Below are 42,191 nucleotides of genomic sequence, written 5' to 3' on the forward strand. Positions count from 1 at the left end.
CTTGAGGGGGAGTCGGTGAGACAAGGGCTCCGCCCGCAGTCGAACCGGTGGGGGGGACGGAATCGGCGAGATCGCCAGATAGACGATCCAGCCCGCGGTCGAGCCGGTGGGGGCCAGTCTACGAGGTTTGTAAGAGACCCCGGTTTCTCCCTCGTATGATCCGTCCGGCAGGGCGGGAACGGCATGGGCTCGGCCGTAGCACAGTCCTGGTGACGTTGCCGGTCGAGCCGCGTGGAGGAAATGAACGAGGCTGCGGGAAGACTTGTGCGGGCGGGACGCCCGCGCACCCGAGTGGGCTTCATCCCCTGACATTGTCGCAGAAAAGGAGGTCCATCGGTATTCGTCTCCGTTCGTGGTTTCTCTTCAAAAATGATCGGCAGTTTCTTCCTCCAATGATCTGTCCGGCAGGGCAGGGGCGGCACTTATTTGAGGGACTGTGCCGAGACCGACAAGATGCTTGGCGTGTCGATCGAATAGCTCTTCACTCTCCACTCTTATTCAGTATTCAATCGGTTGTTCTTCGAAGTGTCGATGGCGTCGGTACTGGATGCGGCAGTCGACCCGCACCAGGGCCAGGCGGCCGGCGATGTCGGGGTCTCGCCTGAGGAGCTTGACCCTCAACCGATTTCGGCCACTCCTGGGGTAGCGGTCGGGGTCGAGATGGAAGTCGTAGGCATAGCCGTAGGGTGTGATGGAATGGGCGCTGGACTGCTGGTCCACCAGCCGGTAGGTCATGTCGACCTTCTCCAGAATGGAATCCGGCAGCTCCTGCTCATTGAGATGGACCTCCACCCTGTCGTAGTTGGGGAGGATCTCCCGAAAGCGGACTCGCAGCACCACGGACTTGACGCGCCCCAATCGGCGCCAGTGCTGCAGGTCGTCGGCCACCCGGAACGACACCTGGTGGGATTCTCCGGGTTCCAGCTCCTTGGGGAGCTGGATGTCTCTACCGGGCAACCAGCCGGCCGTGGCCTCATCCCGGATGTCTGAGCGCACCAGGTAGTGCTTGTCGGCCTGGGCCAGAAGCTCGGGGTGCCCCAGCAGGCGCAGCGCTTCATAATCCCGCGTGGTCCAGGGCCAACCGTTGGGAGCCCAGACGTGGTCGGCGATGGCAAAGCCGTCGGCGCCCTGGCCGTAGGCGTTGGCGGCGGCGGCCCAGATCATGGCCGGGGTGGCGCTGGGCGCGAATTGCCGATAAAGGTTGGTGTGGAAGGCGTAGTAGATTCGACATGGGGTGCCGCGGGTCAGGGCTATCACCGAGGCCAGGTCGACATCCTGGTCCACCCCTTCTTCCTCAGTGAAGCTGCTCTCGCAGAAGAGCCCGTCCACCAGTTTCTCCGAGACCCACAAGCCGACCTCGTACCCCACCAGTTTCCAGGCATCGGGATGAGCCGGAATGCGCAGGTAGATCGGCTTGGGACGTTTCTGCAGGTCCCGGGCCCGGTCGGCCACTTGGCGCAGGTCCCGCAGCCATTGGGTGAGCAGCGGGGCCAGCCGGTCCACCTCGCTGAACCGGCAATAGGGTAGGGCCGAGGTCAGGTTCAACTCGACGCCGTCGGTCTCGTAATCGGAGAGCATCTCCGACAGGAGACGGAAGCGTTCCTCCCTTACCTCGGCGTGGAGAAAGCTGAACCGGGACTTGAGCAGGCCGGCAGCCCTGGGGTCGGGGTCCTCCCCCACCTGAAACCGGGGATTGTCCAGGGTGAAGGCCGACCAGCGTCCCAGGTTTCGGTGGGTTTGCCGGTTGCCGCTGTGAAGGCTGATCCAGGTGCTGGGGATCATGCGGATGCCGTGATGATGGCAGCGGTCGCAAAGGAGCTTCAGAGGATCGTGACCGTCTGCGATCAACTGACGCAGGACCCGTGCCGTTCTGCCCCAGACATAGTGGTCCCACCGCTCGACCGTATCTCCCCACAGGTCGGCCACTTGACTGGGATAGAGAACCGTCCCATGGGCTCCGGCCGCGAACAGCACCAGGGCGTCCACTCCGCTTCCTGCCAGTTGATCGACGATGGTGCCGTAATCTTGCGGAGTGATCGGTGGCTCGAAGCTGTCCAGTCCTCCGACGTGGCGCCCGTCGTTGAAGAGGAAGACCCGAGGTGGGGTGTTCGGGTCCCGACGCTCCGGTGGGGTGCCTGAACCGGAGGTCGCCTGGGCAGCCGGACCTGCGGGGATACCGGCCGCCCGCTTTCGCAAAAACTTTCTGCGGTTCATTCGGGGGGAGTAGGGGACGTTGTGCAATGGGTTGACGCCCACGTCTCGACTGGAATCACCGCACTGCTGCCCAGGGAAATATTCCAAAAAACAAGCACGTTCCCCCTTGCAGCATTGCGAGTTCGGGGAGAGCTGCGAAGCTGCGGTTGACGTGGGTTACCCGGCAAGACGCCACCTACGAGCCATCCTTATAGAGCTGCGAAGCTGCGGCTTAGGGTAGCCCCGGGTGTCAACCCGGGGTCGTATGGGTTCTGCGCCAACCCAGCCGCGAATGCGGCGCATAGAAAGCACCCGTCCCCGAACGCAATGCCTCCGCAAAAAAGTAGGAGACGCCTCGTTACCCCCCACCGGCTCAACTGCGGGCTGATGCGGTGGGGGGGTGGAGGCCTGGCCACCGAGGCGTGCCCCATTCTTTTTGCTCTAAGTGTTCTCCGTGTCCATGGTGGATTGAGAGGCGGCACTGCTGAGAAATGCAGGACTAAGCCAGGATCTTGTGGGCCACCACACCCGCCACGTCGGTCAGGCGGAAGTTCCGGCCCCCGTAGGTGTAGGTCAGTTTTTCGTGGTCGATTCCCAGCAGGTGGAGCATGGTGGCGTGAAAGTCGTGAATGTGCATGCGGTCTTCAACGGCGTGGTAGCCGAACTCGTCGGTGGCCCCGTAGGCAAAGCCACCCTTGACTCCGCCGCCGGCCATCCAGATGGAGTAGCCGTAGGGGTTGTGGTCGCGGCCGTCGCCGTTCTGGGATACGGGGGTGCGGCCGAACTCGCCGGCCCAGATGACCAGTGTATCCTCCAGCAGTCCCCGCCCTTTCAGGTCTTTCAGCAAGCCCGCGATGGGCCGGTCGACCTGCCGGGCATTATCGGTATGCTTGGCATAGAGCTCGCCGTGCTGATCCCAGCCGACCCCGCCGGGCATATAGGTGTGAGTGCACTGGATGTAGCGGACGCCCCGTTCGGCCATGCGTCTGGCCAGCAGGCATTGCCAGCCGAAGTCGGCGGTGAGGGGGTCGTCGAGGCCGTAGAGCTTCCGGGTGGGTTCGGATTCCTTTTCCACTTCAAACACTTCCGGGGCCGCGGCCTGCATCCGAAAGGCCAGCTCGAAGGCCTGGATGCGGGCTTCCAGCTCTGGGTCGTGCCGGCGCAGCTGGCGGTGCCGGAGATTTATGTTCTGCAGCATGTCAAGCTCGTAGCGGGCCAGCTCGGGCGAATAGCGCTCGTTCAGGAGGTAGCGGATGGGTTCCTTCTTCACATCCTTGACATAGAGCCCCCCATGCCCGACGGCCGTTCCCTGATAGGCCCCCGGCAGGAAGGCCGAGCCCCAGTTCTTGGCGCCGCCGTGTGAGAGTGCCGGCTTGATCATGATGAATCCCGGCAGGTTCCGGTTCTCCGTTCCCAGTCCGTAGACGACCCAGGACCCCATGCTGGGCCGCACGAAGGTGCTGGTGCCGGTGAAGGTCTGGAGCATGGCCGCGCCGTGGTCAACGCCCTCCCCAACCATGGACCGGATCACGCAGAGGTCGTCGGCACAGTCGCGGACGTTGGGAAAGAGATCGCTGATGGGAAGCCCGCTCTGGCCCCCGGGCCGAAACTTCCAGGGAGACTGCATCAGCGGCCCCGCGGGGTTCTCGTCGTCAAAGGCCAGAGGCCGCTCGATGGGAAGCGGTTTGCCGTGGTCACGGGTCAGGCGCTCCTTTGGGTCCAGAATGTCGATGCCCGAAGGACCTCCGTGCATGAAGAGGAAGATGACCCGCTTGGCTCTGGGCTTGAAATGGGGCGGCCGCTTGTCCAGTGGGTTTCCGGGGGGCGAGGCCAACAGGCCCGACTCCTCGGCAAGCAATCCGGCCAGACCCAGAAATCCGAATCCGCCGGCCGAAGCCCGCAGCATGGCGCGCCTGGACACGGGCACCTGAAGTTTTCGGTAGAGGGAACGGAGATCATTCATATTCGGATCCGGCAGCATTCGGCTCAGCCTCAGGGCGCTCAATCCACGTACATGAAGGCATTGGAGGACAACAGGGCTCTGCAGTAACTCTGCCAGCCCTGGAGCCGGCTGTCGTCCCCCGGCGACCGCTCCTGAAATCCCCGGATGTAATCCAGAGCCTGGTCCAGTTCCTCACTCCGGGGGTGTCGATTCAGGGTCTTGAGATGGGCAAGATTCAGCCGCTCCCGGTCACTGGAGTCCGGGTCCTTCAGTAGAAGCTCGGCCAGCCCGCGGGAGCGCATCTCCACGAATTGGCTGTTGAGCATGAAAAGGGCCTGGGGAGCCACGTTGGTCTGGAGGCGCTCTCCCGAGGAAGTGGTGGCGTCGCCGAAATCGAACAGGGCGAGCAGCGGGGGCAGATTGGCGCGTCGCAACGGCAGATAGACCGTGCGGAGGCGCTGGGTCTCCGGATCCATGCTCAACCGCTCGCTGCTGTTCTCCGGCTGGTACCCTGTTCCGCTCTGCAATGTGCCCCCCATCTTCAGGTCGATGGAGTCGTCCAGGGCCAGCATGCCGTCGCGAATTTCCTCCACCTTCAGTCGCCGCCTGGGGAAATAGGACAGCCAGAGGTTCCTGGGATCGGTTCGAGCCGTCAGCTCCGAGCGAGCACTCGCCATCTGATAGGCGCGTGACCTCATGATCGATCGGTGAAGGTGTTTCAGGGACCAGCCATTCTCAATAAACTTCCGCGCCAGATAATCCAGCAGTCGCGGATGGGTGGGTGCTTCCCCCTTGGCTCCGAAGTTGTCGGGCGTCCGCACCAGGCCCTGGCCGAAATGCCAGTGCCAGACCCGGTTGACCATCACGCGAGCCGTGAGCGGATGCTCCGGCTGTATGAGCCAGCGGGCGAGTTGCAGGCGACCGCTGCCCTGGCTGACTTCCATGGGAGGGCACCGCGTGTCGAACACCCTGGGAGAAACCTTGGGAGCATCCTCGCCCGGATTGGCGGGGTCACCCCGGACGAAAACTTTCTGCTCGACCACCTCTCCGTCTTCCACGGCGTTGGCCATGTCCGGTTCCGGAGGCGCGGCCTTCTCCAACTGCTCGATCTCCTTCTGGAGCCGTACGATGGCTTCCCTGCGCTCCTCGGAGAAGAGTTGGGTGTCGCCGGGCTCGAGGATAAAGGGCGTCTGGTAGCTATCGTCCCTCGGATTGCCCTTCAGATAGACTTCGTGGAAGAAGCGGTCCCTGCCCGGAATGAACTTGGGTCGGTCCTCCTTGGCTTCATCCGGCCCGGCCTTCTCGACCCGTTGCCGCCAGGCTTCCAGTTCCCCGTTCCACTCGTGTAGTTGCTCGCGGAACTTGTCCTGATAGTCCTTGGCGACCGAGGCGCGCTGGTCCTCCCCGGACCGGCGCCAGGCCAGCAGGTGGGGGCGGAACCCCTGGCCGGGCTTGAGATAGCCGGCCCAGCGTTCCAGGATCGACTCTTTCAGTTCCAGCTTGCGGGACAGCTCCGCCGGATTGGCTCCCTGGGAGTAGACCTGATGGGCGGCCAGCATGTAGTCGGCCAGCCGCAGGCTTTCCGCCCCAACGAACCGTTCCTTTTCCTTTTCCACCAGCTTCCCCTGGGCCTGCTTGCGGTCGTCGATTTTCTTCTTGTGATCGAGATAGGTCTGGTGCTCTTCGGGCAGGACCAGGGGCTTCATGAGCATTTCGGAGACGTGGGCGGTCGGATCGACGAAGCTGCGGGTGCTGGCAAAGACGGAGATCAGGGAATAGTAGTCCCGGGTCAGGATGGGGTCGAACTTGTGGTCGTGGCAGCGGGCGCAGGTGATGCTCAATCCCAGAACGCTCTTGGAGACCACGTCAAGCTGCTCGTCGTAGACGTCGTAGACCATCCGGATCTTGTCCTGCTGGGCAACGGCCTTGGGGCCCAGGGCCAGGAAACCGGTGGCGATGATCCTGCGCCGGTCGGTAGCCAGGTTGCCCGTCCTGGGAATCAGGTCTCCGGCGATCTGTTCCAGGATGAATTCGTCGTAGGGAAGGTCCCGGTTGAAGACATCGATCACGTAGTCCCGGTAACGCCAGGCATGGGGGTACTTGTGGTCCTCGTCGTTGCCTGTGGAGTCGGCGTAGCGGGCCACGTCCAGCCAGTGCCTGCCCCAGTGCTCTCCGTATCGGGGTGAGTCGAGCAGCCGCCCGATGACCTTGTCGAAGGCGTCGGGGGAAGTGTCGTTCAGGAAACGCTCGATCTCCTGGACGGAAGGTGGCAGACCGGTAAGGTCGAAAGTGGCTCGCCTCAGCAGGGTCAGCTTGTCCGCCGGAGTAGCCGGTTCCAGCCCCTGCTCCTCCAGCTTGGCCAGAATGAAGCGGTCGATGGGCGTCCTTGGCCAGTCCTGGCGGGTTATCGACGGAGGCCCGGGATCGGCCACCGGCTCCAGGGACCAGAGTCCCTTTGGGCTCGCCGGGGCAGTTCCAGCTTCCTCGCCCGTCCCGGCCGACGGTTCGGGCCAGGGTGCTCCCAACCCGATCCAGGTCTCCAGGGCGGCAATTTCGGCTGGGTCCAGCTTGCCCGCCGGGGGCATCTTGACGGCGTCCTGGTAGCGGACGGCTTGGAGGAGGCGGCCATGCGAGGGAGTTTCAGCCGAGATCAGAGGGCTCCCCGCCACCCCTTGGCGGAATCCCTCGGCGGTTGAGAGATCCAGTCCGGCGGTTGCCAGCTCGGAGTTGTGGCATGCCGTACAGTGCCGGACAAACAGAGGCCGGATCTTTCTCTCGAAAAGTTCCTCCGCTTCCGACCCCTGGCTCCAGGCCGGGGCGGAAAGACCGCAGAGCGCCAGAACCGGCGGGAGCAGAAGCGTTGCCACCTGGGAGGGGTGAAACTGTCTCGATCGATGCATGCGGACTATCGGCTTCGGAAGTGCGCTTCTTTCGGGTGCTCCCCGAAGTATACCGCGATGTGGGCCATGAAGAAAGAGATCGGGGCATTCCGGCGGTTGTTGTATGCTCCTGGCTCGGACTCGAGGACTGGAGGCAGCTCATGACCTACAAGCCGTTCGAGTTGGGAAGCCGGAAGCACGTCTTTGTGGATTGGAAACTGATCGAGCCGGGTTACGGCCTGTCGTTCGGCGGCCAGCGGCCCGAAAGCTGGGAGATGCCCTTCGGGGTGCGCCTGAGGGCCCATCCCCCTCGTCTGGACCGGGTTCCCCTGGTGACGGCCGACAAGCCCTGGGAGGCCGGCAACGCCCGAACCGGCCTGGGAGTTTATAGCACGCTGCTGGAGGATGAGGGGCGCTGGAGGCTCTATTACGACAGCGGGGATCTGAGCGGCGAGCTGGAGGTGGACGAGGACGTGGGAACCCAGCGGGTGATGGCTTATGCCGAGTCCAGCGACGGAATCCGTTGGGTCAAGCCGGAACTGGGGATGGTGACCTATCGGGGGTCGCGCCGCAACAACCTGGTCTTCGGGCTGGATGCCTCGCCGGGCCGGGACGCCCATGGGGCAACCTTCTTCAAGGACCCTTCAGCGCCAGCGTCCCAGCGCTACAAGATGGTCCATCTGGGTTCGCACCAAGGGCGCTTCTGTGTCTACGGAGCGGTTTCCTCCGACGGGTTGCGCTGGAGCATGATCCAGGAGCCCCTGATCCGGAACTACCTCAGCGACACCCAGAGCGTGGTTGACTTCGATCCGGAAAGGGGTGTCTATGTCGGTTACTTCAGAGGCTGGACAGCCCACGAGCATGGCACCTCCCACGCCCGCCGCATCATCAGCTACGCGGAGACGGACCGTTTCGAGCACTGGCCGACTCCCCGGCCGCTGGTCGAGATCGACATGCACGACGACCCCGACACCGACATCTACACCAACTCCTACGCCCGCTGGCCCGGAGCCGATGCCCACCTGATGTTTCCGGCTTTTTACCGCCACTCGGGCGATTTCTCCGAAGTGCACCTGATGACCAGCCGGGACGGCCTGAATTGGCAAAGACCCCTGCGGCAGTCGATCATTCCGGCGGGCGAGCCCGGTTCCGAAGCCGAGGGAGGCGCCTATGCCGGATGTGGCCTGGTCAGCCTGACCCCGGGGGAGTGGTCGCTACCCTATTCACCCCGCCGAGGCTCCCACAACCAGCTCTTCTTCGACAACTCCCGTCCCGAGACCGGCGTGTTGACCGCGAACTGGCGCCAGGACGGGTTCGTCTCGCTGGAGGCGGAGACACTGGGCGGATGCTCCACCCTGATTCTGGCTCTGAGCGGGTCGCGGCTGGTGCTCAATGCCTGGACCCGATTTGGAGGCGAGATACGGGTGGAATTGGCCGACGCCTCCCGGGACAACCGCAGGACCCATGCTCCCGCCCTTCCGGGCCGATCGTTTGAAGACTGCGATCCAATCTCCGGAGACTACCTTGACCACACTGTCACCTGGGGAGGAGAGTCGGACCTCTCCGCCTGGACGGGACGGCCGGTCCGGTTGCGCTTTCGCATGCGCCGGGCCAGGCTCTATTCCCTTCGCTCCGTCTGACATGGGCCATGGCCATTAGCGCACTACTCGCCTGTCTTGTGGCGGTTGCGGCTTCGGTCGCCTGGGTCCCTCTCGCCTGGTCGGAGCCCTCTGGCCGCGGTCTGCCGAAGAGGGGCTACGACCGGTGGAGCGCCTACGGAGGCGGCAACCGGCAGATCCGCTACTCCCGCCTCGCTCAGATCACCCGCAACAACCTGCACCGGTTGCGGGTCGCCTGGACCTACGATACGGGGGATGCCTTTCCCGGCTCGGAGATGCAATGCAACCCCCTGGTGGTGGGCGAGCGGCTGTATGCCGCCAGCCCCCGGGGGCGGGTCTTCGCGCTACACGCGGCCACCGGCAGGGAGATCTGGTCCTTCCGGCCATCCCTCCCAGGCGGGCCTCCCCGCGACAGGGTCCGCATTCGGGGATTGATGTATTGGAGCGGGCACGGCCAGGAGCGGGTCTACTTCTCCTTCTGGCACCGGTTCTATGCCCTGGACGCGGCCACCGGCAAGCCTTGCCTCGACTTCGGAAATCGGGGAACCATCGACCTGAGGCGCCACCTGCGGCGGCCGTCCGATTCACTCACCGTCTCGCTGACCACGCCCGGGGTGGTCTACCGGGATCTGCTCATCCTCGGCAGCACGGTGAGTGAGAGCCTGCCGAGCGCCCCCGGCGACATTCGCGCCTATGACGCCCGCAGCGGCAGGCTCCGCTGGAGTTTCCGAACCGTTCCCGGTCCGGGTGAAGCGGGCCACCGGACCTGGCCCGGAGAAGCCTGGAAAACCGCCGGCGGAGCCAACAGCTGGGCCGGCATGAGCCTGGACGAGCAGCGCGGACTGGTCTACGTTCCCACCGGCTCGGCGGCTTTCGACTTTTTCGGCGGGAACCGTCCAGGCCACAACCTCTTTGCCAACTCGTTGCTCTGCCTGAAGGCAGGGTCCGGCGAGCGGGTCTGGCACTTTCAGGTGGTCAGGCACGACGTGTGGGACCGGGACCTGCCGGCCCCGCCCAGCCTGGTGACCGTGTTCAGGGAGGGCAGGCCGGTTGACGCCGTGGCCCAGATCACCAAGTCCGGACACGTCTTCACCTTTGACCGGGAGACCGGCCGCCCCCTGTTCCCCCTCAGGGAAGTCGAGGTTCCGGTCGCGGGTGTCCCGGGCGAGCGATTGGCCGCCACGCAGGTCCTTCCCGCCAAGCCGCCTCCGTTCGCCCGCCAGCGTCTGACGGAAGACCTGTTGACCGATCGCACTCCGGAAGCGCACCGGGAGGTGTTGAAGCGCTTCCGGAGGCTGCGCAGCGGGCCCCAGTTCACGCCTCCCAGCCTTGAGGGGACCGTTCTCTTTCCGGGTTTCGACGGAGGGGGCCAGTGGGGCGGGGCGGCTTTCGATCCGGAATCGGGACGGTTGTACGTGAATTCCAGCGAGATGGCCTGGATCCTGCGGCTGGTGGAGAGGGAGACACCCGCCGGTCCCTTCACCGCCCGGCAGCTCTACCGCTGGAATTGCAGCGGCTGCCACCGGCAGGACCGCAGCGGCTCCCCCCCGGAGTTCCCCCCATTGGTGGGCCTGGAAGAGCGCCGTTCCGAGGAGACGGTGCGCCGGACCCTGCGCCAAGGCGGGGGCCGCATGCCGGGCTTTGCCCACCTGGGGGACGAGGTGCTGGAGGCCATCCTGGGGTTTGTGCTCTATGGGAGGGACACATCCGTTCCAGCGGCCCGGGCCGGCAAGCCTCTCTACCATCTGCCCTACGGTCATGACGGCTACAACCGCTTCCTGGATCCGGAGGGCTATCCGGCAGTAAAACCGCCCTGGGGAACCCTGAACGCCATCGATCTCGACAAGGGAGAGATCGTCTGGCAGGTTCCCTTGGGTGAATTTCCGGAACTGGCGGCGAAAGGGATGGCGAGGACCGGATCGGAAAACTACGGCGGTCCCATCGTGACGGCGGGTGGACTGGTGTTTATCGGCGCCAGCAACTTCGATCGCAAGTTCCGGGCCTTCGACAAGACCGACGGACGCCTCTTGTGGGAAGCGCTGCTGCCGGCCTCTGGAAACGCAACCCCGGCCACCTATGAAGTGGCCGGGCGCCAGTTCGTGGTGATCGCGGCCGGGGGCGGCAAGAGCGGCGCCCCATCGGGCGGAAGCTACGTCGCTTTCGCCTTGCCTGTGGACTAGCCAGGCTCTCTGCGGCTCCGCGGGGCGGCAACCCGGCCGGAGTTCCGCACGCCGCCCTGGCCGGACCGAGGTGGACGCTCTATGCCCACCGGCCAGTGAAGTCCCTCTGGCCAGTGGTCGGAAAACCACCGCAGGGCCCGTTCGTAGCTGCCGACGGTAAAGTCCCGCCCCGCCCGGATTCTGGCTATGCGTCCACCGTGGTTGAAGACAAGGCTCGAGACGCGCGACTGGCTGAGGTTCACCTTTCGGCAATAGCACTCGAACAAGGTCAGGAGAACCTCTCGGTGATTCATTCCGCTACTATACGGTTATAAAACCGTAATTCAAGTACTTTAGTTTTGGTAGTATATTTTGTGGTATTATTACCCCATGACTTTCAGGCAACATCTCCTCGACCTGATCGATCGTTGCGGCGTCTCCGACCGCCACCTCTCCATCCTGGCCACCGGCAGCTCCGATACTGTCCGCAACATCCGCCGCGGTTCCTCCCCCCGCCTGGATTCCCTGGAAGCCATCTGCCGCGTCCTCGGCCTTCGGCTTCAAACGGCCCCGCTGGATGACCCCGTCGAGTTACCCGATGGAGCGCCTGCTGTCGAGAAACGTCCCGACTGGGCCCGGCGGCTTCGTGAAGACATCCGAAGCGACCTTTCCCTTCTCCTCGGCCAAGCCAAGGAAGAGGAGGTTCCGGCCGGTGACCACCACGTAACCATCAAGCAGTTGGCAGCCGCCGCGGGCAGCAAGGAGGAGTCCAAGGAGAGCGTCGCTGGCTATATCACCTTCACTCGAAGCTGGCTGGATCGCCACGGACTCTACCCTCACCAGTGCACCATCGTCGGTGTCAGGGGAGAGTCGATGGCGCCCACCCTTCCGGACGGCTCCGCGATTCTGGTCGACCGCAACCGCGCGCAGCTCCAGGAGGGGCGAATCTTTGTTCTCCAGACCGATGACGGCATGATGGTCAAGCGTTTGGACAGGGACCCGGGAGGCAGTTGGCGGTTGATCAGCGACAACCCCGATTGGGCTCCAATCCCCTGGCCTGTCGGCGCCAAGGTCTTCGGCGAGGTCAGGTGGGTGGGGAAACAGGTGTGAGGGGCACAAGTAAGTAGAATCACGGGAATGCGTCCGTGCCGGGGGCGCAGGCATCCAGCCCTTACGTGTTCCCTGCCGGTGCTTCCGCCCCCCTCCAACGCCTCTTGACCCGGGTGCAATCCGGGAACCTCCTTTAAACCACAGACCAGTAAAAGCAGTGGCACCTTGCGAGGGCATCGGTCAATCCTCCTTCCCCGGTTCCCTCCTCGAAATCGGTTGCCTCACCCCTCGAATTACATCTCCTGTCTTTTTCAATAACCGGTGCGACCCGGTGAAAAACGCTGTCTAACCACAATACGCACAAAAGGCACAACTTGTATTTTTGTGCCTTTTGTGGCCGCTTCCGGTAAACATCCCGCTGCCGACTCTTGTAAAAGGCTCACCGCATCAATCCGTTGATTGGTGTTTATTCGTGTCCGTTCCTGGTTCGCCGTTCCCTGTCGTGGATTACATTCTCGATTGGTTTCAGGTAAGTCCCTGAATTGCATCAACCTGGCGGGACGCCCGCGCTCCCGGGGAATTCTCCCTCCAGGCCGGCGGTTGGGGACGCGGAGTTTGTGGTAACATGCCAGCAACCGGCCGCCAAGGCGGCCTATATTCATAGTCGGGGCGGGGAACAATGAGAAAGAAGAGAAAACTGAGCCGTGGGGTGGCCTTGGTCGGCGCGGGGATGTCCCAGTTCGGCATGTTCAGGGACCGGGACTCCAAGGACCTTTTTCTGGAGGCCTTCCAGGCAATGATAGCCTCGGTGGACAAGGGACTGGACCCCGCCGATATCGACGCTTTCTACCTGGGCAACTACAGCAACGACTTTTTCGTGCGGCAATCCCACTGGGGCGCCATTCTCTCCGACACGCTGGGTCTGGTCCCTCGGCCGGCGACCCGTACCGAGGGTGCCTGCGCTTCCAGTGCGCTGGCCTTTCGGGAAGGCGTTTTCGCCATCGCCTCGGGGTTCTACGATGCGGTTCTGGTCGGGGGTGTGGAGGACATGTCCAAAGGCGCCACTGAAGTGGTGGCCGAAGGATTGGGCATGGCGGCCATTCCTTACGAACGGGAGGTCGGGTTCACCTTTCCCGGAGTCTTCGGCACCATTGCAACCGCCTATTTCGATAAGTTCGGGGCCTCCCGAGAGCATCTCATGAACGTCACCATCAAGAGTCATGACAATGCGGCTCGGAACCCCAAGGCACAGCTCAGCGCCACGTTGGAAGAGGTCATGGTCGCCAAGAAAAGGAGGGCCGAGAGCAAGGGGCGCCCGGTTCCGGATTGGCCGGACCCCAAGGCTTTTCTGCGAGACCCCAGGGCCAATCCGGTGGTAGCCTGGCCGATTCACCTGTTTGACTGCTGCCCCATCAGCGACGGAGCCTGCTGTCTCCTGTTGGTGGGTGAAGAGTTGGCTCGGAGCTTTACCGACGATCCGCTTTACGTTGCCGGAATCGGGCAGGCCAGCGGGCGTGGTCTGCACGCCTCCGAGGATCTGACCACCTTCGAAGCAACCCGGTATGCGGCCCGGGAAGCCTTTGACATGGCCGGCATCGCGGCGGAGGAAGTCCAGTTTGCCGAGGTACACGACTGTTTCTCCATTGCAGAACTGCTGCATATCGAGGATCTGGGTTTCTTTCCGGCCGGTCAGGCATACAAGGCGGTAGAAGATGGTCAGACCCGTTTGGACGGGTCCAAGCCCATCAATACCTCGGGCGGACTCAAATGCAAGGGCCATCCCGTCGGGGCTACCGGGGCTGCCCAGATATTCGAAGTATGGACCCAGCTCCGGGGACAAGCCGGGGAGAGACAGGTGCCCGGCCATCCGCGCCTGGGCGCGGCCCAGAATCTGGGAGGGACCGGAGGCACTTCGACCGTCACCGTTCTCGAAAGGAGATAGCACCCTGGAACCGAGGCCCTTCACCGATCACTCCTTTCAGGCATACCTCCGGGAAGGAAAACTGATGGGATCGAGATGCCTGGCCTGCCAGGCAGTCTTTGTTCCTCCTCGAGCGCTCTGTCCCCAATGCGACCAGTCGAACATGGAGTGGGAGCTGATGGAAGGACGGGGTAAGCTGGTGGCTTTCACCTGCATTGCCATCGGTACACCGGCCATGCTGAAGCTGGGCTATGGTCGAGAGAACCCCTATTGCACCGGCGTGGTCGAACTCGAGGAAAAAGCCCGGGTGGTGGCCCGAATTGAGGGGGTGGATACCCGCAATCCCGGGACGATCTCCGTCGGGATGCCGCTCCAGGTCGATTTCCTGCAGGAGGATAGCGGTTCGGGGTCGCGGACGGTCCTTGCCTTCAAGCCCCTACATGCGGGTTAGCCTTATTTCTGGGGCAGGACACTAGACAGCATTGGACTTAGCCGATAGACTCTGTCGGCATCTCTTCGAGGAAAGGGTTTAGCGGTGATCAAACTAGACATCATCAACCATGTCGTCGAGCGGACCGGAATCCCCAGAAGCAAGGCCGAAGCTGCCGTTGACGCCGTGTTCAATGCGATGAAAGGCGCGCTTCAACGCAATGATCGGATAGAGCTGCGGGGATTCGGCGTCTTCAACATCAAGCCCCGCAAGACCGGGATCGGCCGCAACCCCAGGACCGGGGAAGAAGTTTCCATTCCGCCCGGCAAGGCCGTTCGTTTCAAGCCCGGCAAGGATCTGCAATCCATCTAGCACCGCCGTGCCATCCGGATGGAAGCCACCGGATGGCTGCCCCGTCCAAATCTCCGGAAACAAATGAGTCCCTGTAGGCCGTTGCGCTGCCTGGCTGGCGGCTGCCCTCGCTTTCCGTCCAAATCCCAAGAGATTCCTCCTCAAACCGCTATCCGGCCTGCCGGCAGCGATCCTGCCGAGGAAAGCTACATCAGGTCAATCGGGTCGATGTCGATGTGGATCCTGCGGAGATCCAGTCCACTGGTCTGGGCCTGATGGAGGGTCTTCCGGAGAAGAGCCTGCAGCCGGGATCGACTCCTGGACTTGATCAGGAGTTGAAATCGGTGTTCCGATCGGATTCTGGGCAGCGGAGACTGGGTGGGTCCCAGAATGCGAGTCTGCGGGCCGCGGGCCCCTTGCAGCAGCTCGGCGAAACGGTTGATGGTCTCGGTCGCCGCTGCCAGGTTCTTGTCGCGGACCAGAATCAGCGCCAAGGCGGTGAAGGGTGGGTAGTGCATGAACCTGCGGAACTGAATCTCCTTCTCGTAGAACCCCTCGTAGTCGTGGGAAGTCACGAAACGGAAACAATAGTGCTCCGGGCAGTAACTCTGAATCAGGACCTCTCCCGGCAACTCCCCCCTTCCGGCTCTCCCGGAAACCTGGCTCAAGAGCTGGAAGGTCCGTTCGGCGGCCCGAAAATCGGGAAAAGACAGGGAGTGGTCCGCCGAAACCACCCCTACCAGGGTGACGAAGGGAAAGTCGTGGCCCTTGGAGATCATCTGCGTTCCGGTAAGGATATCGGTCTTGCGCTGCCGGAACCGGCTCAGGATTTGACGGTGAGCATCCTTCCTGCGGGCCGCGTCCCGATCGAGCCGGTCCACACGGGCCTCAGGGAAGGCCTCCTTTAGCAATCCCTCCACCTTTTCCGTCCCCTCTCCCATGAAGTAGAGGTGCTTGCTGTGACAGGCAGGGCACTTTTGAGGGACCCGTTGCCGGTAGCCGCAGTAGTGACAGACCAGGGCCTTGCGAATCTTGTGGTAGGTCATCGCGATGCTGCAAAAGCGGCACTGAATGTTCTCTCCGCAGCTACGGCAAAGCACGTGTGCGGCGTATCCGCGGCGGTTGAGCAGAACGAGGATCTGTTCCTGCCTCTCCAGACGGTCCCCGATGGCCGCGCTGAGCTCTGCCGAGAGCGGAGTTATACGGGAGGTGGTCTCGAAGTCCGCCCGCATGTCGACCAGGCGGGTCTCGGGGAGTGGCCGGGAGTGAATGCGAGCCGCCATTCGAAGGTAGCCATATTTCCCTTCCCGGGAGTGGTGGAAGGTCTCGATCGACGGCGTGGCAGAGCCGAGCACCACCACCGCCCCGGCCTGCTTCCCCCGGACGATGGCCGTGTCGCGCCCGTGGTAGCGGGGACTCTCCTGTTGCTTGTAGGAGGGATCGTGTTCCTCGTCCACCACCACCAGTCCGGGGTTTTCCAGGGGAGCGAACACCGCCGAGCGGGTGCCGATCACCACCCGGGCATGCCCGCGCTTGATTCGCCACCACTCGTCGTGGCGTTCTCCATCGGACAATCCACTGTGCAGGATGGCCACCGTGTTGCCCAGGCGGGCGCGAAATTCCTCAGCCACCGCGGGGGTGAGCGCGATCTCCGGCATCAGCGCCAGGGCGGTCTTTCCTGACCTCAAGGTGTGCTCGATCAGGCCGAGATAGACTTCCGTCTTGCCGCTACCGGTCACGCCATGCAGGAGAACGGCCGAGAAACGCCCGGCGTTCAGCTTCGGAATCAGCGCCTCCAGGGCCTTGCGCTGCTGTTGGGACGGCACCCGGGGTTGATAGCGGCCGGCAGGGTCCGTCCCACCCAGTGGATCCCGCGCCACCTCGTCCCGGCTCAGTCGGACCAGTTGCCGTTGCTCCAGACGCTCCAGGGCCGGTCGGGAGACGGAAAAGAGCTTGCGAAGACCGGCCAGGCTCACGGCGCCTCCGGCGCTCCGCAGGTGGGAGATCAAGGCCCTTTGGTTGTCGGTCAGCCTTGCCTCGGGCAAGGCTTCTTTCCAGTCGGGGTGGAGCGAGAGGAACCAACGCTTCTTGGCCGCGACAACCGTACCCCGAGGTGCCTGCTCGATCCGAATCCAGCTTGCAGCCGCCAGTGCTTCGAGTTCGGCTGCAGTGACCCTGTGCTTCGCCAGCCTTTCGAGAGCCCGGCGGTCCAGCCCGGAGTGCCGAGCCAGCAACTCCAGGATTTGCCGTTTCCTTTGGCTGATCTCTGCGCTATTCTTCGTCTGCTTCAGGAGGCGCTCCCCCGAAGCAGTCAGGCTGAAGCGCTGCTCCATCCTGGGATTGATTCCGGGCGGCAGGCAGGCCTTCAGGACCTCTCCCAGCGAAGCGAAGTAGTAGTCGGCCACCCAGCGGCTGAGTTCGAAGAGACCGGGTGAGATCAAGCTGGAATCGTCCAGCACTTCCAGGACGGGTTTCAGTTCGACCGTTTGGGGGAAATCGGAGGGGAGGCGGGGATGGGCCTTCAGCACATAGCCCGTAACCTTTCGGTTCCCGAGGGGCACCAGCACCCGCTGGCCCGGCTGCATGGGCTTGGAGGGGGCCTCCGGGAGACGATAGTAGAAGTGTCGTGTGATCGGGAGCGGCAGGCTCACTTCCAGGTACATGGGTCTTTACTTAACCGATTTCCACAGGGTTTGAAAGGGGTAATGAGAGAGGCGTTTACAGAATTCGGCAGCGGGACCCTTACCGGGAATGGCCACAAGAGGCACAAAGAGAGCAGAACACTGAAAGGCTGTAGGGAGTTGACTCCCGCACATGTCGCACGAGCTCCAGGTAATCTGCGTACATTCGGTCAACGCGAGTCCATGGGGATCAACTTCGGATCGTCAAGACTCGAAATCAGGAAGTTCGTTTTGTGACTTTTGTGCTTTTCGTGGTGAACCCGCTTTTTTCACCAGGTCGCACCCGATATTGAAAAAGGCATGACATGACGTTTGTTGGCAAAATATCCTGCTCCACCGCCAATTTTGCAAAAACTCGAGGGATCAAGGGACCAATGTGGGAAATGAGACCAAGGGGCTGTATGGCAACGGTCCTCGCCAGTGGAGATCGGGTATCCAATGAAGAGAAGGGAATTTCTTGAAAGCCATGCGGCAAGCCCCCGTCATCGATTTTGAGAAGTACCGCCTGGCCAACGGCCTGCAGGTCATTCTGCATTCCGACGCCAAGCTTCCCGTGGCCCACGTCAACCTGTGGTACCACGTCGGCTCCAAGAATGAGCAGCCGGGTCGCACCGGCTTGGCCCACTTGTTCGAGCACATGATGTTCCAGGGGTCCCGGAATGCCGACGGGGAATATCTCACCTACCTGGAACGGGCTGGAGCCAATATGCGCGAGGGTGGGGTCAACGGCACCACCAGCTTCGACCGCACCAACTACTTCGAAACGGTGCCCAGTGAGGCTCTGGAATACGTGTTGTGGCTGGAGTCGGACCGGATGGGCTATTTGGCCGATGCCCTCACTCAGGAAAAACTGGACAACCAGCGTGGCGTGGTCAAGAACGAGCGCCGTCAGAGCTACGAGAACGTTCCCTACGGACGCGCGCTGCAGTTGATCTTCGAAAACCTGTTTCCCCAAGGGCATCCCTATTCCTGGATCGTGATCGGATCGCAGGAGGACCTGGACGCGACTTCCCTGCAGGAAACCAAGGATTTCTTCCATAAGCACTACGCTCCCAACAACTGCAGCCTGGTGGTTGCCGGCGATTTCGACCGGGTTCAGGCCCGGGAATGGGTGGAAAAGTATTTCGGCCCGCTGCCCCCCGGCCCCCCCCTGGAGCGCCCCCGATTGTGGGTCCCTCGGATGGAGGGTGAACGCCGTGTCACTGTCTCCGACCGAGTGCCTCTGGAGCGCCTCTACCTGGTCTGGCCGGTGCCGGCCTATTTCCACGCCGGAGACGCGGAGCTCGACCTGGCCTCACGCATGCTCTCACGGGGCAAGAACTCGCGGCTCTACCGGCGGCTGGTCTATCAGGAGCAGGTGGCCTCGGACGTATCCGCCTTCAACTATTCCCTGGAAATCAGCGGGCTTTTCGGGGTGGTGGCCACCGCTCGCCCCGGTCGGACCCTGGGCCGCCTGGACGATCTCATCCGGGAGGAGATCGCTGCCTTTGCCAAGGAAGGACCCGACCCTGAAGAGTTGAAACGGGAAAAAGCCAAGCAGGAATTCGAGTTCGTGAGCGGCCTGGAGCGTATCGGGGGTTTTGGGGGGAAGGCCGATCTCTTGAACCAGTACAACACCTTCCTGGGAGAACCCGGTTACTTCCAGGAAGACTACCTGCGCTACCAGCAGTTGGGTGCGGAAGAGGTGCGGAGTGCTGCGGAGACCTGGCTGAATACCTCTCGCAGAGTGGCCCTCAGCTTCGTACCCGAGTCGTCGGCCCGTCCCCGGAGGTCCGAGCCGGACCGGGAGCAGCAGCCCGGCATCGGAAGCCCCAAGTCCTTTCGACCGCCTGCCCTGGCTGTAGAGACCCTCGCCTCGGGCCTGACGGTGGTGGTGGCCGAGCGGCATGATCTTCCCAAGGTGGCCGTCAGCCTGTTGTTGAAGTCGGGGTCTTGTTCGGATCCCCTCTCCAGGCCGGGGGTCGCCTGGATGACCACCGCCATGCTGGACGAAGGCACCCGCTCGAGGACGACTCTGGAGATCCAGGCGGAGTTGGACCGGCTGGGCGCTTCCTTCGGTTCCGGCGCCGAGTCCGAGAACTGTCATCTGGCCCTGGAAGTGCTCAAGGAGCACCTGGAGCCGGCAGTTCGCCTTGTGTCCGATCTGGTTCTGAATTCGAACTTCCCGGCAGAGGAGCTGGAGCGGCAGCGGAAGTTGCGGCTGGACCGCATTCTTCAGGAGCGGAACAGTCCCTCGGCCACGGCTGCCAGGGTCTTCCGATCCCTGTTGTTCGGGGAAGCTCATCCATTCGGGCTTCCAACCGGAGGCGACGAGGCTTCGATGCGCGCCCTGACCCGCCAGGAGCTGGTCGATTTTCACCGAACGCACTGGCGGCCGGGCAACGCCGTCCTGCTTTTTGCGGGAGACATCACATTGGCCGAGGCCACCCGGTTGACCGGGGATTGCCTGGCCGGCTGGGAAGCGGGTGAAGCGCCCAAGATCATCCTGCCTGAAGCCACTCCTCCCGAGGGGATCCGAGTGGTCCTGGTGGACCGCCAGGATGCCCCCCAGTCCCAGATCCGCCTGGGGTCGATCGGTCCCGCACGCAAGGTTGCCGACTACCATGCCATCGAGCTGATGAACGCCGTGCTGGGAGGCAGCTTCAGCAGCCGCCTGAATCTCAACCTGCGGGAGGACAAGGGGTACACCTACGGGGCCTCCACCCGGTTCGCCTACGCCCGACAGGGGGGATTCTGGGTCGGAGGCACGGCCGTGCAGACTCCTGTAACCACCGAGACGCTGGTGGAGATGCACCGGGAAATCGAGTCCATCGGGGGCGCCAGGCCCATCACCCCGGCCGAGTTGTCGACAGCCAAGCAGAACCTGGTGCGTGGTTTTGCTCAGCGGTTCGAGACGTTGGGGCGAGTGGCGGATCAAATGGCCGACCTCTTTGCCTATGATCTTCCCCTGGAGACGCTGGCCGGCTACCCCGCGTCCGTCGATTCGGTGACGCTGGAACAGGTTCGGGCCGCGGCGCGAGGCTATCTGGACGAGACCCGGTTGCTGGTGGTTGTGGTTGGAGACCTGAATGAGCTGGAGGATCCGGTGCGCCGGCTCGATCTTGGGCCGGTGGAAATCGTTGATCCCGCCGGCAAACCGGTGTCGCGATAGCCGCCTCCCGGCGACGCCTGAAACAACTGAGGCGCTGTCCACAAAGGCCGACAAACAGAAATCCACGAAGGCAAACAGGGTCATCCACGAATGAACGCCAATAAAGGGATCGATGGGTTGTTCATTGGGGGGCGTCAACCGAAATCGAGGAGGTTATCTGCCAAGGACACGAAGTGATACCGAAGCAACAAAATTGCAGAAGCATTTTGGTGCCGCCTGCCGTTGAAGGAAGTCCATCGGTATTCGTGTTCATTCGTGGTTCGCTTCTGTTAAGTAATCGGCCGTTTCACCCTCCAAGGGTCCGCGCGGTAGCGCGGGCCGCGGCCCCCCGGGCGAGCTTGACAGGTATCGGTTCGATGCAATAGATTGTGCCGCGAGAATCCGGCGGCACCGTCGCATTCATCCCTGTGCCCAACCGCCCTGATTGAAACCGATCTTGCCCAGTTTTCAACGTTAAGGAGAACACAGATGAGTCAACCTTGGAAAACCGACAGCTGGTTTGCCAGCCCCTGGAACTACGCGCCGGAAGCCACTCAGGGCATGAATTTTCCGGAGCAGATCCGCATTCACGACGTCACCCTGCGCGACGGGGAGCAACAGACGGGGATCGTGTTTCGCCGTCAGGAGAAGGTGGCGATCGCCAAGAAGCTGGCCGCGGCCGGTGTCCACCGCATCGAGGCGGGCATGCCGGCGGTTTCGGCTGAAGACGAGGCGGCCATCAAGGACATTGTGAGCCTGGACCTGGGTCCGGAGATCTTCTCCTTTGCGCGCTGCATGCCGGCCGACGTCAAGATGGCCAAGGATTGCGGCGTCGACGGCATCATTACCGAGATTCCCTCCAGCGACCACATCATCAAGCACGCCTACGGCAAGAGCATGGACTGGGCCATCAAGGCATCCATCGACACCACCCTGGCGGCCAAGGAGGCGGGCCTGTACACGGTCTTCTTCACCATCGACAGCACCCGGTCCGACCTGAACAGGTATATCGACCTCATGGAGCAGGTCTCCACCGAGGGACACATGGACTCGATGACCCTGGCGGACTCCTTCGGCGTTTGCACACCCCAAGGCATCGCCATGGTGGTGAGCAAGCTGCGGTCCCGCTTCGCCCAACCCATCGAGATCCACTGCCACGAAGACTTCGGTCTGGGGGTGGCCAACACCATCTCGGCCCTGGCCAACGGAGCCTCGGTGGCCCACGTCACCGTTACGGCCACCGGAGAGCGCGCCGGCAACGTTCCCCTGGAAGACACCATCATGGCCCTGAAGGTCCTCTACGGCGTGGATACCGGCGTCAAGACCGAGGGCTTCTACGAGCTGTCCAAGCTGGTACAGGAGTTGAGCGGGTTCAGCGTGCCCCCCAACCGGCCCATCGTCGGCGACTCTCTCTACCATATCGAGTCGGGCATCGTGGCCATGTTCCACGGCCGCTGCAAGCAGGCGGAGCCTCTGGAATACATTCCGTTCCTTCCGGAAGTGGTCGGCCGACCGGCGGTAGATATCGCGCTGGGCAAGGGGAGCGGCCTGGCCAATATCGAGGAGCACCTGGAGCGCAGGGGACTGCAGGCCACGCCGGAGCAGACCAACGAGATCCTGGCTCAGGTCAAGCAGACTTCCATCGACAGCAAGCGTCTCCTGTCCGACAGCGAGTTCGACCGGATTGTGAAGTCGGTCCTGGAAGGGACGCCGGCCTCGGTCTGATACCGCCTCCCTACGGCAGGTAGCGGACAGGGTGACGTCAGGCGGGAGCCGGAGCACCACCCTCGGTTTTCCGCCGAAGTTTGGACAAAGGAGGCTTCTTTCCATGTTCAAGAGCCTGGATGAACTGGTAGCTGCGGCCATCAGCGAGGGGCCCGCCGTCATCGCGGTGGCCTGCGGCCAGGATCCGGACGTGCTGCAAGCGCTCAAGCAGGCCCAGTCCATGGGTTTGGCCCAGGGCATCCTGGTGGGTGACCGCTCCAGGATGGAACCCATGGTCGAGAAGGTCGGACTGGAGCCGGCTCCCGACCAGATGATCCACGAGCCCGACCAGGCCCTGGCGGCACGGAAAGCCATCGGCCTGATTCGGGAAGGCCGGGCCAGCCTGCTCATGAAGGGAAAGATCAACACCTCGACCCTGGTCCGGGCGGTGCTCGACAGGGAGAACGGCCTTCGCACCGGGCGGCTGCTGAGCCAGGTGATCGTCTTCCAGGTGCCCGGAATCCAGCGGCTGATGGTCATGACCGACGCCGCCATCAATATCGCTCCCAACCTGGCTCAGAAAGCCGAGATCTGCCGCAACGCCATAGAAGTGGCTCACGCGATCGGTGTGCCCAAACCCAACCTGGCCGTCCTTTGCGCGCTGGAGTTCGTCAATCCCGAGATGCCGGCGACGCTGGACGCGGCCGGCTTGACCCTGATGAATCGGCGCGGGCAAGTCTCGGGAGCCTACATCGAAGGACCCATTGCCCTGGATTCTCCCCTGAGCCGGTTTGCCGCCGAGCGCAAGGGCATCGACAGCCCCCTGGTGGAGGCCACCGATATTTTTGTGGCCCCCGATATCGAGGCGGCCAATATCCTCTACCGTGCCATTCTCTACTTCGCCCAGGGAGAATCGGGCGGCATCGTCCTGGGAGCCCGGGTTCCGCTCATTCTGCTGTCCCGGGCGGAGACTCCCGAAACCAAGATCCGATCCATCGCGCTGGCCGTTCTGGTCGGGAAGGCCGCGGGCGGCTCCGCGGGCTGAGTCGGATGGGAAACGGCGTTTGAAACCGTCATGAAGATTCTGGTCGTCAACGTCGGATCCACTTCCTTGAAGTTCCGGCTGTTCCAGATGGAAGACGAATCGGTGGTTGCGGTGGGCAAGGTGGAGCGCGTGGGCAGCCCCAGTTCGCCGCTGAGCTACCAGTTGGGCGACGGTCCCGCGCAGGAAAGGGATATCCGGGCTCCCGACCATCGGGCGGCCATCGAGCAGGTGCTCGATATCCTGACCGATCCGGCGTCGGAGGTTCTGGCGAGCCTGGAGGAGCTGGATGCCATTGGTTTCAAGCCGGTTCACGCCAAGGGCATTGCCGATTCGGTGGTGGTGACCGACGAGGTCATCCAGGCCATGGAGGACTACATCTTCCTGGCTCCGGCCCACAATCCTCCTTACATCGAGGCCTTCCGCATCTTCCAGCAGCTTCTGCCCGAAAAGACTCTGGTGGGGGTGTTCGAAGCCGCCTTTCACAAGACCATTCCCGATTACGCCAGAACCTATGGGATCCCCTATGAGTGGGCCGAGAAACACGCCATTCAGCGCTACGGGTTTCATGGAGCCTCTCATCGCTACATCTCCTGGCGCGCCCCCGAAATGGCCGGGCGCTCCGGCCGGGACCTGAAAATCATCTCCTGCCACATGGGCGGGAGCGCCAGCATCTGCGCCATCAGGGACGGTCGGTCCATTGAAACCAGCATGGGGTTTTCCCCCCAGGCGGGCCTGTCCCACGCCACACGCAACGGCGATCTGGATCCCTTTGTTCCGCTCTATCTCATGCAGGAGGAAGGCCTGAGCGTGGACCAGGTGCGGGAAGGCCTATCCCAGCGGGGAGGGCTCAAGGGAATCTCGGGTCTGAGCGGGGACGTGCGGGACCTGGAAGAAGCGGCAGCGGCAGGGAACCCCCGAGCCAAGCTGGCCCTGGAGGTGCTGGTACACGAAACCAGGAAGTATATCGGAGCCTATTCGGCGGTCCTGGAGGGCCTGGATATTCTGGCCTTTACCGGAGGAATCGGCGAAAACGGCATCCGGATCCGACAGTCCGTTTGCCAGGGTCTGGAGTATCTGGGCATTCGGATCGACCCCGACAGGAACCAGGTGCGTGGCAGGGACACGGTGATTTCCGCCGAGGGGTCCGAGGTTTCGGTCCTGGTCATCCTGGCCAATGAAGAGCTGGTGATCGCCCGCGAGACGGCGCGGCTGGTGGCCGAGTCGGGCCGGGGGTAGCGGATTTCCCGAAGCTGCCGGTCAGGATCAACCCATGTCCTGTACCGAAATCGATACACCCGATCGGGCGCTGCGGGTCACCGCTTCCGTAAACTGCATGTACTTGAGGCCATCCTCGAAGCTGGTGTGAGAGATTTTTTCCTCGCCCCGGATGGCATTGATGAACTCCTCCTCCACCCGCCAGCTTCCTTCCAGTTCAGCCGGGATGGCGATCGGCGCGAGATCGCTGTCCCCCCGCTTTCCACCTGACAGTTGATCGGCATCCAGATCGTAGCAAAGAGTGCCTTCGCTGCCGAACAGCCAGGTCCTGGAAATCGAGGCGGCCAGCCCGGTCACCGCGCTGAACTGCATTCGTGCCTGGGCCCCGCAGGCCATCTTCGCCAGGATGTCCACGTGGTCGGGGATGGTGATAGTCTGCAGTGCTCCCCCCGCAGTAGAGCGCTGGGTGACGTTGACCTGGGTCATGGCCATGACCTCGACGGCTTCGCCCACCCAGCGCATCAGGGCCTCGTACCAGATCCCCATGGCCAGAATGTTCATACCGCTCAGGTTGCGATCGTGGCGCCAGTGCAGTGGGCCGGATCGGTCCAGGAAGCTGTTGGCGTTGTTGGTGACGTCCACCGCCAGGATTTCGCCCAGGTAGCCTTCGGCCACCAGCTTCCGGATCATGCCGTCCACCGTCAAGGTGATGGGGGAGGGAACGATCTGGGTCACCAGGTGTGGGTTGGCCTGGGATTCCTCCAGCATCAGCCGGGCCTGGCCGGCGTCCATGGCCATGCGGGCCTCGGTCATCACGTGCTTGCCGGCCTCCAGGGCCGCCAGGGTGATGGGGCAGTGGAGATAGGGCCAGGTGCCGATCACGACCGCGTCGATCTCGTCCGAGGCGACCAGCTCCCGCCAATTGTCGTGAATGGTGGGGATGCCGAACTCCTCGGCCACCCGTTGGCTGGAGGCCTGGCTACGGTTGCAGACGGAAACGATCTCGACGCCCTCCTGGGCCTGCAGTCCTGGAATGTGACGCACGCGGGTATTGTCGCCCGCGCCTACGATGCCGATGCGAATGGCCGATGCCATGGATCTAACCTCCAGTTCGAATTTCAGGGATTGTTCCGTTTGTCATGAAAGGGGTGGTTCTACGAGTCACGGGTTGCCGCTTTCCTGGTGGGATCCGCGTTCCGAAAGAGGGTCAGGGAGCGCGGCGCCCACCCGCTCCGGCCCGGCGGGTGCGGTCAGCTTCCAGGGGCCGTCTTCCGCCATGGACGCTTCCAGGCTCAGCAGCCTGCGCTTCCGCTGCAGTCCCCAGCGATAGCCTCCCAGCCCACCGTCGCTGCGAACAACCCGGTGACAGGGGATGAGCAGGGCCACCGGATTGGCGGCGCAGGCGCTGGCCACTGCCCGGACACCGCCTGGATTGCCCAAGGCCTTCGCCAGGCTTGCATAGGTCAGGGTCTGGCCGAGCGGAATCTCCCGGAGCCGGCGCCAGACGGTTCGCTGAAAAGCCGTTCCCCCCGGTTCGAGCGGGAAAGACAGGTCGACCGGTTCTCCCCCGAGAAATCGGTTGACGGGTTCGAACCACCGTTCCGGTCTCTCCAGGCCGGGACCGAGGGTGTGCCGCCCAAACCGCCTCTCCAGGGCCTCGAGAAGCTCCTGATCTCGGTCTCCCCACATCAGGCTGCACAGCTCCTGCGAAGTGGCCGCAATCAACAGTCGTCCCAAGGGCGAGTCGCCAATGTGGCAGTCGATCCGCGGGTTGTTTTCGACGCTCATGGCCTCACATCCGGGGTAGCCGGAGTAAGGGCTGCCGCCGGTTTCACCCCGGCCTCATTGTACTGTAGCGGGTTCCGATTCCCAACGGTAAAGCCGGGACCACTCACGGGCGTGCCGCGCATGCGAGGCGCGTTAGGGGTTGGCGCTATTCGGAATTGTGGATCTGGAGGGGAAGGCGTTTACGGTTCTCCACCTGCAAGGGCGCGGGGCAAGTGGAGTCGCGCAAACCGCGTCAGCATCCGGAACCGCTGATCTCCCGGAGTGCGGACCTGTTGCTCGATTTCACCGGGTTAGAAACGGAGCACTTCATAGCTGGACAAGACCGGGTTCAACGCTCTCGAGACCTCGGCCGTCCGGGTCAGGACTCGATGGGGTCTGGCAGAAAGGCCAAGACGAGTCAAAATCAGGAATGCCAGCCAGGAGGAAACGTTCTTGTGGGTTGTTTTCGTTGCCTCGACACACCTAGGCATGGGCCATCGACATTGTGGATATACGGGAAAATATGTGCCTATCTTAGCCACTTCAATCTCATTAAGTCAACAGTATTGAAATTGTGTGTGAACCTATCACGATAGTTTCAATCTGTTGAGAAGCCAGGTTAGAACGGCAAGTGCGACCTGGCGCGAGGATAATGCCTCAATACCAGTCCCTTAGCCTGACTTCGATGTCGGGATGGGTCTCCAGTGCCCGGGTGAATGCGTTCAGGTCGGAGCCGCGGTAGTGGTAGGGATAGACGATTTCGGGCTTGAAGGCTGCGACGCACTCGGCCGCTTCCTCGGGCGGCATGGTGTAGGGCAGGTTCATGGTGACGAAGGCGATGTCGATGTCGGCTAGAGCCTTCATCTCCGGAATGCAGGCGGTGTCGCCCGAGATGTAGACCCGCTTGCCGCCCAGGGCCAACACGTAGCCGTTGCCTCTACCCTTGTCGTGATAGAGCTTGCCGGGGCTGGGGCCCCGCGTGTGGTTGTACATGGCCACGGCTTCGATCTCCAGGCCGGCCACCACCTTTTTCTGGCCGTTATGCAGCACCACCGCCTCGGTCACGCTCTGGGCCACCGCCTGCGGAGCTACGACCTGGGTGCCGCTCTTTTTCAGCTTCTTCACCTGAGCCGGATCCAGGTGGTCACCATGAATGTCGGTGATGAGGATCAGGTCGGCCTTGGGCAGTCCCGTATAGTCTCCCCGGCCCCAGGGATCGATGTGGATGACCTTGCCCTTGAACTCCAGCATCAGGCTGCCGTGAGTCACCGGGGTGATCTTGAGCACTCCCTCGCTTGTCTGGACCGAGTCGGTGGAGCCAGCCAGCAGGTTGGCCGCGGGAGATAGCAGGACAATCGTCAATGCAAAGTTTTTCATGGCTGTTTCTCCGCAATGAGACTCAATGTGGTTCCGTGGACTCGATCTCGAGGGCTCGGGATGAGTCTTACTCGCCCAGGATCTTTACCAGGACTCTCTTTTTTCTTCTGCCGTCGAACTCGCCGTAAAAGATCTGTTCCCAGGTGCCGAAGTCCAGCCTCCCGTTGGTAATGGCTACCACCACTTCCCGGCCCATGATCTGGCGCTTGAGATGAGCGTCCGCGTTGTCTTCGCCGGTTTCGTTGTGTCGATACTGTCGTACCGGCTCATGGGGCGCCGTCTTTTCCAGCCAGGCTTCGTAGTCGTGATGGAGTCCCGGTTCGTCGTCGTTGATGAACACCGAAGCGGTGATGTGCATGGCGTTGACCAACACCAGGCCCTCGCGAATCCCGCTCTCCCGCAGGCAGGATTCAACCTGACGGGTAATATTGACGAATGCGCGGCGGGAGGGAATTTCAAACCACAGTTCTTTTCGGTAGCTTTTCATGGTCTTTTGACCCCTGCCGGCAGCCTTGGCTCAGGGCTCAAGTCTTTCCACGACCCACTGGGATTCCGCCTGGCGGCGGTAGCGCAGCCGGTCGTTCAGGCGGTCGGGGCGGCCCTGCCAGAACTCAATTTGGTCAGGGGAGAGACAGTATCCTCCCCAGAACGGTGGGAGGGGAATGTCGCCGTCGCCGAATCGGGCTTGAAAGCCTTGCATTCGCTCTTCCAGCACCCGGCGGTCTTCGATCACCTGGCTCTGGTGAGAAGCCCAGGCGCTGAGCCTGCTGCCGGCCGGCCGGCTCTCGAAGTAGCGCGCCGATGCCTCCCGCGAGATTCGCTCGACACTTCCGGAGACGCGCACCTGTCGGGCCAGCTCCACCCAGGCCAACACCAGGGCGGCTCGAGGGTTATCGGCCAGATCCCGGGCCTTGGGGCTCCCGTAGTTGGTGAAGAAGATGAATCCGCGCTCCTCCACTCCCTTCAGCAGCACCATGCGGGCCGAAGGCTTCCCCTGACGACTGGCCGTTGCCAGACAGGCCGCGCCCGGCTCGAAGACCCCGGCGTCGGTGGCATCCTGAGACCACTGCTCGAACTGCAGGATCGGATCGGCGTTCAGGTCCGTTTCGCTCAGGCCTGCCCGGCTGTAGCGTTCTCGAATCTCGTCGATGGACATCCGCTTCCGAGAGGGAGTTTGCCCGACCGAAGTTCCTGAATCGCAACTGATTGGGATCTTCAGAAGGGCTCGAATTATAGCAGATTGAAGCCGCTGGGCGGGCCAGTCGCTTGTACCCGGACGTGCTCCTCCGGAAGCGCCGGTGCAAGGGGGCCGAAGGAGCAAATTCGGTGCCCGCCGGTCGAGGAATCATGGATAATAGGCGGATCTTAACGACAGGGGAGAACCACCATGCCGCCAATCAAGATCGACCTCTACAGCGACACCGTCACCCGGCCGACAGCCCCCATGCGGAAGTTCATGTCCGAGGCCGAGGTCGGAGATGAGCAAAAGTTTGAAGATCCGACCGTCAATTTGCTGCAGGAGAGGGTAGCCGAACTGCTGGGCAAGGAGGCTGGACTCTATCTGCCTTCGGGCACCATGTGCAACCAGATTGCCTTCAGAATTCACTGCCGCCCGGGAGACGAGGTGCTGCTGCATCGCACGGCCCATCCCCTGATCTCGGAAGCGGGAGGACTGGCGGCCCTCTCCAGCGCCATCCCGACCGGCCTGGAGGCTCGAAGGGGGGTCTTCAGCGCCGAGCAGGTCAGGGCGGCCATCCGGCCGCTCAACCGCTATGCCCCGTGCACGCGGGTGGTTTCCATCGAGCAGACCTCCAATTCCGGGGGAGGCACTCCCTGGCCGGTCCAGGCCATTGAAGAGGTAGCCACGGTCGCCCGCGAACATGGCCTGATCCTTCACATGGACGGGGCTCGGCTGTTCAACGCCGTGGTGGCTACCGGGACGCCGGCCCGGGACTTTGCCGCCCCTTTCGATACTGTCTGGGTGGATTTCAGCAAGGGACTGGGAGCGCCGGTGGGTGCCGTGCTGGCGGGGCGCCGGGAACTGATCGAGGAGGCCTGGGTGTGGAAGCAGCGCCTGGGCGGGGCCATGCGGCAGGCCGGAATCATTGCCGCCGGGGCGCTCTATGCGCTGGAGCACCACATCGAGCGCCTGGCCGAAGACCACGCCAACGCCAAGGTCCTGGCCGAGGGTCTGGCGGACATTCCGGGGGTTACCCTGGACCCAGCCGAGGTCGAAACCAACCTGGTGTTCTTCGAAGTGTCCGAGCCGGCGTCGGTCGTGCTGGGCCGACTGCTGGAGCAGGGCGTGCGAGTGAGCCAGCCGGGTCCGCATCGCCTGCGTGCCGTCACCCACCTGGATATCTCCCGCCAAGACGTGGAAGAGGCCCTTCAAGTCGCCCGGCGGTGTCTCGCCTAGATCGAGCGGATGGCAGAGGTTCCATGTCCAAGAAAGGTTTGATCGTCGCCGGCATGGTGGTCTGCCTGGCCGCTATGCCCGTACTCCTGGTTGGGCAGCAGCAGGTCGGGGGCCTCCGGGTCGTCCTGATCGACCCGAGCGGCGGCCTCATTCCCGGAGCCGAAGTCGAATTCAGGGGTTCGGCGCTGATTCGACCGGTCTTCGGCCTCTCCGACGATCAGGGACTGATTGTCAATAACAGTCTGCCACCGGGGACCTACACCCTGACCGCCCGCTGTCCGGGATTCCAGACCGCGGTGAAGGAAGAGGTGGTGGTCCGGGTCGGGCGGAGTTACTCGGTCGAGATGGCCCTGGAGGTCGGCCGCGTCGAAAGCACCATCGTGGTGGAGGGGGGCGGGGCGGCAATTGATACCTTCAAGAGCGAGGCAGCCTCGATCTACACGGGTGAAGGGCTGACCAACGCCGCCGGTGGGCGGGATTTCACCGACTACGCCCGCTTCGCCCCCAGCGTCAATTTCGAAGCGCTGTCGGGAAGCGTGACCTATAGAGGACAGAGGGTCCACGGAATCTCGGTTGACGGTTCCTCTGGCGCCGAGAACGTCTTTTACGTGGACGGTGTCGATACCACCAGCATGTACAACGGGCTGAACAACCAGAAGCTGCGTGTCGAAACCGTGGAGGAGTTCCAGTTGAAGACCGCCGGATACGAAGCGGAATTCGGCGGCGCCATGGGGGGCGTGCTCAGTGCTCGAACCCGGAGCGGTTCCAATGAATTTCACGGCAGCCTGCTGTGGTACGGCAGCGGAAGCGCGCTGACGGGCAGGCCGAGGAAGCGCCTGAGGCTCGATCCTACTCAGTCGGTCGACGTGGCCGAATATGTCTTGGATCCGGAAGACGGCGACCTGACTCACGAATTCGGCTTCACTCTGGGCGGTCCTCTTTGGCGAGACCGGGTCTGGTTCTTCGGAGGACTCCTGTCGGAACTCCGGAATCGGAGGCGCTCGGTCGCGTTTACCTCCGGAGAAGCCGGGCGATTTCAGCGCAAGGACCGGTTGCGCAGCATTCCGGTCAAGATCGATTTCCAGCCTGCCGAGAAAGTCCGGTTGATGGCATCGGCGGTGGCGGACCGGTTGGACTGGAAGGGAGGACTGCCCCATCTCGACGGGACTTCGAACCCGGCGTTCCAATGGGCGGAAGAGGGCTTTGAATACCCGGGCTACACCCTCACGGGAGCCGCCATGATCGCCTTGAGCCCATTCCTGGCGGTGGACGCCCGGTGGGGACTGAATGCCATCCAGACCGAACAACTGCTCGGTCCGGCGCAGGTGCGTCACAGGTTCCCCGAGTCGCCCGGACTGATCGGATACTCACCCGATGACGCCTTGTACCGACCCCGTGGTTTTTCCACCATCGGACATGGTGCAAGCTTCAACACGTCTCAGGATTTTCAGAAAAAGAGCACCGTTTCCCTGAGCGGCAGCTATGTGACCCGCGGGGCCGGCCAACACAACCTGAGATTTGGCTGGCAGTTCAACGGGCTGGCGCACGATATCAACGATGCCTACCAGTTCGACTATATCCTCCACTACTACACCCGACCCTACAACATGGTGAACGGGACGGTTCGTACCAGCACCTGCACCGGCCCCAACGGCGATGTCTACGATCCTTGCGGTTACTACGAACTGCGGACGCCGTTCGGCGTGGTGGCCAACGCCGGCACCCACCGGCATGCTCTCTTCGTTCAGGACGCCTGGACGGTAGGCGGCGCGCTAACGTTGAATCTCGGGCTGCGCCTCGAGCGCGAGGAGATTCCGTCCTTTAGCGATCTTCCGGAATTTTCCAGTGCGGTGTTCCGGTGGAACTTCCCTGACAAGGTCGCGCCTCGGGCCGGTCTGGCCTATGACGTGCTGGGCAACGCCAAGCTGAAGTTGTTCGGCAGTTGGGGATGGTTTTACGACGCCATGAAGCTTGAAATGGCCCAGGGATCGTTCGGTGGGTTCAAGTGGTTGAGCCACTACTACCTGATGGACGACAGTGCGCTCGATTGGACCCGCATCGGCGGGCTGTCGGGTCAGGGAAATTATCCGGGAACCTATGTCGAGACGAGAAACTGGCGTATTCCCTCGTTCGAGGATCTGGACCCCGATCTCAAGCCCATGCGAATGACGGGGACCGTAGCCGGATTCGAGTACGAAGCCGCCCCGGACCATGTGATTTCGGTCCGTTACTCCCGCAAGAACCTTGACCAGGCGATCGAGGATGTTGGCCGCCAGACCCCGGCCGGCGAAGCCTACTACATCACCAACCCGGGTCGTGGCCTCTCGGTCGAGAGGTTTGTCGAAGTCGGCCTTCCGCCCACGCCCAGACCGAAAAGGACCTACAACGCCATTGAATTCCGCTTGCGAAGGGCGTTGGGCCACAACTGGCTTGCAGATGTTGCCTACGTGAACTCCAGGCTTCACGGTCTCTATTCGGGCCTGGGCAGCTCGGACGAGAACGGACGCCTCAGTCCCAACGTCAATCGCGATTTCGATCTCTGGTTTCTCAACTACGACTCCAGGGGCAACCTGATCGATGGACCGCTGGGCACCGACAGAACCCATCAGCTCAAGGTCCATTGGACCTATGTCATGCCGTGGGACATGGAAGTCGGAGGATTCTTCTCAGCCATGAGCGGAGCGCCGATCAGTCGGACAGTCGATCTGGAACACGTGGACGTCATGGTGAACAACCGGGGCAGCGACGGCAGAAATCCAGCCTGGACTCAGACGGACCTCTCCCTGGTCCAGCGTTTCCATCCTTTTTCAGACGAGACGCGATCGCTCGAAATCAATCTCAACGTCATCAACCTCTTCAATCAAGGGACGCCCTTGAGGACCTTTCGGAGCCTCTTCCGCCAGTCCCTTCCCCTGTGGCAACCGGGCGACCCCGTCTCGCAAGTCCTGGACGGCTACGACTACCAGGCGATCGCGGCCTCTCAGGGCGCGACCCGGGACCCGCGCTTCCTGCAGCATGACCGATTCCTGGATCCGATCTCGGCGCGCTTCGGGATCCGTTTCGTCTTTTGAGGAACTGTCTCGGGGAGAAATGAGGAACAAGGTGGAACTGATGCCCTACCACATCGTAGCGGTCAATTTCGAGGGGATTGGTCAGGCTGAGGGGGTTGCCTTCCCACCGTCAATCGGACCGGGGGCCGCGACCTGTGTCATCAGGTCCTCGTTCCATTCGCCTTGCACATTGACGTGGGCCAGTGCACCCAGTTCTACCGCCTCGATCAAGTTGTGGTTCAGGTACGCATAGATGCCCGGCTGGCGGAAAGTGTAGATGGCCGCACCGGCCGAGCCTCCGCGGATGAACCAGGTTTCCAGCCCATGGGCCGGGGGATCGGAGAAGGCACCCTGTTCCCACACGAAGTCTCCATGTCCGCCGATCAGGTGCGGTCTGGAGTCCCGGTTGGCCTGGGAGTGGATGAAAAGGACGGTCTCGCCCACGCGCGCCTTCATGGCGCCGTCGCCGGTCAGTGCGCCGACGCGTCCGTTGAACACGACGTGGGATGGCGTGAGCGTACGCATGGTCTGGAGGGTATCGGCCATGGCCTCGATGGGGCCCTCGAAGGCCATGAACTTTCCGTCTGCATCTCGCGGTACGTAAAAGTCCTGCTCGCCGATGTAGTAAGCCTTGTCGTAGCGGATGGGCTTGCCGTTGCCGTCCTTGAGGCCGGTCCTGGGAAGCACCATGATGGCCCCGTTCATTCCCGAGACCACGTGGTATGGAATCATGGAGCCGCCCGGTGCGCAGTGATAAATGAACGTGCCCGGCTTGATTGCCTTCCATCGCAATACAACCTGCTCGCCGGGCTGAACGTGTGTCAGGGCGCCGCCGCCGAGAGCCCCGGTGGATGCGTGGAAGTCGATGTTGTGCGAGAGTTGGCTCTCGGCCGGATTCTTCAGGGTGAGCTCGATGTAGTCTCCCTCGTGACAGACGATCAGGGGCGCCGGAATCGAACCGTTGAAGGTGAGCGCGTGAATCGCGGTGCCGTCGGCGTCGATGACGCGCTTGGCCTCGTTAACCACAAGCTCGACCTCGACGATCCTGGGGCCTCCCGACGCGACCTGTGTGTGTTCCGGAACATAAGGTGGATCGACCAACTTCTGCCAGACTCGCGGTAGCCCGCGCGTGTCTGTCGGGACCTCGGTGGAGGCCGTCACCGCCCCCCGGGTCATGGCCGACATGGCGGCCAATGGGCCACTTGCCTGCAGGAAACGTCTTCTGCTCATTGAAGACATGAGACACTCCTCTCGGGTCGGCGTCGACCGATCAGTCCGTTGGATTTGATCGGGTCCTTCGTCTGTCGGGGGAGAGGCTCAGCCCGCGGGGCTCATTCCGATTCGAAGGGGCGATAGTTCCTAAAGAAGCTGACCCAGCGCAGGGAGGTCTTGCCGGTGGTTTGGAAATTGGGGAGTCCGCCGCCCTGGTTGGCCGCGGAGGCGCTCAGCCCACCGTCGCCCGTGGCATCGGTCTTGACGATGACATGCAGTTCGGCGGGCAGCCAGACCAGCTTGTCCACCAGCATCACTTCCTTGTAGCGGAGCACCAGTTCTTCATCGGTGATGGGGGCTTTCCGGGGCATGTCGGTGGATTTGGACTCCAGCCGGACCAGCAACTGGTTGTCCAGATCCACCCAGAAACGCCCGCGATAGCCAAAGGGCACCATCCCCTCATCCTTGACTTCTACGGGCCGCAGGGAGTATTCCCGGGGAATCCGAAAGGACACTTTTGCCGTGTTTCGTCCATGCTTTTTCTCCAGGCCCTGGAACTTGAAAGTCGCCCGGGACTGAGGTGTGAAGATTGCGGTCAATACGGGCCCGAATTCCCCCACGTCGCGGAAAAGAGGATACTGGCTGACCTGTTTGTAATGGGGTGACTGGTCGAAGTAGCTCACCTCGACCTCATAGATTCCCCTCTGGGTCCAGCCTCTCCGGCCAAATGCCTGGTAGGACCGGGTGCCTTGGTTGCAGACAAAATCCGGTAAGGAGTGGACGTATCTCAGCACCCTGTTTCTGACCGACTCCAGGAATCGCGGCCAGTTCTCGACCGTGGGCACGGTCCCAAGCGGCAGGAGATTCACATTGGGGGGCGGCGGAGGCGATTTCTCCGTGCCTTTGGGTTCAGCGGGGAGGATGCCGGGAGCTGCGGCCGGCTGGACGGTGGTCGTCCGTTTCCCTCCCAGCTCTTTTAGGACATTTACAATGGCCGCGTCGGCCTCCTGGGCTTCCAACTGCTTCAGAAAGGCGTCGGTGACCGTGAACCCGATCCCTCGTTCGCGAATCATCCCCACCGCCCGCTCGACGGTGATTCCGAACTTGGAAGCGGTCGCGATGGTGGTGACCTGTTCGGCCGTCAGAGGTGGTTTGGCTTCGGCGGTCCCGGCCAAGCCCGCCGAGAGCGTGAGAGTGAGCAGAACCAAAAGCCCAATCCTGAGGGGTGGATGAGTCATGGTTGTGTCGTTCCCATTACGAGATTTGGTTCCCAAGTATAGCATTGAACAGGCGGCCCTTCCCCCATTATAGGGCAGCCTCTGGCATCGAGCCAGCGCGCAGCCTGACAACAGGACGACTACCCTGTTTCACGGGGCCGTTGCCTGGGCTCGGTTCATCACCTATAATTCCCAAGTTCAGCGGACGGCCGCCGGCTGGGTACCGATCCGTTGACCCTCCCTCCTTCCGATCTCCCTCACAATTAAGGTCGGGCCGCAGTCTTCCCGCGCACCCAGCGCCATGGTGCCGGATTGCGTATGGCTGCGTCCCCGCGCCGGCGGGCGGCCCGCTGTCGCCGGCGATCGCCGGAGGTGAGGATGCTGTTTAAAACGCTGAGTGCAGCTGTTTTCGGGATCGATGCCTACGTGGTCGAGGTAGAGGTGGATGTTTCCCCCGGAAAGGCCAACTTCCTGACAGTAGGGCTGCCGGATGCGGCAGTCAAGGAGAGCAAGGAGCGGATCCGCTCGGCCGTCAAGAACTGCGGAATGGACTTTCCCTTCAGGAACATTACCGTGAACCTGGCTCCGGCCGGCATCAGGAAGGAGGGCTCGGCGTTCGATCTTCCCATGGCCATGGGCATTCTGGGAACGGTGGGAACGCTGCAGAGACAGGACCTCGGCGACTGGTTGTTTCTGGGGGAACTCTCCCTGGACGGAGGATTGCGTCCGGTCCGCGGGGCTCTGCCCATTGCCGTGGCCGCCCGGCAGAAGGGGATTCACCACCTGGTCCTGCCAGCGGAGAACGCCCGGGAAGCCGCGGTGGTCGCCGGCCTGTCGGTCTTCGGTCTGAAGAATCTGGTAGAAGTGGTGGATCTGGTCAACGGCGCCCGGGAGTTTCAGCCGAACGAGGTGGATCCCCGGCGTCTATTGGCCGCACAGCCCCGATCCCCGCTGGACTACCGGGACGTCAAGGGGCAGCTCACGGCCAAGCGGGCTCTGGAGGTGGCGACCGCCGGCGGGCACAACCTGATCATGATCGGTCCTCCCGGATCCGGAAAGACCATGCTGGCCAAGCGCATCCCCACCATCCTTCCGCCGCTTACTTTCGCAGAGGCGATTGAAACCACCAAGATCCACTCCGTCGGCGGCGTCCTCGCAAACGGCGCCGGGCTGATCAACCGGCGACCCTTTCGGGCTCCTCACCACACCATTTCCGATGCCGGGTTGATTGGCGGGGGAGCGCTGCCGAAACCGGGGGAGGTCAGCCTGGCCCACCACGGTGTCCTGTTCTTGGATGAGCTTCCCGAGTATGCCCGCAATGTCCTGGAGGTGTTGCGCCAGCCGCTGGAGGACGGCGAAGTGACTATCGCAAGGGCCGCCCTTTCGCTGACCTTTCCGTCGCGCTTCACCCTGGTGGGAGCCATGAATCCCTGTCCCTGTGGCTTCTACAACGATCCGGGCCGAGCCTGCTCCTGCACTCCGAGTCTCATCCAGCGCTACGTGGCCCGGATCTCGGGGCCTCTGCTGGACCGGATCGACATTCACATCGATGTCCCGCCGGTAGCCTACGCCGAGCTGTCGGCGAGGACCAGCGGGGAGCCCTCGCAGGACATTCGGGGACGAGTCACCCGCACCCGGGAAATTCAACAGCAGCGCTTCGCCGAAGCCGGGATCTACTCCAACGCCCAGATGACGCCTCGCCTGATTCGTCGTTTCTGTGATATTGGAGTGGAGGCGCAGCGGCATTTGGAGCGGGCCATGACCCGAATGGGCTTCAGCGCCCGCGCCTACGATCGGATCCTCAAGGTGGCTCGCACCGTTGCCGATCTGGATCAGGCGGAGGTCATACGGCCCCACCACATCTCGGAGGCCATTCAGTACCGCAATCTGGACCGGAATTACTGGATGGGAACGTCACCGGCGGAGCAGGTTTAGCCGTGTGAAAAATACTGCTAACCACAAGAAGCACAAAAGGCACAAGTTGTGTTTTTGTGCCCTTTGTGGCCATTCCCGGTAAACGCCCGGCTGCCGAATTTTGCAAAAGGCACCACAATAGACTTCAAGATAGACAGGATGCCCTACCAATGGCTCAAGTCACTCCCCACTCGCCACTCTCCACTAATCTCTCTCCACTCTTCAACCCGGGTATGTGAGAGCCAGGTGAACCTCCTCCAGCGTCAACCCGGCCGGGCAGTTGGGCTGGACCCGGACGGTCAACTCATTGGTGCCCTGATGGATCCGGCCGGGGGGCAGTTTCCAATCCATCCAGGCTGTGCCGCCGGAACCTGGCCGTCGAATGCCGTCAGCCGCGGCAAGCCGAACCCCGTTGATCTCAAAGGCGGCCTGATCCGGCCGAAGCGGCCTCGACCAGCCAATGCGCAATTCCGTCTCCGGGCGCGAGCTGCCGCCGCCACTCTCCTTCAAGTCGTCCCCGACAGGAATGGGGATCCGCTTCTCTTGTGAGCCCGAGGCAGTCGAGAACGTCACCGGCAGCGGTGCCCGAGGGCAGATGTGGGCGATGTAGCCGGCTTCCTGGGTGCGGTCGACGGTGTAGAGCTTGTCCAGGCGGGACAGTACCGCGGCCTCTCCCGTTTCCTCGGCGATCTGCTGCTGGTGGGGGTCGTGGACCTCGGGAGTTCCTCTGCCGCCGCGAATGCCGGACATCACGAAGAGATTGAACCAGTAGAGGCCGTCGGCCCCCGCCGACCAGAAGCGCTGGGCTGCGGCCCGAGCCGCTCGAATATCCTGGAAAGCCCGGGTGGAGCCGCTCAGGCAGGGATAGACCGGGATGCCCGCCCTATGGCCCAGGTCTATCCAGGTCTCGACCGGAGTGGTGAAGGGGACATAGCCGGCGCCGGCAACCAGCAGGTCCACCAGGCCTTCCTGGATCCATGAGGCGGCGTCCACCCCGTTGTTCAGGGAGAGTTCGGGCGTGTCGGCCACGCGCATGGCCAGTTGGATGGTCTTGCCCTTCTGCCTCGAAATGTCCCGCAGGCGGCGGCGCACCGTTCGCACGAAGTCGGTCAAGAGCGGGACGTGTTGTCTCTCCGTTCCCGGTTTGAAGAAGAAGGGGTGGCGGCACCAGTCCAGCTCCACGCCGTCCAGGTCGTAGCGCTGGCAGGCTTCTTCGATCGCTTGCAGGTACCGTTGGCGCACCTCGGGATGGGCGTAGTCCACCGCACACCAACTGAACCACTCGGAGGAACGGACGCCGAAGGCTTCCCGGGTCGACCTCAGGGGATGTTCGCCCTCCTTTCGATTCCAGCGCAGGAAGGGCTGAAAGGAGTCCGAATCGGAAATGCTTGCCAGCAGAAACTGAGGATGTCGACGCTTGAAATGGTTGAGCCGTCCCGGGATGAACGCGTCGTGGATGTCGTTCATGCGGAAGGAGAAGACGCACTCCATGCCGTGCCGCCGGGCGAAGTCCACGGTGACCCGGATGGGATCGTTTTCCGGCCCCATGGGATAGGTGGTTTCCCAGTGGCGCCTGGTTACGTATCCGCAGTAGTAGATGCTGTCCACGTGGGTGCCCGGCAGGGTCTTCATCCGTCGCGCCAGAAATCCCTCGGGGGTGGTGGCCAGGGGGGAGTAGCTGTCGTCGCCGTCATTGTTGTAGATCAGCCGGGGCCGCTTGCCGCTGCCGCCGGAGCCCTGGGCCGGGGCGGCGCGGGACGGGTTGAGGCCCTGGGCGCCTGCCAGGCTCAGGGAGGTGGCCGAGGTTCTGAGAAATTCTCTTCTGGTTTGCACCGGGTCCTCCTCAAGGCCGCTTCGGGGCGGAGTTTTCTGGTTCGTCAAGGTTCCTGCAATCCGGGCACTTCCGCAGCCGTCTTGCGGCGCCACAGGGTGTATTCCCGGTCGGCTGGCGGGAGGCGCCTTAGCTTGGCATAAATCAGGCTGAAAGGGTAGGAGACTGCCAGGCAGATGACCATCGCGAGGGCCCCGTAAAATATCCAGTGGGTGTCCGAATAGTTCTGGATGTAAACCTGCGAGGGAATGCTGACCAGGCAGGTGGCGATCAGCCAACCGCCGAAATTTCCCCTGCGGGTCAGAATTCCCATGAGGAACAGGGCGGTGACGGGCGAGGCCACGTAGCCGCCAACCATGCTGATCGCCTTGAGGATTCCCTCGATCTGTGAGACCAGCAGGCCGGAAGCGGTGGCCAGCAGCCCCAGACCGACCGTCAGTCCGCGGGCGATCTGGAGACTGCGGCGGGAATCCAGGGCGCGCTTTCTCAATGGCTGGATGAAGTCCACCAGGATCAGGGTGCTCATGGAGTGAATGCCGGAGTCGACGGTGGACATGGCGGCGGCAAAGACGGCGGCGATGATCAGGCCTGAAATGCCTGCCGGCAGGGCATGGATGATGTAAAACGGGAGGATCTTGTCGCCGCCGATCCCTTCGGCCAGACGTTCCGGAAACAGGGAGAAGTAAGCGAAGAGTCCCAACCCGATAAAAAAGAGAAGCGCCAGAAGAATGATTTCCAAGACGTGATCCAGAATCTGCGCCTTGACCATTCCTCCAAACGTCTTGATCGAGAGCAACCGCTGGACAGGCACCTGGCTGGTGCCGTACTGGCCGAAGGCGATGATGAAATAGCAGATCACCACCGTCAGGCCGTTTATTTCCGAGAAGCTGAAGGTCAGATCCAGCAGCGGCAGCTTGTCGTTGGCGGAAGCCATTTCCATGATCCGGTCCATCCCCCCGGGCACGCGCTCCACCAGGGAAAGGGTGATCAGGACGGCCCCGAAGGTCAGAACCAGAAATTGCACCACGTCGGTCCAGATCACTGCAGCCATCCCGCCCAGGGTGGTGTAGGCGGTGGCCACCAGGCCCATGACAATGATCGCGCTCCAGAGGTCGAGGCCGGTGACCGTGGAAAGCGCCAGGGCCGGCGCATAGAGGGCAATGCCCATCCAGCCCAGCAGTTGCAGAATCGAGAAGAAGGAAGCGGCGTAGCGGGATCGGCTCCCGAAGCGCAGGCCCACGTATTCGTAGATGCTGGTGACCCGGAGCCTGCGGTAGATGGGGAAAAACAGCAGAATGACCAGCGGCGCGGCCAGCAGGGTAGCCGGCAGCCCCACAACCAGAGCGGCATTCTCCTCGTAGGCCACCTGCGGTGCGCCCAGGTAGGTGATGGCACTCAGAACGCTGGCGACCACGCTGAGGCCGACCGCCAGCCAGGGCATGCGCCGGTTGGCCAGGAAGTAGGTCCCGGTGTCTTTCTGCTTGCCGGATAGACCCAGGGCCAGACCGACCACCACCGCGAAGTAACCCAACAGGACCAAGGTGTTTAGAGTTCCGAAGGATGGTGCTTCCAGAACCTCACCCCCTCAGGGTTGCGGTAGGGTGGTGCTGCTGCCGAGCAGGCCGAAGCCGACGGTTCATTCTGGGGCAGCTTCAGCTTGACTTCCCGGCGGCTTCTTCGGCCGACTGGGGGCGATTGGTAACGTCTCCGCCCAGCCAGCGGTAGGGTCTGGGGTAGAGGGCCAGGGATCGGTCTTCCAGGGGCAGTTTGACCGGGCGATTGCCCCGCTGGGCCGACAGCTTGCAGGCGATGGCGATCTCGAGGGCCTGCCGCAGGTCGTGGCCCGAGATGAACAGCTCCCGTCCCTTGTCCACGGCATCCAGGAAGGAGCGAATGGCCGTGACCAGGTAGTCGTCCCCGTACCAGGGGGCTTGTTCCGTTCCGGGAATGGTCCCCTTGGTCTGTTTGACGTAGTCCAGCCAGAGGTTGGGAGCATATTGGGGGTCCACCTCCTGGCGGGCGCCCTTGCTATCGGTCCCCTTATAGACCTGGGGCTCGTTCCAGTTCCAGCGGACCAGGGCGTCGTCGGTCCAGGCCTCCACGCCGCTGTAGGGAGTCTTTTGGCCGAATACCGTAGCCTCCAGTCCGGAATCCAGGTAGAAGAGGCCGTTGATGATCAGCCCGGCGTCGTCTTTCTCCGGAGCCAGCGCTTCCAGGGGGCTGCCCCAGGCAATCAACTCCTGTACTTCCGCTCCGGCAAAAAGCCTCAGGACCGAGAGATGCTGGCAGCCTCCGCCCGAGATCTCGCCACCGAAACTGTGGATCGCAGCTCCCTGAAGAGTGCCCCATCTGCCTCCGTTCAACTGGCGGCCGGCCTCCTGGACGTTCCACTTGGCCCGCTGCAGGTTGCCGCCGGCAAAAACCACCCCCCGCTGCTTGCAGGCGTCCACCATGGCGTCGGCGTCCGACAACCGGGCCGCGATGGGTTTGTCGGTGGAAACCCCTTTGACCCCAGCCTCGGCGCAGGCGATGACCGCATCCTTCATGAACTTGGTGGGAGTGATGACGGCGGCGACGTCAGGCACCACCTCCTTCAGCATGGCGGGCGCATCCTTGTAGAGCGCCTTGACTCCGAAACGCTCGCCGACCACCTTTCGCCGCTCCGGGTTCCACTCGGCGATGGCCACCAGCTCGGCGTCGGGCATGGCGCGGTAGACTTCCGCATAGTACTGGCCCATTCGCCCGCAACCGATAATGGCCACCCGGTGTTTCTCCTTGCGGCCGGCGGCTTGGCTGGGGCCTGTCAGCCCTTGGGAGGCCGTGCATCGCAGTCCGGTGGCCGCCAGCGTCAGCGCGGCCGATTGCAGCAAGAAGTGTCTTCTTTCCATGGGTTTTCTCCCCTCGGGTTGTTGCCGGCAGGTCGGTACTGCAGTCCGCATTTCTCACCAGGCCGCTGGTGGCATGACGAAAGGTAGTTTATCTTTCAGTTCCTTGATTGGCTCCATGGTAAGGGCTTGCAGGTAACAGACGGCGCTGGGCATGCCCTGGCTTGTCCTTTTCCCTTCAGCGCGCACATGCTCCCTCGACC

General features: G+C 62.8%; 27 protein-coding genes. 13 read left to right on the plus strand and 14 right to left on the minus strand.

Going from position 1 to position 42,191, the window contains the following annotated elements:
- Positions 1-498 precede the first annotated feature (498 nt).
- From OXI69_05740 to OXI69_05750, 3 genes are all read right to left on the minus strand, one after another.
- On the minus strand, positions 499-2,256 hold the full coding sequence (locus tag OXI69_05740) for a hypothetical protein (protein MDE2665632.1): 1,758 nt from the start codon (positions 2,254-2,256) through the stop codon (positions 499-501).
- A gap of 436 nt (positions 2,257-2,692) precedes the next feature.
- A complete protein-coding gene (locus OXI69_05745; protein ID MDE2665633.1) occupies positions 2,693-4,156 on the minus strand; it encodes a DUF1501 domain-containing protein in 1,464 nt (487 codons plus the stop codon).
- 38 nt (positions 4,157-4,194) lie between these two features.
- Positions 4,195-7,035 (minus strand): PSD1 and planctomycete cytochrome C domain-containing protein, encoded by a 2,841-nt coding sequence (locus OXI69_05750; protein ID MDE2665634.1) that lies wholly within the window; start codon positions 7,033-7,035, stop codon positions 4,195-4,197.
- Between the two features lie 140 nt (positions 7,036-7,175).
- Here OXI69_05750 and OXI69_05755 point away from each other — a divergent pair, with 140 nt between their 5' ends.
- The 6 genes from OXI69_05755 to OXI69_05780 all read left to right on the plus strand — a co-directional run bounded on the left by OXI69_05755 (position 7,176) and on the right by OXI69_05780 (position 14,565).
- Positions 7,176-8,654 (plus strand): hypothetical protein, encoded by a 1,479-nt coding sequence (locus tag OXI69_05755; GenBank protein ID MDE2665635.1) that lies wholly within the window; start codon positions 7,176-7,178, stop codon positions 8,652-8,654.
- An 8-nt stretch (positions 8,655-8,662) separates the two neighbouring features.
- Positions 8,663-10,813 carry a PQQ-binding-like beta-propeller repeat protein gene (locus OXI69_05760; protein MDE2665636.1) on the plus strand — a complete coding sequence of 717 codons (2,151 nt, stop codon included), beginning with the start codon at positions 8,663-8,665 and terminating at the stop codon, positions 10,811-10,813.
- Between the two features lie 369 nt (positions 10,814-11,182).
- The gene (locus OXI69_05765) at positions 11,183-11,902 is read left to right on the plus strand and encodes a S24 family peptidase (protein ID MDE2665637.1); all 720 of its coding nucleotides are present in this window, start codon (positions 11,183-11,185) and stop codon (positions 11,900-11,902) included.
- A 619-nt stretch (positions 11,903-12,521) separates the two neighbouring features.
- On the plus strand, positions 12,522-13,784 hold the full coding sequence (locus OXI69_05770) for a beta-ketoacyl synthase N-terminal-like domain-containing protein (GenBank protein ID MDE2665638.1): 1,263 nt from the start codon (positions 12,522-12,524) through the stop codon (positions 13,782-13,784).
- A 4-nt stretch (positions 13,785-13,788) separates the two neighbouring features.
- Complete coding sequence (locus OXI69_05775; GenBank protein ID MDE2665639.1) at positions 13,789-14,214, plus strand: Zn-ribbon domain-containing OB-fold protein; 426 nt, start codon at positions 13,789-13,791, stop codon at positions 14,212-14,214.
- 84 nt (positions 14,215-14,298) lie between these two features.
- Complete coding sequence (locus OXI69_05780; GenBank protein MDE2665640.1) at positions 14,299-14,565, plus strand: integration host factor subunit beta; 267 nt, start codon at positions 14,299-14,301, stop codon at positions 14,563-14,565.
- Positions 14,566-14,750: 185 nt separating this feature from the next.
- On the opposite strand, the gene priA is transcribed toward OXI69_05780, so the two are convergent.
- Complete coding sequence (priA, locus tag OXI69_05785; GenBank protein MDE2665641.1) at positions 14,751-17,207, minus strand: primosomal protein N'; 2,457 nt, start codon at positions 17,205-17,207, stop codon at positions 14,751-14,753.
- A gap of 484 nt (positions 17,208-17,691) precedes the next feature.
- Between priA and OXI69_05790 the strand changes: the two genes are divergently transcribed.
- The 4 genes from OXI69_05790 (at position 17,692) to OXI69_05805 (ending at position 24,340) form a co-directional block, all read left to right on the plus strand.
- Complete coding sequence (locus OXI69_05790; protein ID MDE2665642.1) at positions 17,692-20,376, plus strand: pitrilysin family protein; 2,685 nt, start codon at positions 17,692-17,694, stop codon at positions 20,374-20,376.
- A 468-nt stretch (positions 20,377-20,844) separates the two neighbouring features.
- Positions 20,845-22,080: a pyruvate carboxyltransferase gene (locus OXI69_05795; protein ID MDE2665643.1), complete on the plus strand. Its 1,236-nt coding sequence runs from the start codon at positions 20,845-20,847 to the stop codon at positions 22,078-22,080.
- 103 nt (positions 22,081-22,183) lie between these two features.
- The gene (locus OXI69_05800) at positions 22,184-23,104 is read left to right on the plus strand and encodes a bifunctional enoyl-CoA hydratase/phosphate acetyltransferase (GenBank protein MDE2665644.1); all 921 of its coding nucleotides are present in this window, start codon (positions 22,184-22,186) and stop codon (positions 23,102-23,104) included.
- A 30-nt stretch (positions 23,105-23,134) separates the two neighbouring features.
- On the plus strand, positions 23,135-24,340 hold the full coding sequence (locus OXI69_05805; protein ID MDE2665645.1) for an acetate kinase: 1,206 nt from the start codon (positions 23,135-23,137) through the stop codon (positions 24,338-24,340).
- 27 nt (positions 24,341-24,367) lie between these two features.
- Here OXI69_05805 and OXI69_05810 read toward each other — a convergent pair whose 3' ends face one another.
- From OXI69_05810 to pdxH, 5 genes are all read right to left on the minus strand, one after another.
- Positions 24,368-25,414 carry a Gfo/Idh/MocA family oxidoreductase gene (locus OXI69_05810; protein MDE2665646.1) on the minus strand — a complete coding sequence of 349 codons (1,047 nt, stop codon included), beginning with the start codon at positions 25,412-25,414 and terminating at the stop codon, positions 24,368-24,370.
- Positions 25,415-25,480: 66 nt separating this feature from the next.
- The gene (locus tag OXI69_05815) at positions 25,481-26,107 is read right to left on the minus strand and encodes a methylated-DNA--[protein]-cysteine S-methyltransferase (GenBank protein ID MDE2665647.1); all 627 of its coding nucleotides are present in this window, start codon (positions 26,105-26,107) and stop codon (positions 25,481-25,483) included.
- Positions 26,108-26,743: 636 nt separating this feature from the next.
- Entirely contained in the window at positions 26,744-27,463 is a 720-nt protein-coding gene (locus OXI69_05820) for an MBL fold metallo-hydrolase (protein MDE2665648.1), read from the minus strand.
- A gap of 67 nt (positions 27,464-27,530) precedes the next feature.
- The gene (locus OXI69_05825; protein ID MDE2665649.1) at positions 27,531-27,950 is read right to left on the minus strand and encodes a secondary thiamine-phosphate synthase enzyme YjbQ; all 420 of its coding nucleotides are present in this window, start codon (positions 27,948-27,950) and stop codon (positions 27,531-27,533) included.
- Positions 27,951-27,980: 30 nt separating this feature from the next.
- The gene (pdxH, locus tag OXI69_05830) at positions 27,981-28,619 is read right to left on the minus strand and encodes a pyridoxamine 5'-phosphate oxidase (GenBank protein MDE2665650.1); all 639 of its coding nucleotides are present in this window, start codon (positions 28,617-28,619) and stop codon (positions 27,981-27,983) included.
- 231 nt (positions 28,620-28,850) lie between these two features.
- Between pdxH and OXI69_05835 the strand changes: the two genes are divergently transcribed.
- Both OXI69_05835 and OXI69_05840 read left to right on the plus strand, forming a co-directional pair.
- Positions 28,851-29,879: a threonine aldolase family protein gene (locus OXI69_05835; protein MDE2665651.1), complete on the plus strand. Its 1,029-nt coding sequence runs from the start codon at positions 28,851-28,853 to the stop codon at positions 29,877-29,879.
- A gap of 23 nt (positions 29,880-29,902) precedes the next feature.
- Positions 29,903-32,950, plus strand: coding sequence for a carboxypeptidase regulatory-like domain-containing protein (locus OXI69_05840; protein ID MDE2665652.1), 3,048 nt, complete (start codon positions 29,903-29,905; stop codon positions 32,948-32,950).
- Positions 32,951-33,031: 81 nt separating this feature from the next.
- Here the strand turns inward: OXI69_05840 and nirK are convergent, their stop codons facing one another.
- Positions 33,032-34,105 (minus strand): copper-containing nitrite reductase, encoded by a 1,074-nt coding sequence (gene nirK / locus OXI69_05845; GenBank protein MDE2665653.1) that lies wholly within the window; start codon positions 34,103-34,105, stop codon positions 33,032-33,034.
- A gap of 155 nt (positions 34,106-34,260) precedes the next feature.
- Positions 34,261-35,379: a hypothetical protein gene (locus tag OXI69_05850; protein MDE2665654.1), complete on the minus strand. Its 1,119-nt coding sequence runs from the start codon at positions 35,377-35,379 to the stop codon at positions 34,261-34,263.
- Between the two features lie 357 nt (positions 35,380-35,736).
- Here OXI69_05850 and OXI69_05855 point away from each other — a divergent pair, with 357 nt between their 5' ends.
- Positions 35,737-37,293, plus strand: a complete 1,557-nt coding sequence (locus tag OXI69_05855) for a YifB family Mg chelatase-like AAA ATPase (protein ID MDE2665655.1) — start codon at positions 35,737-35,739, stop codon at positions 37,291-37,293.
- Positions 37,294-37,494: 201 nt separating this feature from the next.
- Here OXI69_05855 and OXI69_05860 read toward each other — a convergent pair whose 3' ends face one another.
- The 3 genes from OXI69_05860 to OXI69_05870 all read right to left on the minus strand — a co-directional run bounded on the left by OXI69_05860 (position 37,495) and on the right by OXI69_05870 (position 41,991).
- Positions 37,495-39,105, minus strand: coding sequence for a hypothetical protein (locus OXI69_05860; GenBank protein ID MDE2665656.1), 1,611 nt, complete (start codon positions 39,103-39,105; stop codon positions 37,495-37,497).
- A 44-nt stretch (positions 39,106-39,149) separates the two neighbouring features.
- A complete protein-coding gene (locus tag OXI69_05865) occupies positions 39,150-40,643 on the minus strand; it encodes a sodium/solute symporter (GenBank protein ID MDE2665657.1) in 1,494 nt (497 codons plus the stop codon).
- A gap of 112 nt (positions 40,644-40,755) precedes the next feature.
- The gene (locus OXI69_05870; protein ID MDE2665658.1) at positions 40,756-41,991 is read right to left on the minus strand and encodes a Gfo/Idh/MocA family oxidoreductase; all 1,236 of its coding nucleotides are present in this window, start codon (positions 41,989-41,991) and stop codon (positions 40,756-40,758) included.
- Positions 41,992-42,191 lie beyond the last annotated feature (200 nt).

This window comes from Acidobacteriota bacterium (assembly GCA_028875575.1).
Classification (GTDB): Bacteria; Acidobacteriota; Terriglobia; order Versatilivoradales; family Versatilivoraceae; genus Versatilivorator.

Excerpts from the sequence above, each read along its gene's own strand:
- OXI69_05745 (MDE2665633.1), bottom strand. The coding sequence starts at position 4,156 with ATGAATGATCTCCGTTCCCTCTACCGAAAACTTCAGGTGCCCGTGTCC.
- OXI69_05750 (MDE2665634.1), bottom strand. The coding sequence starts at position 7,035 with ATGCATCGATCGAGACAGTTTCACCCCTCCCAGGTGGCAACGCTTCTG.
- OXI69_05755 (MDE2665635.1), top strand. The coding sequence starts at position 7,176 with ATGACCTACAAGCCGTTCGAGTTGGGAAGCCGGAAGCACGTCTTTGTG.
- OXI69_05760 (MDE2665636.1), top strand. The coding sequence starts at position 8,663 with ATGGCCATTAGCGCACTACTCGCCTGTCTTGTGGCGGTTGCGGCTTCG.
- OXI69_05765 (MDE2665637.1), top strand. The coding sequence starts at position 11,183 with ATGACTTTCAGGCAACATCTCCTCGACCTGATCGATCGTTGCGGCGTC.
- OXI69_05770 (MDE2665638.1), top strand. The coding sequence starts at position 12,522 with ATGAGAAAGAAGAGAAAACTGAGCCGTGGGGTGGCCTTGGTCGGCGCG.
- priA (MDE2665641.1), bottom strand. The coding sequence starts at position 17,207 with ATGTACCTGGAAGTGAGCCTGCCGCTCCCGATCACACGACACTTCTAC.
- OXI69_05790 (MDE2665642.1), top strand. The coding sequence starts at position 17,692 with ATGCGGCAAGCCCCCGTCATCGATTTTGAGAAGTACCGCCTGGCCAAC.
- OXI69_05795 (MDE2665643.1), top strand. The coding sequence starts at position 20,845 with ATGAGTCAACCTTGGAAAACCGACAGCTGGTTTGCCAGCCCCTGGAAC.
- OXI69_05800 (MDE2665644.1), top strand. The coding sequence starts at position 22,184 with ATGTTCAAGAGCCTGGATGAACTGGTAGCTGCGGCCATCAGCGAGGGG.
- OXI69_05805 (MDE2665645.1), top strand. The coding sequence starts at position 23,135 with ATGAAGATTCTGGTCGTCAACGTCGGATCCACTTCCTTGAAGTTCCGG.
- OXI69_05810 (MDE2665646.1), bottom strand. The coding sequence starts at position 25,414 with ATGGCATCGGCCATTCGCATCGGCATCGTAGGCGCGGGCGACAATACC.
- OXI69_05815 (MDE2665647.1), bottom strand. The coding sequence starts at position 26,107 with ATGAGCGTCGAAAACAACCCGCGGATCGACTGCCACATTGGCGACTCG.
- OXI69_05820 (MDE2665648.1), bottom strand. The coding sequence starts at position 27,463 with ATGAAAAACTTTGCATTGACGATTGTCCTGCTATCTCCCGCGGCCAAC.
- OXI69_05825 (MDE2665649.1), bottom strand. The coding sequence starts at position 27,950 with ATGAAAAGCTACCGAAAAGAACTGTGGTTTGAAATTCCCTCCCGCCGC.
- pdxH (MDE2665650.1), bottom strand. The coding sequence starts at position 28,619 with ATGTCCATCGACGAGATTCGAGAACGCTACAGCCGGGCAGGCCTGAGC.
- OXI69_05835 (MDE2665651.1), top strand. The coding sequence starts at position 28,851 with ATGCCGCCAATCAAGATCGACCTCTACAGCGACACCGTCACCCGGCCG.
- OXI69_05840 (MDE2665652.1), top strand. The coding sequence starts at position 29,903 with ATGTCCAAGAAAGGTTTGATCGTCGCCGGCATGGTGGTCTGCCTGGCC.
- nirK (MDE2665653.1), bottom strand. The coding sequence starts at position 34,105 with ATGACCCGGGGGGCGGTGACGGCCTCCACCGAGGTCCCGACAGACACG.
- OXI69_05850 (MDE2665654.1), bottom strand. The coding sequence starts at position 35,379 with ATGACTCATCCACCCCTCAGGATTGGGCTTTTGGTTCTGCTCACTCTC.
- OXI69_05855 (MDE2665655.1), top strand. The coding sequence starts at position 35,737 with ATGCTGTTTAAAACGCTGAGTGCAGCTGTTTTCGGGATCGATGCCTAC.
- OXI69_05870 (MDE2665658.1), bottom strand. The coding sequence starts at position 41,991 with ATGGAAAGAAGACACTTCTTGCTGCAATCGGCCGCGCTGACGCTGGCG.